Annotated in this window: 51 protein-coding genes and 2 pseudogenes (2 of these 53 cut by a window edge); 19 read left to right on the top strand and 34 right to left on the bottom strand. The window is 58.4% G+C overall.

Features of this window, described 5'->3' with window-relative positions:
* Positions 1–3,720: the 3' portion of an NACHT domain-containing protein gene (locus D1223_RS02655; protein WP_119374845.1), read on the top strand. 597 nt of this gene lie to the left of the window's left edge; only the last 3,720 of its 4,317 coding nucleotides appear in the window; its start codon lies beyond the left edge, outside the window; the stop codon is at positions 3,718–3,720.
* 132 nt (positions 3,721–3,852) lie between these two features.
* On the opposite strand, the gene D1223_RS02650 is transcribed toward D1223_RS02655, so the two are convergent.
* From D1223_RS02650 to D1223_RS02580, 15 genes are all read right to left on the bottom strand, one after another.
* Positions 3,853–5,274: a hypothetical protein gene (locus tag D1223_RS02650; protein ID WP_119374844.1), complete on the bottom strand. Its 1,422-nt coding sequence runs from the start codon at positions 5,272–5,274 to the stop codon at positions 3,853–3,855.
* A gap of 82 nt (positions 5,275–5,356) precedes the next feature.
* Positions 5,357–8,365, bottom strand: a complete 3,009-nt coding sequence (locus tag D1223_RS02645; RefSeq protein WP_119374843.1) for a TrlF family AAA-like ATPase — start codon at positions 8,363–8,365, stop codon at positions 5,357–5,359.
* Positions 8,366–8,507: 142 nt separating this feature from the next.
* Positions 8,508–8,909, bottom strand: coding sequence for a ribbon-helix-helix protein, CopG family (locus tag D1223_RS02640; RefSeq protein ID WP_119374842.1), 402 nt, complete (start codon positions 8,907–8,909; stop codon positions 8,508–8,510).
* A gap of 3 nt (positions 8,910–8,912) precedes the next feature.
* The gene (locus D1223_RS02635; RefSeq protein ID WP_119375258.1) at positions 8,913–10,880 is read right to left on the bottom strand and encodes a conjugal transfer protein TraG; all 1,968 of its coding nucleotides are present in this window, start codon (positions 10,878–10,880) and stop codon (positions 8,913–8,915) included.
* Between the two features lie 113 nt (positions 10,881–10,993).
* Positions 10,994–12,706, bottom strand: coding sequence for a DUF3363 domain-containing protein (locus D1223_RS02630; RefSeq protein ID WP_158588380.1), 1,713 nt, complete (start codon positions 12,704–12,706; stop codon positions 10,994–10,996).
* A gap of 395 nt (positions 12,707–13,101) precedes the next feature.
* Positions 13,102–13,647 carry a S26 family signal peptidase gene (locus D1223_RS02625; protein WP_158588379.1) on the bottom strand — a complete coding sequence of 182 codons (546 nt, stop codon included), beginning with the start codon at positions 13,645–13,647 and terminating at the stop codon, positions 13,102–13,104.
* A 2-nt stretch (positions 13,648–13,649) separates the two neighbouring features.
* On the bottom strand, positions 13,650–13,892 hold the full coding sequence (locus D1223_RS02620; protein WP_112062485.1) for a helix-turn-helix domain-containing protein: 243 nt from the start codon (positions 13,890–13,892) through the stop codon (positions 13,650–13,652).
* Between the two features lie 180 nt (positions 13,893–14,072).
* Entirely contained in the window at positions 14,073–14,396 is a 324-nt protein-coding gene (locus D1223_RS02615; RefSeq protein ID WP_045656687.1) for a DUF736 domain-containing protein, read from the bottom strand.
* A 460-nt stretch (positions 14,397–14,856) separates the two neighbouring features.
* Positions 14,857–16,884: a ParB/RepB/Spo0J family partition protein gene (locus D1223_RS02610; protein ID WP_119374839.1), complete on the bottom strand. Its 2,028-nt coding sequence runs from the start codon at positions 16,882–16,884 to the stop codon at positions 14,857–14,859.
* On the bottom strand, positions 16,881–17,354 hold the full coding sequence (locus D1223_RS02605; protein WP_119374838.1) for a hypothetical protein: 474 nt from the start codon (positions 17,352–17,354) through the stop codon (positions 16,881–16,883). The genes D1223_RS02610 and D1223_RS02605 overlap by 4 nt, the downstream gene beginning before the upstream one ends.
* Positions 17,351–17,545, bottom strand: coding sequence for a hypothetical protein (locus D1223_RS02600; protein WP_119375257.1), 195 nt, complete (start codon positions 17,543–17,545; stop codon positions 17,351–17,353). The genes D1223_RS02605 and D1223_RS02600 overlap by 4 nt, the downstream gene beginning before the upstream one ends.
* 5 nt (positions 17,546–17,550) lie before the next feature.
* On the bottom strand, positions 17,551–18,117 hold the full coding sequence (locus D1223_RS02595) for an antirestriction protein ArdA (RefSeq protein ID WP_119374837.1): 567 nt from the start codon (positions 18,115–18,117) through the stop codon (positions 17,551–17,553).
* A gap of 305 nt (positions 18,118–18,422) precedes the next feature.
* Positions 18,423–19,343: a nucleotidyl transferase AbiEii/AbiGii toxin family protein gene (locus D1223_RS02590; RefSeq protein WP_119374836.1), complete on the bottom strand. Its 921-nt coding sequence runs from the start codon at positions 19,341–19,343 to the stop codon at positions 18,423–18,425.
* The gene (locus D1223_RS02585) at positions 19,340–20,182 is read right to left on the bottom strand and encodes a type IV toxin-antitoxin system AbiEi family antitoxin domain-containing protein (protein WP_119374835.1); all 843 of its coding nucleotides are present in this window, start codon (positions 20,180–20,182) and stop codon (positions 19,340–19,342) included. Before D1223_RS02585 ends, D1223_RS02590 begins: the two co-directional genes overlap by 4 nt.
* A 132-nt stretch (positions 20,183–20,314) precedes the next feature.
* Positions 20,315–21,163 carry a DNA -binding domain-containing protein gene (locus D1223_RS02580; protein ID WP_158588378.1) on the bottom strand — a complete coding sequence of 283 codons (849 nt, stop codon included), beginning with the start codon at positions 21,161–21,163 and terminating at the stop codon, positions 20,315–20,317.
* A 295-nt stretch (positions 21,164–21,458) separates the two neighbouring features.
* On the opposite strand from D1223_RS02580, the gene trbB reads away from it, so the two are divergent.
* The 11 genes from trbB to D1223_RS02525 are packed head-to-tail and all read left to right on the top strand — an operon-like array spanning position 21,459 to position 31,069.
* Positions 21,459–22,454: a P-type conjugative transfer ATPase TrbB gene (trbB, locus tag D1223_RS02575; RefSeq protein WP_119374833.1), complete on the top strand. Its 996-nt coding sequence runs from the start codon at positions 21,459–21,461 to the stop codon at positions 22,452–22,454.
* Positions 22,451–22,786, top strand: a complete 336-nt coding sequence (locus tag D1223_RS02570; protein ID WP_119374832.1) for a TrbC/VirB2 family protein — start codon at positions 22,451–22,453, stop codon at positions 22,784–22,786. The genes trbB and D1223_RS02570 overlap by 4 nt, the downstream gene beginning before the upstream one ends.
* Positions 22,786–23,040 (top strand): VirB3 family type IV secretion system protein, encoded by a 255-nt coding sequence (locus tag D1223_RS02565; RefSeq protein WP_119374831.1) that lies wholly within the window; start codon positions 22,786–22,788, stop codon positions 23,038–23,040. Before D1223_RS02570 ends, D1223_RS02565 begins: the two co-directional genes overlap by 1 nt.
* Positions 23,034–25,499 carry a conjugal transfer protein TrbE gene (gene trbE / locus D1223_RS02560; RefSeq protein ID WP_119374830.1) on the top strand — a complete coding sequence of 822 codons (2,466 nt, stop codon included), beginning with the start codon at positions 23,034–23,036 and terminating at the stop codon, positions 25,497–25,499. Before D1223_RS02565 ends, trbE begins: the two co-directional genes overlap by 7 nt.
* 10 nt (positions 25,500–25,509) lie before the next feature.
* Complete coding sequence (gene trbJ, locus D1223_RS02555; RefSeq protein WP_119374829.1) at positions 25,510–26,226, top strand: P-type conjugative transfer protein TrbJ; 717 nt, start codon at positions 25,510–25,512, stop codon at positions 26,224–26,226.
* A gap of 8 nt (positions 26,227–26,234) precedes the next feature.
* The gene (gene trbL / locus D1223_RS02550) at positions 26,235–27,533 is read left to right on the top strand and encodes a P-type conjugative transfer protein TrbL (RefSeq protein WP_119374828.1); all 1,299 of its coding nucleotides are present in this window, start codon (positions 26,235–26,237) and stop codon (positions 27,531–27,533) included.
* A gap of 3 nt (positions 27,534–27,536) precedes the next feature.
* Positions 27,537–28,235: a conjugal transfer protein TrbF gene (gene trbF / locus D1223_RS02545; protein WP_119374827.1), complete on the top strand. Its 699-nt coding sequence runs from the start codon at positions 27,537–27,539 to the stop codon at positions 28,233–28,235.
* Positions 28,232–29,227 carry a P-type conjugative transfer protein TrbG gene (trbG, locus tag D1223_RS02540; protein WP_119374826.1) on the top strand — a complete coding sequence of 332 codons (996 nt, stop codon included), beginning with the start codon at positions 28,232–28,234 and terminating at the stop codon, positions 29,225–29,227. Before trbF ends, trbG begins: the two co-directional genes overlap by 4 nt.
* Positions 29,228–29,230: 3 nt before the next feature.
* Entirely contained in the window at positions 29,231–30,466 is a 1,236-nt protein-coding gene (locus D1223_RS02535) for a TrbI/VirB10 family protein (RefSeq protein ID WP_119374825.1), read from the top strand.
* Between the two features lie 20 nt (positions 30,467–30,486).
* A complete protein-coding gene (locus D1223_RS02530; protein WP_119375256.1) occupies positions 30,487–30,723 on the top strand; it encodes a DUF2274 domain-containing protein in 237 nt (78 codons plus the stop codon).
* A gap of 4 nt (positions 30,724–30,727) precedes the next feature.
* Complete coding sequence (locus tag D1223_RS02525) at positions 30,728–31,069, top strand: DUF736 domain-containing protein (protein WP_119374824.1); 342 nt, start codon at positions 30,728–30,730, stop codon at positions 31,067–31,069.
* Between the two features lie 207 nt (positions 31,070–31,276).
* Here D1223_RS02525 and D1223_RS02520 read toward each other — a convergent pair whose 3' ends face one another.
* The 6 genes from D1223_RS02520 to D1223_RS02495 form a co-directional block, all read right to left on the bottom strand.
* The gene (locus D1223_RS02520; protein WP_267896298.1) at positions 31,277–31,816 is read right to left on the bottom strand and encodes an aldo/keto reductase; all 540 of its coding nucleotides are present in this window, start codon (positions 31,814–31,816) and stop codon (positions 31,277–31,279) included.
* Between the two features lie 282 nt (positions 31,817–32,098).
* On the bottom strand, positions 32,099–32,854 hold the full coding sequence (locus D1223_RS02515) for a class II aldolase/adducin family protein (protein ID WP_119374822.1): 756 nt from the start codon (positions 32,852–32,854) through the stop codon (positions 32,099–32,101).
* A 277-nt stretch (positions 32,855–33,131) separates the two neighbouring features.
* Positions 33,132–33,644: a 3-isopropylmalate dehydratase small subunit gene (locus tag D1223_RS02510; RefSeq protein ID WP_119374821.1), complete on the bottom strand. Its 513-nt coding sequence runs from the start codon at positions 33,642–33,644 to the stop codon at positions 33,132–33,134.
* Positions 33,645–33,653: 9 nt separating this feature from the next.
* Positions 33,654–34,910 carry a 3-isopropylmalate dehydratase large subunit gene (locus D1223_RS02505; RefSeq protein ID WP_119374820.1) on the bottom strand — a complete coding sequence of 419 codons (1,257 nt, stop codon included), beginning with the start codon at positions 34,908–34,910 and terminating at the stop codon, positions 33,654–33,656.
* A gap of 310 nt (positions 34,911–35,220) precedes the next feature.
* The gene (locus tag D1223_RS02500; RefSeq protein WP_119374819.1) at positions 35,221–36,396 is read right to left on the bottom strand and encodes an iron-containing alcohol dehydrogenase; all 1,176 of its coding nucleotides are present in this window, start codon (positions 36,394–36,396) and stop codon (positions 35,221–35,223) included.
* 128 nt (positions 36,397–36,524) lie between these two features.
* The gene (locus tag D1223_RS02495) at positions 36,525–37,820 is read right to left on the bottom strand and encodes an MFS transporter (RefSeq protein WP_119374818.1); all 1,296 of its coding nucleotides are present in this window, start codon (positions 37,818–37,820) and stop codon (positions 36,525–36,527) included.
* Between the two features lie 219 nt (positions 37,821–38,039).
* Here D1223_RS02495 and D1223_RS02490 point away from each other — a divergent pair, with 219 nt between their 5' ends.
* Both D1223_RS02490 and D1223_RS02485 read left to right on the top strand, forming a co-directional pair.
* Entirely contained in the window at positions 38,040–39,044 is a 1,005-nt protein-coding gene (locus tag D1223_RS02490) for an NADPH:quinone oxidoreductase family protein (protein WP_233353009.1), read from the top strand.
* 73 nt (positions 39,045–39,117) lie between these two features.
* Positions 39,118–39,762: a polysaccharide deacetylase family protein gene (locus D1223_RS02485; protein ID WP_119374817.1), complete on the top strand. Its 645-nt coding sequence runs from the start codon at positions 39,118–39,120 to the stop codon at positions 39,760–39,762.
* A 103-nt stretch (positions 39,763–39,865) separates the two neighbouring features.
* Here D1223_RS02485 and D1223_RS02480 read toward each other — a convergent pair whose 3' ends face one another.
* From D1223_RS02480 to D1223_RS02430, 11 genes are all read right to left on the bottom strand, one after another.
* The gene (locus tag D1223_RS02480) at positions 39,866–40,759 is read right to left on the bottom strand and encodes an SDR family NAD(P)-dependent oxidoreductase (protein WP_158588376.1); all 894 of its coding nucleotides are present in this window, start codon (positions 40,757–40,759) and stop codon (positions 39,866–39,868) included.
* Between the two features lie 114 nt (positions 40,760–40,873).
* A complete protein-coding gene (locus D1223_RS02475) occupies positions 40,874–43,246 on the bottom strand; it encodes a TonB-dependent receptor (RefSeq protein ID WP_119374815.1) in 2,373 nt (790 codons plus the stop codon).
* A 588-nt stretch (positions 43,247–43,834) separates the two neighbouring features.
* A complete protein-coding gene (locus D1223_RS02470; protein WP_119374814.1) occupies positions 43,835–44,605 on the bottom strand; it encodes an SDR family NAD(P)-dependent oxidoreductase in 771 nt (256 codons plus the stop codon).
* Positions 44,606–44,658: 53 nt separating this feature from the next.
* Positions 44,659–46,173, bottom strand: coding sequence for a class I adenylate-forming enzyme family protein (locus D1223_RS02465; RefSeq protein WP_119374813.1), 1,515 nt, complete (start codon positions 46,171–46,173; stop codon positions 44,659–44,661).
* Between the two features lies 1 nt (position 46,174).
* Entirely contained in the window at positions 46,175–47,335 is a 1,161-nt protein-coding gene (locus D1223_RS02460; protein ID WP_119374812.1) for an acyl-CoA dehydrogenase family protein, read from the bottom strand.
* A 26-nt stretch (positions 47,336–47,361) separates the two neighbouring features.
* A complete protein-coding gene (locus D1223_RS02455; RefSeq protein ID WP_119374811.1) occupies positions 47,362–48,513 on the bottom strand; it encodes a thiolase family protein in 1,152 nt (383 codons plus the stop codon).
* Positions 48,510–48,965 (bottom strand): Zn-ribbon domain-containing OB-fold protein, encoded by a 456-nt coding sequence (locus D1223_RS02450; RefSeq protein WP_158588375.1) that lies wholly within the window; start codon positions 48,963–48,965, stop codon positions 48,510–48,512. The genes D1223_RS02455 and D1223_RS02450 overlap by 4 nt, the downstream gene beginning before the upstream one ends.
* A 256-nt stretch (positions 48,966–49,221) precedes the next feature.
* Positions 49,222–49,992, bottom strand: a complete 771-nt coding sequence (locus D1223_RS02445; protein WP_119374809.1) for a class II aldolase/adducin family protein — start codon at positions 49,990–49,992, stop codon at positions 49,222–49,224.
* A 30-nt stretch (positions 49,993–50,022) separates the two neighbouring features.
* Positions 50,023–50,868, bottom strand: a complete 846-nt coding sequence (locus D1223_RS02440) for an NAD(P)-dependent oxidoreductase (protein ID WP_158588374.1) — start codon at positions 50,866–50,868, stop codon at positions 50,023–50,025.
* A gap of 213 nt (positions 50,869–51,081) precedes the next feature.
* Positions 51,082–51,783 carry an SDR family oxidoreductase gene (locus D1223_RS02435; protein WP_119374807.1) on the bottom strand — a complete coding sequence of 234 codons (702 nt, stop codon included), beginning with the start codon at positions 51,781–51,783 and terminating at the stop codon, positions 51,082–51,084.
* 75 nt (positions 51,784–51,858) lie between these two features.
* Positions 51,859–52,677, bottom strand: coding sequence for an enoyl-CoA hydratase/isomerase family protein (locus tag D1223_RS02430; protein WP_233353008.1), 819 nt, complete (start codon positions 52,675–52,677; stop codon positions 51,859–51,861).
* Positions 52,678–52,787: 110 nt separating this feature from the next.
* Here D1223_RS02430 and D1223_RS02425 point away from each other — a divergent pair, with 110 nt between their 5' ends.
* Positions 52,788–54,164 (top strand): MmgE/PrpD family protein, encoded by a 1,377-nt coding sequence (locus tag D1223_RS02425; protein ID WP_119374806.1) that lies wholly within the window; start codon positions 52,788–52,790, stop codon positions 54,162–54,164.
* 222 nt (positions 54,165–54,386) lie between these two features.
* On the top strand, positions 54,387–55,127 hold the full coding sequence (locus D1223_RS02420; RefSeq protein WP_119374805.1) for a TetR/AcrR family transcriptional regulator: 741 nt from the start codon (positions 54,387–54,389) through the stop codon (positions 55,125–55,127).
* Between the two features lie 290 nt (positions 55,128–55,417).
* Here the strand turns inward: D1223_RS02420 and D1223_RS19250 are convergent.
* Positions 55,418–55,534 (bottom strand): annotated as a pseudogene (locus D1223_RS19250) (integrase core domain-containing protein); the annotation flags it as partial.
* 67 nt (positions 55,535–55,601) lie between these two features.
* Here D1223_RS19250 and D1223_RS02410 point away from each other — a divergent pair.
* Positions 55,602–56,069 (top strand): hypothetical protein, encoded by a 468-nt coding sequence (locus tag D1223_RS02410; RefSeq protein ID WP_119374804.1) that lies wholly within the window; start codon positions 55,602–55,604, stop codon positions 56,067–56,069.
* On the opposite strand, the gene D1223_RS02405 is transcribed toward D1223_RS02410, so the two are convergent.
* Positions 56,026–56,988, bottom strand: coding sequence for an IS1595 family transposase (locus tag D1223_RS02405; RefSeq protein ID WP_119374803.1), 963 nt, complete (start codon positions 56,986–56,988; stop codon positions 56,026–56,028). The genes D1223_RS02410 and D1223_RS02405 overlap by 44 nt on opposite strands.
* A 134-nt stretch (positions 56,989–57,122) precedes the next feature.
* Here D1223_RS02405 and D1223_RS19245 point away from each other — a divergent pair.
* Positions 57,123–57,266 (top strand): annotated as a pseudogene (locus D1223_RS19245) (integrase core domain-containing protein); the annotation flags it as partial.
* Between the two features lie 95 nt (positions 57,267–57,361).
* On the top strand, positions 57,362–57,671 hold the 5' portion of the coding sequence (locus D1223_RS19240; RefSeq protein WP_407646931.1) for an enoyl-CoA hydratase/isomerase family protein. Its footprint extends 233 nt past the window's final position; 310 of the gene's 543 nt are visible here — the first part of the coding sequence; it begins with the start codon at positions 57,362–57,364; its stop codon lies beyond the right edge, outside the window.

The following is a 57,671-nucleotide window of genomic DNA, read 5'->3' as shown; positions in this document are numbered from 1 at the left end:
TACGCGTTGCTGCCACTGCAACGAGACCAGGTGTCCAAACTCGCCGATGCCAATAATATCGATGGTCGTACGTTCGTATCTTCAATCATTGAGGCTAAGATCGAGTCTCTCGCACAGACCCCCTTCGAAGTCGGTTTGTTGCTCGACATATGGGACAGCAATGTTGCTTCAGGAATGGACGGAGCCGCGGGGTTCAGGAACCGATCATCCGTCTTCGAACAAGCCGTGGATCACAAACTACGACCCACAGATACTGGGGAGAGACGATCCGAGCTGAGTGTTACGTCTGTACACAAGGGTGTACGGGCGCTTGCAGCAGCGTCGACACTCACTGGATTGAGAGATTTTTCGCTATTTGAGGTGGGTGACACAGTTATAGACCCCCGCCCCGTACTTGCCGCAATCGATACGGACTGGAACGAAGCAAGCATCCGGCAATTGCTCAGCTATTCATTCTTTGATCCGGACTCCGGGGGGCGTGTCAGGTTCAGCCACAAAGAACTTCAGGATTATCTGGCTGCGCAATTCTTCGACAGGGCCATCAGGAGGCTTGGCGGGAGTTTAAAGCCAATCGATCCCCTTATCGGCAAATTCGCTGATCAACTTGTTCTGGATTCTGCACTTCTCAATTTCTTCGGCTGGCTTGCGACGATGAATCCAATCGCTCGGCGCAAAATCACAACCATCCAACCCTCTCTGCTAATGGAGACGGGTGATCCTTCTGTGTACAGCTTGACCGAACGGCAGGACATACTCAATGCGCATGGGGCTCAGTATAGGAACCGCAATCGCAGAGGCGAATGGTTTTACGACACCGATCTCAGCGTTTTTGCGCAGGCCAACCTTGCGCCGACAGTCGCCACTCTCATTGAGAGCAGTCCATCTGACGAATTTCGGGCAAACCTGATTGATCTCGCCCGCACGGGCATGATGACTTCGCTTGCCGACACTATCTGCAGCATCGCTTGCAACCCATACCTCGCCTTGTCTCTACGGAAGACCGCGAACGAAGCGCTACTGGAGCTTGGCAAGAGCGCACACCGGGAAGCAGTAAGGGATCAGGCGCTTGTTCATATCCGTGGCGCGACCACGATTGAGCCTGACAAGGCCGGGGACTGGAACGGGTACGTACTATCCAGTGCGTTGGCTTTAGCAGACAGTGCACAGTCCCTGGAAGATTTCCGGCCTTTTTTGTCTGCGCTATCGCGCGAACGCAGAAACCAAAGCTCCGGCAACAGCAGGATTGCCCGGGTACTTGTAGAACGATTTCAGCAGCCTGCAGAAGACTGGCTCGCGTTCATTCTGGAATTCGTTCGCGGTACGCGCGACGGCCAACATGATCGCTTGCTTCGCTGCGTTCCGGAAACGTCGGTGTTACTACCTGCTTTGGCAACTTGCTTTCTCAAATGCATCGAGGAAGACAACTTGAGCCAATCCGTCCCGTTGCTGGACGCGATAGAGATATGTTGTAGTGTTTCCTATCGGGACGGCGACTTCGGATATTCGAAATCGATCAAATCCATCGCCGAGGCACTACGCCCACACACTGAACTGAAAATGGCGTTGCTGGAGCGTCGGTGGAGTCTGATCCCGGACAGACGTCCTGTGTCTGGAGGATATGAAATTGTCCATCCGCTCGCGATGGGCGAAGGTCATGACACCCCGACATTCTGGATATCAAAGGACGTCGAAGCACTTGTCGCAAGGGCCAAATCAACAACGGGAGTGGAGTTACAGCAAAGATTGGTCAGCGCCGCTGATGCGATCTGGCATCACTTTCCAGACATTGAGGATCGAAAGTCGAGCTACAAGGCTGTCTCGGCCTTTGCTCGCCAAAGCAAAGACAGAGACATTCGCCGGCGTTTCTCACCGCCGCGTTTCCGGTCGTTCTTCAGATTGCAGCACTGGCTGGTGCACCAGCGCGGATATGCCAAGATCCGGCGCCGAGCCAGAACAGCATTGGAAGAGCCGTATCGGCGGGTCAAAAAGTCATATGATTTCTGGAAACACCGACACCGGATTCGGTCCGGCAAGGCGTTGAGGTTCCTGACTGACATCGCTCACGCTCAACCAAAGGGAACACAGAATGGAACCGTCACCACCCACTTCGACTGGGTGGAAAAAACGTACGGCATGAGAACCGCGAGAGATATTCGTCAGGGCTACGTGGCAATCTGGCGTGGCTATCGCACTCAGGAGATCGCAGGCGAAGATAAGAATTGGGCGATAGCTCAAGCTGCGGTTCGCGGGATTGAAATTGAACTCGAAGAAGGGACATTGAGCCGGACTGCCGATGATGCGCGAAGGGCGTTTGCAATTGCGTTTCATGTCTTGAACTCGCTTCCCGACTGGATCGTCGCCTTCCTTCCGGATCATGGAGATCTCCTCGCCTCCATGTTGGAAGAACCTGCCCGGAGCGCGCTCCGCAATGGGGGGCACCCTCAACGCATTCCTGCAGAACCGTTGAGCAGGTTGCGCTACGCTCCGCTTCCTATTCGCCGGGTAGCGGCGCCCGTCATCGCTGCGGCTTTGCGGGAGAATTCCCTGTGCCCGGTCGAGAACCTTGAAGCAGCACTGGCAATCATTCTCCATACTGAGGAAACTGGCATTATTGATCGAGACTGGGCCACGTCATCCTTCCGCGCAGCCGCAGCAAGCGGAGAGCTGGAACGTGCCTGGGTTTGGATGGTATACTTATATCGCGCGGATGCCGCTTTCGCCTGGCGCATCACAGAGCCATGGATCAGGCATGTATGGCCCACAGGTGAAACAAGCCCCTTTATCGGCTTTATGGCACGCTACCGGGAAATGATGGACCGCGCAGCTGACAGTCAGAATCAGGACGACCTGCAACATCGCCCCGAAATCCTTCTCAACCTTGCCTTGATCGGCCTACGCACTGCGCGGCCCGAAAGCGATCCATGGCATGAAGGTGTCTATTCGCCGGGCATACGGGATACGGCGGCTGAACAAAGGCGATATTGGTTTGAGCAGCTCTCCCAAACGGGCAACGAGGATACATACTGGGCACTCCGTGCTGCGGCCATTTCTCCGGAACACCTCAGCGACCGGGACACCTTCAGCTATCAGGCCGATCGCCTTGCCAAGTCAGCTGCAAAGCCTACGTTCATTCGGAAGGGCGATATCAACGCGTTTATGTCGTCATTCGGCGCAGCACCCAAGACGCGTGAGCAGTTTTCTTCCTACGTAAAGAAGTTGGTGGACACGCTGCTCTATCGACTCGCTAATTCTGATCACGATGAAGCACGTCCATATCGAAGAGGCAGGACGCGCGACCTAGAACGTGATGAAGAAGATCTGCGCAATTGGCTGAGCGCCAGACTTTCAGAAACTGCCGACAACATCTTCACAATCACACGCGAGGCTGAGGCGGCGCGCAGAAACAGGACAGACATCCTGATTACCGCTCGCCTCAATGGCCTAGGGTGCGTTGTGATCGAAGTGAAACTGGCAGACCGCGACCACTGGTCGGGTGCCGAACTTGTGACAACACTTGAAACCCAAGTACGCGACAAATACCTGCTCGAAGACGAAAAGCACACCGGACTGCTGGTACTTATCAACACTGCGGGAGGAGAGTTCCAAAAATCGCTGGATCGGACTCCTATATCGTTTGAAGAGCTCGTCGGTGCCTGCGAACGTGCCGCGCAGGCGCTAAATGGCAACAAGTCCTACGCGGTATCAGCGATCAGCCTTTAGGAACGTCGAGGCGCTAGGAACCAGGCGTTTTCCTGAAGCAATCAAGTCAGAGCCCCAAGTTACGCCCGTTCTTGGGGTCATGGTCCCTCCCCTTCCGGCTGAGAGCACTGACCAAAATTCTCCCCGCCCGCCTCAAGACCAGGTATCAGAATCCCGTGCCCGGATCGTTGCAGCAAGGCGCTTCAAGTCCTCAGAACGGCCAACAGCCTGACCGATGGACAGTACAACGAAATACAGTCCTTCCATGATATCCGCCCGGAGCTTGTGGTGCAGATCGGAGAGCAAAGTCTCTTCGGCAATTGACGCCTTGGCACGCCGTCTGGGTCCTTGGCCCAACCCTCTGACATGAACGCCGCCAACTGATGACGCGAAGTATCGGATAATGTCCTGCCGCCGGATCGGCGTGCCAAGCCGTACAGCGCCCGGTGCATTCAGAAACTGGTCTAGAAACATCTCGGTCTGGCAAACGGCCGTGAGTTCACCGCCATTATCTTCCACCCGCGCATCACGCGAGACGTGAAAGGTCTCCAGGGCGAAGCCCTCATCGGCATCGGCCGGGATGCCGGTCGAGGGATTATCGCAGCGCGCGGCGCCGATCACCGAATACTCCACGCCATCCAGTGTAGCATTGCCCACGACGAGCGACACGATATGCTGCAAGTTCACTCCGCGATGTTCCAGCAATGCTTCAAGGTCGGGAGCAACAAGTTTTGGTTGTTTCTCGAATCCGCATTCCCTCCAAGCCGCCCCAAGCGCATCATCATTGAGAAGCCGGCGCAGCGCAGCCACGCCTTGCCGGATCTCCGTATTGCTTGGCGGTTCGAACAGCGTACACCAACGATCGGCGAACCATTCAATGTCCTCCGCCACAGTCCCGAGCGGATCAGCGGGCCTCTGGAACGCCTTGCCGCGCCCTCGCGCTCCATGACGAAGTTGTTCCAGCATTTTCCGATCCAACAAAAAGGAAAACTGGTGACCGCCTGCCAGACGCGCAACGAGAAGAGGACGGCCGCTTTCCGGCTCCTCGCCAAGCAGAACGAACTCAGCCTCACGCGGCTGGATGTTCAGGGGCCTGATCTTTCCGTCTGCCTTCTCGAAGGTCTCATCCTGCCATGCCCCCGCCTTTGTGGCGGCAACATCCAGCAGGCTCGCCATCATGCCGCTCTGATCATAGGGGATTTCGACATGATGCTCGAGCCCGCTCTTCCCGGCGAAAACCAGCACCATGTCGCCTGTCTCGGTGTTGACGCCGCCATTGAGCGCGACACCGACTTTCGTCTTCTTTATGATCTTGGCGGCATCTGGCGCTGAGACGGTTTCCGCCAGCAGTGCATCGAGCTGGTCCCGAAGCGCGTGGGCATCGCTCCGGCTAAACCGCATCCAGAGCTCGGCTCGCTGCGCCCCCTGCCCCGAGACCGTATCGCTCCTGGCTCGAACAGCCAGCCTGTAAGGCGCCTTGTTCTCCCGCTCCAGCCGGAGCGGTGATGTCAGATCGAACCAGAGACGCGAAGGTCCCTCTTCACCGTCCTCTCGCGCAAGCACGTAAATCACCATCCGAGATGTCCGCCTTTCACGCGCGTATGATCGCATGAAAACGTACAGGATGACTTAAACTCACACGGTATTTCCCGGCGAGTCAGCCATTTGTCAGCGTGACGCGGAGACGTCTTGCTCGCTCCCGGAAAGCCCGTTCACCGCCTTCAAGAATGTCGCAAACCTGAGCGCGGATGTGAGAATCCTCCAGACCCCCACACTCATAGCTGAGGTCCGGAAGGCCGCCCGGATTGTGAGGGCCGCAGTGGGCCACGATCACCTGGTCGGCGTCAGCATTGACGATCAGATTGGCATTGTGCGTCACGATAATGATCTGACGGCGATGCTTGGCAGAGCGGAAACGTTCGACCAGTTCCTCGAAGATGGATTTTGGATCCAAGTTTTCTTCAGGTTGATCGATGATCAGCGGACGGTCATCGTCGCGGTCGATTGCAAGATACAGAAGGAGAAGGACAATCCCTCGTGTTCCCGGTGAGAGACGCTCAATTTCTACGCTATCATAAGTCAGGCTGTAGGAGACCGATACATGCTCGGTCCCATAGATCCAGGCTGAAATCTGTCGGGCCCACTGGCGATATTCGGCAAGCTGAGTCTTGCGATCATAGGGTGAACTCTTGATCAGTTCCTGGTCGTGAGCACTACGAAACGCCGCCATGGCCAGCGCGACGGTTTCGCCGTCCCCCGCCCCCCAGGCCGCCTCCAGATGTGTTTGCGCTGCCGCCAACAATGCCCCACGGCCACGAAAGCCGTCTCCCCGGCGCAAATCCAGTAGGTCCTCACCCGCTTTCGCCCATGCTTCGATATCGACATGCCGGCGGATAGATACAGACAGTCGTGCCACGGCCCCTTCAGCGGCCTTCAACTGGACTTCCAGCGGGGCATAGAGGGTTCGCAAGGCGGACTCCTCCGCCAGAATGCCGTTGAAAACTCCTGCATAGTCCTTCCCGCGCTTCTCCGACAAAGCGTCGATGCGCGCCTGCGCCGTCTCCGCATCGGCAATCTTCACCTTCAGCTTGTCCAGTTCGGTGTTCGTCTTGGCAATTTTCTCGGTAAGCGAAGCCAATTGCTTACGCCTCTGACGATCTACACCGATCAACGCCTCAAGCCGGCGCGCCTCGGCTTCAAGGACACGCAATGAGACGTCATTCAGCGCCGTATCCGCAGGCAACAGCGAAATGTCCGAAGGGGCCACTTCGCCGGATTCGTCAACTGCTTGGACAGGCGCTGCGCCGCTCAGTCGTTTGATCTCAGCTTCTACGGTTGCAAGTCTGGCTTTCAGAAGAGCGTCCACATCGCCGGCGAAGTCTGTCAGAAAGAGCTTCCATTCGTCCTGCTCAAGTCCAGCATCCGCCCGCTCCCGCGTGAGACGGCGGACATAGGCAGGTGCGGTCGTGTCCCGGTGTTCACGAACATCGGCCTGCAGCAAATGTAGAGCGCTCTTCTGACGATCCAGCTTGCCGATGGCCTGACGTTTCGACTCTAGAGCCTTTGTCACATCCTCAAACGCCTTGGCCGTGGCTGCATTCTCTTTTGTGATGAGACTGCGCTTGGCAGACTCGTCCGACTTGATCGTCTTGTCGTGCCCATCGGCGAGCGCCCTCCATTTTTGAAGCGCGTCGATCTTGTCCCGTTCGGCGGCAATTTCTTCCACCGTCGCGGCAATGCTGCGCTCATACGACTGGCGTGTCTGTCGCCCGAGTGCGGCACGAATATCCAGAAGCTCGTCGAAACTTGTCGCGCCCTGGCGTGTTTCCGCCGGATGCGCGGAATAAATGACTCGCTTGATTTCGGAGATCAACTCGTCGGTTGCACCGGCGGCAGAACACAGCCGCTCCACGAATTGCTGGGAGAGATACTGTACCCGCGCGTCATCAAGCATGCCTTCCAGATCGACATGTTTCAACTCATTCCCGGTCTTCCCACCATCCGCCCATTCAAGCTGCGCTTCCTCATCATAAATGTATTCCTGCGCCCGTTGGACAAAGGACCGCTCATTCACATGAGCCGACAGGGAATGCGCCCCGGCAGCAATCATGTCGGCAAGCGCAGTCTTGCCCGACCCACGTGGCCCGATAATGCCCACGAGTCCCGGATTGAGCGGCACGCGGCCAGCTATAAACCAGGATGCATTGTTCACTCCAACACTCTCGATCACATTGGCCGCTATCGGGCCGGTCGGTGGAGTCGAACCGATCACCACACGGCTTTCAGGTTCCATACAGATCTGCCGGAGGCTTTCGAAATTGAGATCGCCCTTGATCCAGGAATACCGGTCCTTGTCCGGCTTGCCGACCCTATCCACCTGATGCGCGTCACTGCCATGCAGGCAGGGTTTGAGGCTGCCATAGGCTTTGGTGATCTCGTCGGCCGATGCGTGTCTGGACTTGCCGAGCCAATAGTCCCGGTCTGAAGGCGAGCCGGAGAACATGATGTGAGCAGCCTGCTCGATCTTTCGTCTCAACGCTTCCAGAGAAGCATCCGTCTGTAGACCCGATGTGCCATCGGCCCGGTTGGTCGCTACGGCGATCAGCGCATTCTTGCGGATCCAGTCGCTGGCCTCCCATTCTTCGACAAACTGATCGAATTCGACCTTGAACTGGTTGACACCGGCACGTAGCGCCTGCGCATCCGACGTACAATCAGGGTCATGGGCCCGGCCCAGGATACGAAGATCTTCTTCGGTGCAACCATATTTCTCCCCGCGATAGCGGAACGTCAGGCGGCTCAGGAAGCGTTTGGTCTGGGCAACGTGATCCTCATCCTCCGGATTGATGAGAAGGTGAAAATTCACAGCGCGCGATCGGTCAGTGCCGGTCGCCAGTCGCAGCTCAAGATTGGGAAATATGAAACCGACGCTGCCTAGGCGCTTCGCACGCTTTACTTCCACGATGCGTTCATAGCTATCCAGGAGATAATAGTCGGTCACGCCGATTGCCTGAATCTGCGGATTAGAAGTCTCTAACGCCTCAATGTATTCATCCCACGCCTTCTCGCCGCCAAACTGATTATTAAGAACTGTTCCAGGGGCATGAATATGTGGATCCCAGCGCCGCCACAGAGATCCCTTTGACAGGGTATGTATTGTCGTCATTGATCAACCTGAAGTGTCCTAACGTGAGTCCTTTTGTATTTTTGTAGAACTCCGTTGTCTAACTCAGAACCACAATAGACTTGCCGCGCAATTCACATCCTGGTTGCGGGCGAATAGTAAGTGGCGAATCCAAACTTCTTCCCTAAGGACCGGATTTGAGTCTCTGAGCAACATTGCTTTCACTGCATACTCTATGTGCAACTTGACCAATAAAGAAATCAAACCTTCTCTGCCCAAGCGCGTGCGCCGCTTCCCGCTCCCCTTCCGGAAGAGGATCCGTCCTGGTCAGCCAATAGAGAACAAACTGACCGAGTGCCTCCAACGTGAAGCCGACGTCCCGTTCGATTTCACCCTGCCGAATATCAAAGGCATCCAAGCGTACCAGAATGCGTTCCTCCCACTCAGATTTGGCCTCAGGATCAAAGTATTCCCGAAGCGCCTGCTCGATGATGGCTGACTTCGTTGCACCAGGTCTCTGCGTTGCCTTATCAAGCTTAGCGTAGATATCGGTCGCAAGACGAAGATTGATCCGTGGCTTCGGCATGTCTCAGAAATCCGGCAAGGTGTCAGGGTCTGCCAGATCGAGCGCTGCTGCACGGCGAATGGTTTCGAGATGGCGCGCCTCGAATGGATCTGGTCCCTCGTCATCAGGCAGCTCAGTATCAGGTTCCTGACCAGGGCTTGCTTTCTCAGGCGGTTCAACAAAATCCGGTGCCAGCTCCAGCCCGCCTTCATTAGCATGGCTTGGCACAGCCCCGTAGTCCGACACACCCCGCCCTCCTTCTATCGATCTAGACCAGTCGTCCGCATCATTCTTGGAAGCAATCTGAACACCAGCGGTCGACAACACCCTTCGTGTGAAATTCCGATCCTCAAAATAGCGCAGCTTCTTCGCCTGCACAGGCGGTGCGCCAGAAACCATGACAATCGCATCGCTTGCCGGCAGCTGCATGACCTCTCCGGGTGTCAGCAACGGCCTCTGCGTTTCCTGGCGAGACACCATCATGTGGCTGAGCCAAGGGGCCAGTCTGTGGCCTGTATAGTTCTTCTGGGACCGGAGCTCTGTCTTCGTGCCGAGTGCGTCTGATATCCGCTTGGCCGTCCGCTCATCATTTGTCGCGAACGCGACCCTGACATGGCAATTGTCCATGATCGAATTGTTCGGACCGTAGGCTTTTTCGATCTGGTTGAGCGACTGAGCGATAAGATAAGCACGGATGCCATAGCCTGCCATGAAGGCAAGCGCAGACTCGAAGAAGTCGAGGCGGCCAAGCGCAGGAAACTCATCTAGCATCATGAGCAGTTTCCGTCGTTTCGGGCTCGGTAGTTCCTCCGTCAGCCTGCGACCTATCTGGTTGAGGATCAGGCGCATCAGGGGTTTCGTCCGCGACATGTCGGATGGCGGACAGGCGAGGTAAAGCGAAACTGGCTGTTCGGCGTCCACAAGATCCGTGAGGCGCCAATCACTGGCTGACGTCACCGCAGCGACGACCGGGTCACGGTAGAGCGCCAGGAAACTCATAGCGGTCGACAGCACACCGGAACGCTCGTTTTCGGACTTGTTCAGGAGGTCTCTCGCGGCTTCAGCCACGACAGGGTGAACTGACCGTCCTCCCGCCTCATCTGTCAGATGCTTCGTCCGCATCATTCTTGTGAGCGTTGCCGTGAAGGTCCGGTCCGGATTAGAGAGGAACTTCGCACACCCCGACAAAGTCTTGTCCGTCTCGGCGTAGAGGACATGCAGGATCACACCGACAAGCAGGGAATGCCCGGTCTTTTCCCAGTGATTGCGGCGTTCAAGCGAACCTTCCGGATCGACCAGAATGTCGGCGATGTTTTGTACATCCCTCACTTCACACTCGCCGCGCCGGACTTCAAGCAGCGGATTGTAACGCGGGGAACGGCGATCGGTCGGATCGAACCGGATGCAGGCCGAGAAAGTCGAGCGCCAGCCGGATGTCAGCTCCCAATTCTCTCCCTTGATATCGTGAATGACTGCGCTGCCTGTCCAGGACAACAAGGTCGGGACAACCAATCCCACCCCCTTCCCTGAACGGGTGGGTGCAAAAGCCATGACGTGTTCCGGTCCATTATGGCGGAGATAGGCATGCCGGACCTTGCCGAGAAACACGCCATCACCTGCCAGCAGACCATGACGCTTCAGTTCGTGCGGTTTGGCCCAGCGCGCTGACCCATATGTCGTGACATTGGCAGCGTCCCGGCTCCGGATCACCGAACCGACGACGGCTGCGAAGATGCCGAGCAGTCCTCCGCTTGAAGCAATGAGGCCCGCGCGCGCAAACACGTCCGGCGCATAGGCCTCATAGGCATACCACCACTGGAACAGGCGCCAGGGTTTGTAGACCGGCATCTCGCCCGCCAAAAACCAAGGGTGCCCGAGAGCCGGCTGGTATCCGAACATATAGGCCGTCCACTGTGTCGCCCCCCAGATCGTCAGAACGATCAGAATGAAGACAATGAGGACCTGACCGAGCAGGATTTTTCCGGGGCGCATGGCGAGGTCCTTTGCGTCGAACGAAGGGCCCCCATCTTCGATCACCAACCGGTACCTCCAACAGTCGGACACGATGGCAAGTCCGGCAGCCTGATGCAAAGGCAAGCAAATGCCTAGCGCGACAGGCCGCGTTGCCGGCTCATACCGATCGTCCATGACACGCCCTGGGCGGTCCGTTTGGCGACCAGCTCGCGCCCGCGATGACGCTCGATCTCAGCGCGCCATGGGACCAGTGCAAATTCCTTCGCATTGCCGATGACCGCAACGCGCCCGGAACCAAGATTGATTGCGCGCTCATATTGTCCCGTGATCGTGTCACCCGTCTGAAGCTCGATCTGTTGGCGCCCGGACTGATTGGCAATTCGCGCGACAGCCGCGGCATGTTCGCTTTGCCTGAGCCGGCCCCGGGCTTCTGCATCGAGCGTATTTGCATCCGGTGCCAACAGTCCCTGTTCCCGCAGCCACGCGATCCGGGCTTGCCGCGCAGACCGCAACCGGCTTCCGTCCTTGTCCCCGTGTCCTTCATCCAGCCAGGTCACACCCCGATGCGTGACCTGCTCTTCCAGTGTGAGCCAGGACAGGGTTTTCAGGCTGACACCCCCTGCCCGATCCGCTTCAAACGCGACCGCCTTCTCAAGATAGTTATTCGGAATAGCCCAGCTCCCATCCTGCATCCGTTCGACCACGCCTGCCCGCCGGAGTGCTTCCAGGCGTCTGACATGAGCTTGCCGGAACGCGGCTGTGGAGGATGGATCGGCCTCAGCATGAAGACGCTCGGAATAGCGCCCGCCTGTGTTTTCAGCGATATCTGCGATCACCCGGTCTGAACTCCGTTCCTTCGCCTTGCGCGACCCGACTTCGACGACTGCTCCTTCCGGAGGTGTGGAGCCAGGCTCCGCCTGCCCCAGATCGACAAGCCATTGCCGCCCATCAAGATCCTCCACAACAATCGATCGGCGATCACGCAGCTCATCGTCCGGAAATATCGCCAGAACAGTACCTGTGAGCTTGCCGCCTGCTGTTCGCTCTGGATCGAAGCTTGTGAGCCGTTCCACACCGTCCTTCTGGCCGAACCTATGTGCCAGGGTTGCGATCACATCATTCCGGCGGCCCATGTCTGCGAGCGTCCTGTCCCAGTCTGGCTTCATTTGCCAGCGGCCATCCTCCATCTGTGTAGCCAGGCCCAACGGTTCCAAATGGCTGAGCCGTTGAAGCCGGAGGCTGCGATCAAATCGCCCCGCTTCACTTGAGGCATTCCTGCTGATCACCAGTTCGCCCCCTTCAACATCTCGTAACATGGCCCGATCGATTGCAGTCAGCCTGTCCCGCTGAACGTCGGCGTGCCGCGCCCGCGCGATCTCAAGATCGCGGCGCGGCCCCAGCCGGTCCGTGACCAGTTCCGACGCACGCATGCGGAGACCCGACCTCAGATAGTCTGGCGCAATGACGATATCCTTGCCCCGCGCATCCTTTCCGCGAACAACAATATGCGTGTGAGGGTGGCCAGTATTGTGGTGGTCCACAGCAACCCAATCGAGGCGTGTGCCGAGATCGCGTTCCATCTGTGTCATCAGCGCGCGTGTGTGTTGGCGGAGATCGCCGAGTGCTTCCCCGTCTTCAGGTGAGACGATGATGCGGAACTGGTGCCGATCACCTTCGCTGCGTTCGAGGAAGTCTGAGGCGCCCGGTATATCACCCTCGCGTCCGTAGAGCTCACCGCCATTTCCGTCCCGCTCAACGCCATCACGCTGTATGTAGTGAAGATGCGCACGGAAGGCTCCGATTCCGGCGATACGTCCGGCGCGCGATATGTGGAACTTGACCATGACGCGCCGCATGCGGAACGCAGCTATTCTACTGCGCTGAAATTCCAGCTGCCTCGCCGTAGCCGATCCCCGGCCCAGACTGCGCCCAGAATAGCGGCTTGCCTTACCCTTCGGGCCAAGCCTCGCAGCCACACTTCGCAAGCGCTTGGAAAGCCGCTGACCATCTGCCTGTCCACGATCCCTGCTCCGGCCCAGACGTGGAGTGAAGTCATCATCCACTGGCAAGACCGCCTCCTACTACCTGGCGCCCCCACAATCTCCAATAACTACGGGGGACTACGTCCGTTCGCCGAGCGTCTCGAAACCGCGCAAAGGGCGCCTGAAAATCGATGTGCAGACAGGGTGTTAGGCAGGGCCTGGCGCCAAGCGTTTTATCTTGCCCTACCGGGTCCGCCTCAGAAATCCTGGCCACGCTCTGCATCGCCTTGCATCGACATGTCCGTAGTCCGTCCATCCGGGCTCCAGAGGAGCACAACAACCCCGCCAAGATCGTCGATTTTAGTCGGTCCGAAATAACGTCCATCAACCGATCGCGGATGTTGATTGAGCAGAAAAACTTCGTCTCCTCCCAATACTTGGCAGCCTTCCCAAACCGGCATCGCACGCCCCAGAGTGTCGGCACCCAAAGCCTCCGCGACATGGATTCCTTCCACCAATACAGCGCTACCGTCCCGGCAAATTTCATCGCCCGGAAGTCCGACAATCCGCTTGATGAGGGGCCAGTCCCTCCCGACGTAACCGCGCGCAGCAGCCCAATCCGCTTCACCGCTCCGGGCTGAGACGATGACCCAATCGCCTCTTGTGAATGGGTCATCGCTCAGCCCGTAGAGCCCTATCGGCGCGCTGCCTGTCCGGTTCCAGAAGAGACGGGCACCCGGATCAAATACCAGTCCTGCAACAGCCGCCAGAATTCCGGCGGCCGTTGCGGAAACCCAGTGCACCCTCACTTCTTTTTCTCGACGCGAGTAGACGTGGACGAGAACATCTGGCGCTCGGACCATGCCATCAGACTGGCACGCGTGTAGAAGACGCGCGCGCCATGCTTTCGATAGATCGGGCCCCTACCTTCACAGCGATAGTGGTCAAGCGTCGAACGTTTGAGGCGGAGAAAGTTCGCGGCCTCCACCACGTTGAAGAGGTCGTTGTCGTTCGCCGCCTGAGGCGCCGTTGTATCTGCATCGCTCATTGTTGTGCTCCTTTCACTGATATCTGTGCGATGCGATGAGACTGCGCGATCCTGCGCGGGATTTGAGAGGAAAAATGCGTGGCCCGGATTTTTCCCCTCCCCTGTTCACCATGCTTCTGACATGCGGAAAGCCGCCCCGGAGGCTTGCTCCGGGGCGGATCGAAGGGGGGCTTGGAACCGTCAGTCTTTCGGGTTCCAGAGGATCACGTGGCGGCCTTTCTTGCCCTTGACTGGTGCGAGGTTCGCGTAGATCCGGCGGGGACCGATCTGCGGGTCTGCGAGGGTGAGCGAGACATACTCCCGTCCCGAAGATTTCGCCTTGCGCATCCAGCCGCCGCCGATTTCGGTCGAGGTTTCGCCGGCGAAGATGCGGTAGTCCGGCTGGCCTTCTGCGGCTTTCTCGCCATTCTTCTCGATGCGGATGGCGGTGCTCAAGTTCATCATGGCGAGGGTGCCTTCAAAGCCGGCCTTGGTCTCGCTGACATATCCGAGTGCGTTTGCCATTGGGGTTCTCCTTTTCGTTCCTTTGGCTTTGTCTCCGGGGACCCCTTGTCCCCGTCGACGCCGGACCGTGAGGACGTGCTGTCCCGGGCCTGAACCGCTTGCGGGCGCAGCAAAGCGAAGCACCGGACGGGCGGGGAATTTTGCTGCGCGAGGAAGCCGCGAAGCGGCGGGGAAAATTCTTCGTCCGTCCGGTTTCAGGGCCGGGTCAGCGCGTCCAGGTCATACGGCAAGAGACGGGAACAAGGAGGTCCGAAGACTGCTGCCGATGGAAGGGAGGAACTTCTTTCGGTAATCGCTTCAATTTGTCTGCGAGGCTTTGAGACGGGCGTCTTTTTGGCAGACATTCTGAGGGATGAACCATATTGGCACTGCCGTCCGTATCCCCGAACCCGAATGCGAAAAGCCGCCCGATGCCAGGCACCGGGCGGCTCGCGCACTGCCGGAGGGGAGGAGACAAACCTCAGGCAGCGTCTGCTTCGCAAGGCTCCGTTTCGGGCTCGAACGTATCCTCGTCCTCACCCTCGAATAGGCTCGCAATCCGGGTCCAAGCCTCGACCGTCGCGCAACCCGCTCCTTCGACAAGGCGGGTTGGCGGCACCTGCATCCAGCCGGGACGCCAGCCGGGATTGGCGGTGCAGTCCACGCCCTCGATCCGGTTCTTGATCAGCGCCTTCTGGACCTTGCCACTCTCCTTGGTGACGCTCTCGGCCACACTCGGGGAAACAATGTCCGCGACCATCGCATTGATCGCCCGCTTGTCTCGGAGCAGGTCGAAGAAAGCATCGTCCGGCGTCCAGTAGCGGCCAAGGTCGGTGCCGCAAACATGCAACACGGACTCGACCACTGGACCGCCCGCCTCGAGCGTTTCGGCCATCGTGAGCGCTAGAACCTGCATGACTTCCTCGTCGGACATTGCCAGCAGGGCGGAGAAGGTTTCGCAGAGCGAATAGGCATCGCCATTGGCGCGCGGGCGCATCGCGCCGAGCGCACCGAACAAGGCCTCAACCCGTTCGGACGCGGCAACGATTTCGGCCCGTGCAATGGAGCCCGCTACGCTCTCATGCGTCTCGTTCTTCCGCGCGCCACAGACATGAGCTCGCACGTTCCAGAGAGAGGAGCCGGTGATGGCATGCGCCACCATCAGGCGAAGGGCGATGGCAGGTGCAGCCAGCAGGCTTGCGGCGGCAGCGCCGTGCCGGTGGTGGCCAATATAGTCCGCCATCGGGCCGGACATTTCAGGCTTCGTGTCTGCCGATGGGCACGCCTCTCCGTCCTCGGTCTGGCGCTTCGTCCGGCGCGCTTCCGAGGCCTTCACCCAGCCCTCATGGAAGGTCACCGTGCCGTCATGGCGCTGCTCGACATAGATCTTGCCGCCCTTTTTCTTGGTGGTCTGGACATATTCCCAGCGCTGGAAATACGTCCCCCGCTCAAGACAGACCACATCGGCCCAGCCACGGGCCAGGTATTGCTCGATCCGCGCTGACACTTCTTCTGTCTGAGCCTTCCAGAAAGCCTCAGCATCCGCAAAGACAGCGCGTTCCCCGAACAGGTCGGATGTGACCGCGCCTTCATAGCGTTCTAGCTCGAACAGGGCCTTGTCTGTGGTGATCGTGCTGCCGCCTGTCACCCATGCCTTGCAGGCGCGCCCGAACGGCGCGCGTTCGGTTTCGCTGTTCCACAGCTTCAGCCATTCGGCCTGCTGGGCAGGTGTTGCCAGCGTCAGCGCGCGGATCGTCTCGCGGTCGATTTCATCCTCGGCGTAGAGTTTGCGGATCGGTGCGGCGAGGCCCGCAAGGGCGAGGACGCGGCGCACAAGCAATTCCGTTACGCCGAAGAATGCGGCGATATCGGCAGGTTGCTTGCCTTCATCCGCGAGCTTCCTGAACGCCACATACTGTTCCATCTCGGATGCAGGCAGGCGGGCGACGTTCTCGATGATCGAGGCCTCGATTGCGGACGCGGCGTCTTCCTCGCTCATGATGGCGCAGGGTACGAGCGGATTGGTACCGGTTTCCTTGGCAAGTTCGAGGAGCGCGAAGTAGCGGCGGCGGCCTGCAATGACGCCATAGCCGTCGCCTTCACGGCGGACAAGAAGTGTCTGGCGGACGCCTTTCTCGCGGATCGACGGAAGGATGTCGGACACGTCCGGCTTCTTGCGTCCGTGCCGCATGTTGAGTTTCGACACGCTCAATTGGTCGAGCGGAATATGGGTAAGGTCGGGCTGTGCCATGGGGGGCTCCTTTTCTGGCGGATAAAGGGAGAGGCCAAGCGCCCATGCCGGGCCGCTCCAGTGAATGTCTGAATAGGGGAAGCCTTCGCGGTCGAAGGCAGGGGCCGGGTCTGTCCGGCCCCAGTCATAGTCGCGGACCGCAATGCGCGGGGCTCGCCCGGCAACCCAGATTTCGACAACGCGGTCGTCCTCGACGACCAGCGTCATCTGAGGTCGCGGACCCAGAATCCGTTCTGCTTCGGAGAGGGCGCGGCTCATACCCGCGCCTCGCCTGCCGGGGCTGCGCGGAGGCGCGCAAGCACGGCGCGGGCCGTGTCCAGCGCTTCCGGCAGGAGTTCGTTCGCAACCTCTGTCAAATAGGCATTATCCGATCCCGGATAATTGGCTTCGACACCCCAGAGGCTGGCGGCGTGCGCATCTAGCGTGACGCCTTCCAGCGCGACGGACAGAATGATCCCGCAATAGAACCAGTCGCCCTTGCGCCATGCGTCCATGACGGCTTCAGCCTCGGCTTGCGCCTTGGCGAACCGCTCGCGGAACCCGTTACCGGGGCCGATAAATCCGGGCGCATCCTTGTAGAGTGACGGCCAGAACCCATCCTGTCGCTGGTCTGGTGCGTCCGGACAATCGTCCTGGACAATAACTGCCATGATTGTGAACCCGTCTGCCTCACAGGTGATCGCGTCACCGGGACAGACGAAATTGGCAAAGCGTTCGAAAAAGCTCATGACACCCTCCGAATCTCGAAGCCATGCAGTTCGCAGAGGCCGCGCAGCGCCAGTGCCTCGCCGTCATCAAGCTCGTCGCCTGCCTGACGATAGATGCTGCCCTGCGCGAACCCTGCCGGAGTCTTCACAACGTGTGCCCAGCGATAAGGGCCACGGCCATCTTCGCGTGGTCTAGTCTGGTATCTGGCCATGACGATCACCGCGACCAGAAGATGTGGACCTGATCGAATCCGGTCTCGACAGTGAAGATGTCGCCGTTCAGCTCCATGTCCCGGCCCATCGCGTCCCAATCGATATAGTGTTGGAGAGAGGCCGGGATTTCGGTGCCGCACTCGCGGGTCAGTTCTTCGGCAAATTCTGCAACCGAGCTGTATTCGCCCGCATAGTCATCGAAGGCGGCGCGCGCCCGTTCTAGGTCGCCGCCGTAGTGGCGGTGGACTTTGGCACCAAGGCGTCCGTGTTCGGATATGAAGTCGGCAAGCGCGCACACGGTCTCGAAGGAGGCATATTCGGAGAGGCTCGCGCCTTCGAAACCTTCATAATCGTGGATCGCCCATTCCTCGGCGCCGGGCAGCGGCGAGTCCGCCAGCATGGCGCGAACCTCATCCATGATTTCATCCGGCGTCGTCGCATCGATCCAGTGCCCGTGCAGGTAGCCATTATTGTAAGCCGCAAGGCAGGCAACGTAGATGCGGGGTCGGTCTTCAGATGGGGGTGCGGTAGCTGTTCCAAGGGGTGCAGGGGTTGCGGGTTCGCAGGTCATGTCGGGTCTCCTTCTCTGCCGCGTCCTGCCCGCGACAGGCGGGGGTGGGCGGCGGAAAAGGCCGGCAGGCCGGGCGGACAAGCAGCACGCGCAAGGCGGGAAGGTAGGAAGCTTTCAGACGCGCCAAATTACACCCATCCCGTCGCCTTGCGCGTGCGGCGCGCCCGGCCAGACGTGCCGTCCGCCCACACCCGGCTGCCCGGAGGCACACACGCACAAGGAGACTAGCGTATGCGCAGGCTCAGGCACCCCTCCCCTCACTGGAAACGACTGCATGCCGGCGCTGGAGACCTATATTGGAAAGACTAGTGCAACAGCGCTTCCAACAATTGCCCGATTTCGCGGTGCCGATCAGGATTGTCGCGCTTCAGAGTTTCGATGTTCTGCAGTTTCCAGGCGATGGCCGGGAAATTCCCAGCAGCTGGTCTTCCAATGAGCGAGACATCAGGTGCTGCGTGGTGCAGTCCGCGAAGATAGGTCGCAGCGGTTCCCGTCAACCGGGATTGAAGATCGGCAATCAGCCAAGCCCTCGCCTCTTCAAGTGCTGCCAGCTCCACCGTCTCGGCTGTCATACCCGCAAATTCGCGCGCGAATGGCTCTTCCAGGTTCCTCAAGTTTGGAGACAGTAATTCGTGCATGGGTCGCGGCGAGCAGGACAGGTATATCAGGAAGGCCGAAAAGAGATCGTCGCTGATGCCGTCACCTTCCTTGAGAAGCAGGATGTCGAACAGATCTCGCGGGTGCTGTCGATCCAGCGCGGCGACGAGCTTGCCGGCATAGACTTCCTCAAATGCAGCAAGATTCGCTTCCGCAAATCCGAATCGATCCGCGACAGTTTCGCTGACCGGCTTCAGTCCCGGAGCGACGAGCAGCCCCCGCATGTTGGGATTGACTTCAATCTTGATACTGATGTTATCCAGCGTAACAATCATCCGGGTTTCGAGATGACCTCCCCCCTGGATGCGCTGACACTGAGCTCCTGCTATTCTTCGTTCAATGGCATCGGCAACTCGACCCAGAGCTTCATCGATTTCCTGATGGCTCTCAGCCCGCGGCTTGAACGGTACGTAGACAAGATCGATGTCGACCGAAAGGCGCGGCATGTCCCTGTAGAAGAGATTGATAGCCGTCCCGCCTTTCAGAGCGAAACAGGCTTCTTCAGCCACTAGCGGCAAGACACGGACCAACAGGCCCACCTGCCCTTCATAAGTGGCCCTGTCGGTCATTGAGTGCCCTGTTCCATCAGTTCAGATGGCACGGTGATATGATAGCGAGGGTCAAGAGTCCCGCCGGAAACGATGGATCGTTTGCCGTGCCCGAAGTCTACCTTGGTTTCATCAAGATACTTGAGCCAGCCATGCTGGTGCCGGCGCGCAAAGAAGAAGAAGAGACGCGCCGTCTTTTTGCTTTTGCAGAACTCCAGCAGTGATTGCATCCTGCGCGGACGCAGCGAACTCAAGCCTTCAAAGACCAGATCGACCTGATGGAAGCTGTCTCCATCCGGAAGGGTTTCGAGCAATTCAAGCACGGCGCGCTCAAGGGTCGAGATCAGGATTGCCTGGCCGGGGCGTCCCCATTCGAATGCTTCGACGTCGAGAGAGGCTCCACCCATTTTCTGAACCGCTCTATAGGCGAGGCAAACAGTTTCTACGTTTCCTGATCCAAAGAGCCTGTCGGGCCGGCGAGCTTCAAATCTGACATTCAGTCCCGGAAGCTTTGTCAGCCAAGTCGGCAAAGGCGTGTCGGCATGAAGTGTTATCGTCCTCTCGCCGCTGAATTCCAGATAGTGGCTATAACCCTTGAGTTCGAGCGCCGTGCGTCCGCCCACCAGGATGTCCTTCGACATCAGGGTTTGAAGGGAATAGACCACGGATTGCCAGGTAAGCTTGCTACCCGGACGCATGAAAACGCTTCGTACCGGCGAAGACAGCCAATTGGAGTGCAGATATTTTGTGCGGAGGTTGGACGCATACCCCCGCTCTTCCAGAGTCGCAGCATCCACAACTGCATCGTCTGGCAACCAATTCAGTAGCTGGTTTAATTTTTTAGCGTTTTGATCACTCATGGTGAGTGAAATCGCATTTTTTCAAACTTTTGTCAAGTTTGAAAAAATGCTAAAAGAGTCACCCAAGGTGAATATTAAATGTAATTTTCAAACCAACAAAAAGGCTAGCTCTCAATAGGTCAATCAACTGGACTAAGCAGCCGTCTGATAAGGACCCAATCTTCCACCAAGCAATTCCACAAGGTATCCGCCATCGCGAAGCCCTTCAGCCTTGCTCACCAGATATTTCAGGGCATCTCGCATCGACGCCCGATCATCGGACCATTCGGACTCGACCGTCTCCTTGCCATAAAGAACGCTCGCGATCTCACGCCGGCTCATGCCGAGTTCCAGGCAATCGAGCGCAATGAGCCCATCCCGAAGGATCTGGGTACGCTTGGTCCAGAGAGGCGTTTGCTGGTCATAGTCCTGCCCCCAGACTTCTAGCGCGTCCCTTTGGGCTTTGAGCTTCCGCTCATAGGCGTCCATGTCGGAGATGGTAAGTTTCATCCGTATCTTTTCCATTCCGAGAAGCGACAGCCCGCTGCAACGAACCTGCACAACACACCCATTGCCACGCAGCAGCAGGAATTCCCTGCCCTGCTGGTCGGTCATATGAGTGATCCTGCAGACCGGGATTGTGCGATCCCAGATGCCACAGGATTCCTCCTCGTTTCGCGGACTGCAATGGACCTCAACCTGATCGGGATGAGCGGCCCGGCTCCAGAAAACATCCGCCTCAAAACCATTCTGATCGGGATCCGGCATCATCATCAGGCCCCAGCGCTCAGCGAGGGTCTGGGGCACGCGCGACCGCAATAGCCGAATTGGGGCACACGGCGCCATGCGCTCGGACACATCATCTGCGCGCCGGCACTCGGCGTCACGCAGGAAGTCCGGATTGCGCCGGAGATATTCCCAGGCCCAGCGATCGGACGACAGGCGCCAGAGATAGTCATAGCGTTTGAGCGCGCCATCGGATTTAAGAGTATAGGTCTTCATCATCGTCTCCCGATATTCCGGGAAATTGCAATTGAAACGCCAGATGCCCACCTGCAGTTTCTGAATGTGCTAACAAATCAGCGCGGCACATTAATGTCCTCCGATCAAGGAGGATCGGACCATCAAATCGCCAACCTTTGATTCACCATAGTGCCGGGACAGCCGGGAAACAGTCGCGATTGGATCGGTATGCCGACGTTCGCTGCTGCCTGCCGCGATTGGCCTCGCCTCCAACTCCTGCACATCACCCTGATCTGAGACATTGAAGCCGACCAGACAGGAAGGCCCAACACTCATGGCACATGCGGGACATGCAGAAGAGACGGAAAGCCGCCGGAGCGCCATGTTGCGAACGGCCTTCTGTCCGGTCGTCCGTGACGCACTCGAAGCAGCTGACACGATCGAGATCATGGCCAATCCCGATGGCTCCGTCTGGATCGAACGACACGGCATCGGACTTGTCCGATCCATCCACTCGCTGAGCCCAGCCGACCGCGAGCGCGTTATCCGTCTGGTTGCCTCCGGGGCGGGAGAGGCTGCGAATCGCGCTTCCCCCATCGTCTCTGCCGAATTGCCTGGTAGCGGCGAGCGGTTTGAAGGTCTTCTCCCGCCCGTATCAACAGCTCCATGTTTCTCAATCCGCAAACCATCCCGGGTTCCTTCGAGTCTCGACACCTATGTCGGCCGCGACGCACTCTCACCTGCCCTGGCGCTCGCGCTACGCGCGGCCATAGATGCCCGGCAAAACATCCTGATCGCCGGCGGAACCTCGTCCGGCAAAACGACATTCGCCAATGCACTGCTCGCCGAACCGGCCCTCGCGGGCGAGCGGATCGTCATCCTCGAAGACACGCGCGAGCTCGATTGCGCCGCGCCGAATGCCGTCCGCCTCAGGACGCAGCAGGGCAAGGTGAGCCTGCAACAACTTGTCCGATCGACGCTGCGCCTCCGTCCCGACCGGATCATTGTCGGCGAAGTGCGCGGGCCCGAAGCGCTCGATCTTCTCAAGGCCTGGAACACAGGCCATCCGGGCGGGATCACAACCCTGCATGCAAATTCTGCGCGGGGCGCCTTGCGCCGACTTGAACAACTGACCCTTGAGGCCGCGCGCAAGATACCGTTCGACCTCATCGTCGAGTCCATCGACGTGGTCGTGTTCATGAGCCGGGCAAGTGGCGAACGCCGTGTCGAGGAGGCGGTTCGCCTCACCGGCTATGATGGCGAAGGCTATGTGACCGAGCCACTAGTTTCCCGCTCCCTTTCCCTTGTCAGACACGGAGACATGACATGAGTCCCTGCAACCAATTGAAAGCCCTTCGCCGGACAGGTGAGGCGGCCATCCTGCTTGTCACAGCCTCTTTGATGGCAGCACCTGGTCACGCGGCCGGTACCGGCATGCCCTGGGAAGGTCCGCTTGATCAGATCCTGCAATCGATCGAAGGCCCGGTTGCCCGTATCGTTGCAGTGATCATCATTACCATCACCGGTCTCACGCTCGCGTTCGGCGAAACAAGCGGCGGCTTCCGCAAGCTGATCCAGATCGTGTTCGGTCTCTCGATCGCTTTTGCCGCGACCAGCTTCTTCCTGACCTTCTTCTCCTTCGGCGGTGGCGCGCTGATCTGATGGCGGACGGCTATGAGATCCCGCTGCACCGCTCGCTTGCAGAACCCATCCTGATGGCAGGTGCACCCCGCTCGGCTGCCATCGCGATCGGGACACTGGCGGCTGCACTCGCTCTCGGTCTGCAGCTCTGGATTCCGGGACTCGTCCTCTGGGCAGTCGGACATTCGGCAGCGGTGTTCATGGCGAGAAGCGATCCGGATTTCATGAGTGTTGCGTCCCGTTCGACCCGGCACAGGGAACATCTTTCATGCTGAACCTCAAAGAATATTCCGAAGCCCCACGCCTTCTGGCTGACTACCTTCCCTGGGCTTGCCTTGTGGCGCCCGGCATCGTCCTCAACAAGGATGGCAGCTTCCAGACCACGTTCCGCTATCGCGGCCCGGATCTCGAAAGTTCGACCGAAGAAGAACTCGTCTCGGTCATGGCACGGGTCAACAATATACTGCGCCGCTTCGGATCGGGCTGGGCCTTGTTTTTCGAAGCCCAGCGGGACGAAATCCATGACTATCCGGAGTGCTGCTTCCCGGATGCAGCCTCCTGGCTCGTCGATCAGGAACGCGCCCTGCAGGCCGAAGAGACCGGCGCCCGCTATGAAAGCCACTACTATCTGACCCTGCTCTGGCTACCTCCAGCCGACACAACGGGCCGGGCCGAGAAGGTCCTGATCGAACGGGCGGAGACGGAAGATGCTGAGACATGGCGCCAGCGTCTCCAAACGTTCGAGACACAGGCAGCACGCACATTCGACTTGCTCGCAACCTGCCTCGCCGAGATTGCCCATCTCAGCGACGACGAAACCCTTACCTATCTCCATTCAACTATTTCGACCAAACGCCATCCTGTGGCGACACCGGAACTCCCGGTCTTCCTCGATGCTGTCCTGGCCGATGAGCCCTTCGCCGGCGGTCTCGAGCCTATGATCGGAGAGACACACCTCCGGACCCTGACGATCCTGGGCTTTCCGGCCTCCACCCTGCCCGGCATTCTCGACGAGCTGAACCGGCAGGGATTCTCATACCGCTGGTGCACCCGCTTCATCGCCATGGACAAGACCGAAGCCGAGAAGGTGCTGGGCAAGAAGCGCCGGCACTGGTTCGCCAAGCGCAAATCCATCGGCGCGGTCCTCCGCGAGACCATGTTCAATGAGCAGGCAGCGCTGCTGGATACGGATGCCGACAACAAGGCAAGCGATGCGGATGCGGCCCTGCAGGAACTCGGCGCCGACTTCGTCTCCTATGGCTATGTCACGACAACGATCACCGTCTGCGAACCTGACAGACGACTCGTCGAGGAACACCTCCGGATAGCCGAGCGCATCATCAATGGCCGCGGGTTCACGGCGATCCGGGAGACGCTCAATGCCGTCGAATCCTGGCTCGGAAGCCTGCCCGGCCATGCCTATGCCAATGTCCGTCAGCCCGTCCTGCATACGCTGAACCTTGCGCATATGGTCCCGCTCTCCGCCGTCTGGGCGGGTGAGGCGGAAAACCAACACCTCAGTGCCCCCGCGCTCATCCAGGCGCAAACCGGCGGCACCACACCATTCCGCTTCAATCTCCATATCGGCGATGTCGGCCATACACTAATCGTTGGCCCAACGGGTGCAGGCAAATCGGTTCTCTTGTCCCTCATTGCCCTACAATGGCGACGCTGCGATCGCGCGCAGGTCTTCATCTTCGATAAGGGCCGTTCAGCTCGCGCCGCAACCCTCTGCATGGGCGGGGCCCATATCGACCTTGGCAGTTCGGATGCGCCGAGCCTCCAGCCGCTGAGAGACATCGATACCGATGCGGGCGCAAGCTTCGCCGCAGACTGGCTGACTGGACTCTGTAGCCATGAAGGCGTCGACATGACACCGGACCTAAAGGCCCGTCTGTGGGAGGGGATTCAGGCACTCGCCACCGCACCGGAAGCCGAACGCACCCTGACCGGACTCTGCCTGATGCTGCAGGACGAGGCGCTCAAATCGGCCCTCCATCCCTTCACCCTGGAAGGCCCGCACGGCCGCCTGCTCGACGGCGATCATGAAACGCTGACCCTCGCGGACACGGTCTGCTTCGAAATGGAAGAGCTGATGCATCGGAAAGGTGCGGCCCTGCCTGTACTCACCTATCTCTTCCACCGGCTCGAAGCCCGGTTCGATGGATGTCCGACCCTCCTCATTCTCGATGAAGCCTGGCTCTTCCTCGACGATCCGGTTTTCGCCGCGCGCATCCGCGAATGGCTGAAGACACTCAGGAAGAAGAATGTCAGCGTCATCTTCGCCACACAATCTCTGGCCGACATTGCGAACAGTTCGATTGCGCCAGCCCTGATCGAATCCTGCCCGACACGGATCTTCCTGCCGAATGAGCGCGCACAGGAACCGCAATCCCGAGAGATGTACCACCGCTTCGGCCTCAATGCCCGCCAGGTCGAACTGATCAGCCAGGCTACCCCGAAACGCGACTACTACTACCAGTCACCGCTTGGCTGCCGCGTGTTCGAGCTCGGCCTCGGACCAATCGCGCTTGCCCTCTGCGGTGCAAGTTCCCCGCAGGAGCAGGGCACGCTCGACCGGGTATGGGCTGAGACCGAAGGCGACGGCTTCGCTGAAACCTGGCTTCACGAAAAAGGTCTTCCCTGGGCCGGCGACCTTCTGGGCCGCTGGCCGGGAGACAAGAGGCCAATGCTCCCGCCCGCCCTTCCCGCCCATGCAATCGCCGCCGAATAGGAACCGCCCGATGAAACGCGCCCTCTCCGGCCTTGCAGGCCTCCTCGTCCCGCTCGCAGCGGTGCCGCTGACGGTCTTGATGCCCCCACCTGCACATGCCCAGCTCACCGTCTATGACCCGGCAAACCATGTTCAGAACGTGCTGCAGGCGGTCCGCGCGCTCCAGCAGATCGACCAGCAGATCGAGCAGCTCACCCATGAGATCGAGATGCTGGAGAACATGGCCCGCAATCTCGAAACCCTGCCCGTCAATGTCGCCGAAGCCATCATTCTCGACCGCATCCACCGGATCGAGGAACTGATGCGCAAGGCTGAAGGCATCGGCTACGGGGTCGATGAGGTCGAACGCGAATACGAGACTGCCTACCCCGAATCCTATGGCGAGGAGCCGCCGCCGCAGGACGTGCTTGTTGAAGATGCGCGTGCCCGCTGGCGCCAGTCGCGGACAGCCTATCGCGACACGCTGACGACAGTCGCCGCCGCCCTCGAAGACAATCAGACAGACGCGACCGCAATCGCGGGCCTGATCGAACAGAGCCAGGGCGCAGCGGGTAATCTGCAGGTCCTGCAAGCCGGCAACCAGATTGAGGCGATGCAGACCGAACAGCTCATCCAGATGGAGAGCATGATGGCCTCGTACTACCGCGCCGAAGCGCTCGAACGGGCCCGTGAACTCGCCGAGGCCGAACGCGGCCGGGCCCGGACAAAAGCCTTTCTCGGAGACTGAGCCGCCCCATGGACGTGATCGACACATTCCTCGCGACCTTTATCGCCTACATCGACAGCGGGTTCGGCCTGCTGGCGGGTGATGTCGCCTATTTGTCGACCACGCTGATTGCCATCGACATCACGCTGGCTGGCCTCTTCTGGGCACTCGGCCAGAACACGGACGTGATATCCGGTCTCCTGAAGAAGGTTCTCTATGTCGGCTTCTTCGCCTTCATCATCGGCAATTTCGCGCTGCTCGCCGACATTGTCTTTGCGAGCTTTGCTGATCTCGGCCTGACCGCCAGCGGCTCCGGCATGACAGCTGAGGACCTCCTGCGACCGGGCTTCATCGCCGGCGTCGGCCTCGAGGCTGCAAAGCCGCTGCTCGAGGAGATTGGCGACATGGTCGGCCCGATCGCCTTCTTCCACAACTTCATCATGATCGGTGTCATGTTCATCGCCTGGGCGGTGATCATGATCGCTTTCTTCGTGCTGGCGGTGCAGCTGTTCATCACGATCCTGGAGTTCAAGCTGACCACGCTTGCCGGCTTTGTGCTCGTGCCCTTCGCGCTCTGGAACAGGACCTCCTTCCTCGCGGAACGCGTGCTCGGCAATGTCATCACGTCCGGTGTCAAGCTGATGGTCCTCGCCGTGATCATCGGCATCGGCTCGACCCTGTTCGGCTCGATCACGGATGCGTTCCGGACCGGTGACGATATTTCGCTTGCTCAGGTGATGGGCACCGTGCTCGCGGCGCTCGTCTTCTTCTGGATGGGCATCTTCGGCCCCGGCATTGCGAGCGGCCTCATTTCCGGCGCTCCGCAACTTGGCGCAGGCTCTGCCGCAGGGGCCGTCATGGGCGTGGCGGCAGGGACTTATGCCGCTGGCATGGGCGCCCGCGCAGCCGCCGGCGGCGTCTCGACGGCCGTCAAGGCCGGCGCATCCATGGCGGGCGCCGCCCGGACCTCCTACACGATGGGTGCGGTCGCGTCAGGTGCAACCGGTCCCGCTGGTGTTGCCGCCGGGCTTGCTGGTATCGCGCGCGCCGGCGGTGATGCAATTCGTCGGACTGTCGCCCGGCCCGCCAATACCTTCCGGGATGCGTACCGCCGCGGAAGCGAAAGTGCCTGGCGCGCAACTGGCGGCACCACGACCGGCAGCAGCCAATCCCCCGATACTTCCGCTTCGCAGAGCCCCGGCTGGGCCCGGCGCATGGAACGCGGCCAGCGCATGAGCCATGCCGGGCAGATCGCCGCCCATTCGCTGCGCGATGGCGACCGGGGCTCCGGCGGTGCCGCCCCAAGCCTTCAGGATAAGGACGACTAGAAAATGGCTTTCAAGCGATCAGCATCACACTATGGGGCAAGCCCGTTCCCGGAAACGCCTTACCAGAAGGCGGGACAGGTTTGGGACGAGCGGATCGGGTCAGCGCGTGTCCAGGCGAAAAACTGGCGGCTGATGGCCCTTGGCTGCCTTGGCCTCTGCTTCGCAACGTCCGGCGCGCTTGTCTGGCGGAGCCTGCAATCCAGCGTCACGCCCTACGTTGTTGAAGTCGACGAGACAGGTGCTGCCCGCGCGGTCGCACCAGCCACGGAACGCTACACGCCGACAGATGCTCAGATCGCGCATCACCTCGCAAATTTCATCTCTCATGTGCGGGGCCTCAGCGTGGACCCGGTGGTTGTGCGCGAAAACTGGCTCTCGGCCTATGACTTCGTCACCGCGGCGGCAGCAACGACCCTCAATGAATACGCCAAGACGAATGACCCGTTCGCCGATATAGGCCGCAAATCCCGCACGGTCGATGTGGTCAGCGTGGTGCGCGTCTCCGAGGACAGTTTCCAGGCCCGCTGGATCGAGAAGACCTATGAGAATGGCGCGCTGGTGAAGGCCGAGCGCTACACAGGCCTCTTCTCCCTCATCACCCAGCCCCCGAAAGATGCCGCGACACTCCGCGCCAACCCCCTCGGTTTGTATGTCCATAGCCTCAATTGGGGTCAGGACCTTGTCACAGGAGACACCCAATGATCCGCAATCTGCTCGCAAGTTCCGGGCTTGCCCTCATCGCCGCCTGCGCGACAACACCGACAGACCTTGAACCTTTGGACCCAGAGGCATTCCAGGTCGCCTCCCCCGTCGAGGAAGTCACCGATCACCCGGTCCGCATCGTAGAGACCGCGATCCCCCTTCCCCTGCCCGGCCAGATGAAGGCCGTCTCTTCAGCAACACCGGAACCGGACGTCTCCCCGGAAGAGGCCATCAAGGAGGGGCGCGAACACGCCCTGATCGAACCCTCGGTCGATGGCTATGTGAATGCGATCCAGGTCTATCCCTATACGGAAGGGGCGCTTTACCGCCTCTATGCCAGCCCCGGTCAGGTCAGCGATATCGGCCTGCAGCCGGGTGAGGCGCTCGTCTCGGTCTCCGCTGGCGACACGGTCCGCTGGGTTGTCGGCGATACGACATCTGGCTCCGACGCAAATGCCCGCGCCCATGTACTGGTCAAACCGATCAGCGCGGGTATCCGCACCAATCTGATGATTGCCACCGACCGGCGGACCTATCATCTCGAACTCGAAAGCACCGATGGCAGCTATATGGCGGCTCTTTCCTGGCGCTACCCGGCCGATGAGCTCGCCGGCCTCACGGCACGCAATGCGCAGGCGATCGCAAGGGAAAGCGGGTCCATCGAACAGGGCCTGACGCTCGAAGGCCTCAACTTCGACTACCGGATGACCGGCGATACGCCGGACTGGAAGCCGGTCCGGGTGTTCGATGACGGGCGTCAGGTTTTCATCCAGATGCCGGCCTCCATCGCCACCACCGACATGCCGCCCCTATTCGTGCTCGGCGAGACTGGAAATGCGGAACTCGTAAACTACCGCGTCCGCGGCAATTACTATGTCGTCGACCGCCTGTTCCGGGCTGCCGAACTGCGGCTCGGCCAGAAGGATCAGACCGTGGTGCGGATTTCCCGGGTCGAGCGCCGGGCGGGTCTTGCGGCAATATTCGGGGGCTGAGCCATGTCAGAGCCCATTCCCTTTGACGAACATGCCGAGCGGCTTAAAATCCGCTCTGCGCCCCGACCGGTCACGCGCATCAACCGCAAGGTGCTGATCGTGGGTGCGGGCCTTGGCGCGCTTGGCCTGTTCGCCGCCGCGAGCATCGCGCTCGCCCCTCCGAAGGCCATCGAACCCGGCGACCAGCGAGAGCTCTACAACACCACGAACACAAGGAAGCCTGAAGGATTTTCCACCCTGCCGGCGAGCTATGATGCCGTACCCAGACTCGGCCCGCCGCTCTCCGGCGATCTCGGCGCGACCATCCTGTCTGCTGAACGCGATCTTGGCATCGAGCCGGAATATGTTGATCGGTTCGAGGATGACTTCCGGCCGAACCCGGCAGATGAAGCGGCACGGGCCAGGCGCATGCGCGAAGCGGCTCTTGCCGAAGACGCTGCCCGTGCACCTGTCTTCTTCAAACTCCAGTCCGAATCCGCCGCCCTACCCACGGGAAAGCCGACTTCCCACGATCTCGCGGGCGATCTTCGCTCCGAACTCCTTGCCCTTGCCGCGACGCCGGCGGCGGCACCATCCGGCTTTACTCAACCAGCCGACACGAATCTGCAGGATCGCAAGCTGGCCTTTGCAAGTGATGGTGGCGGATCCGGCATCTACAATCCGCACCGGATCGGAGACCCGCTCTCCCCCTACCAGGTCATGGCGGGCACACTGATCCCGGCCTCGCTTGTAACAGGCATCAACAGCGACCTGCCCGGTACCATCGTCGCGCAGGTGACCCAACCCGTCTATGACACGGTCAAGGGTGAGTACCTACTCATCCCGCAAGGCGCCCGGCTGATCGGGCGCTACCAGTCTGAAGTCTCGTTCGGACAGGACCGGGCGCTCGTAGTCTGGGACCGGATCATCTTCCCCGACGGGTCCTCAATACAAATCTCGGAGCCCGGAGCGGACGGCGAAGGCTATGCAGGCCTTTCCGACCGGACAGATCATCACTGGAACCGCGTATTTGCGGCCGCAGGGCTCGCAACCATCCTCGGGATCGGTGCGGAGCTGGGCTCATCAAGTGAGGATGACGACATCGTCCGGGCGATCCGCCGCGGGACGACCGACACGGTGAACCAGGCTGGCCAGCGTGTCGTCGATCGCAGCCTCGGCATCCAGCCGACCATTCGCATCCGGCCCGGCTGGCCCGTCCGGGTGGTGGTCACGCGCGACCTGATCCTCAGACCTCAATGATGAAGAATACCACAACGATCATGTCCCTCAAACTTGAACGACTCCCCGACCGCACGCCCGTTCGCATGACCGTAGCGCTCGATCCGGATCTCGCCGCAGCCCTCACTGACTATGCCGCGATCTATCAACAAGCCTATGGCGAGGAGGAAAAGCCTGAAACGCTGATCCCCGCCATGCTCGAAATGTTCCTGGCGTCCGATGCCGGGTACAAGCGGGCCCGCAGGGCCCTCCGCGACAACGCCAGAAACGGAGACTAACCCCATGGCACAAATCGGCGCGTTCACCCTAAAGGATGGAAAATACACCGGGACCATCCGTACCATGACCATCAATGTCAAAGCCCAGCTGGTCCCGAACAAGACCAAGGCCAATGACGATGCCCCGGATTACCGGCTCTATGCCGGAGGGGCGGAGCTTGGCGCTGCCTGGCGTCAGGACTCCAAGGATGGCAAAACACCCTACCTCGCCGTGAAGCTGGACGATCCGAGTTTTGCCGAACCGGTGCGAGTGGCGTTCTTTGAGAACAAGCAGGAGGGCTCAGGTATCATGGTGTGGACGCGAGGAAAATCCATCCCCCCTCAAAACTGTCAGCCTCCAGACTGAAAACATCTACAAACCAAGTGTCTAATGGGAGATGATCTTTTAACTTTATTCTCCTCTGTTCATAATTTCTCATCAACTCAAGACGACTTGCGTGCTATCGAACTTAGCTACCGCACGATCTGTGATTTGTATGGCTTTAATCATTCAAGGACCACAATAAAGGCTGCCCCTATTTCCTTCATGGCTGCAAAAATTCAAAAATTCTCATTATTTGAGAATTTTCTCTGGATCACCAAAGGCGAAACGCTGGAGATAGGAGGACGATATCAGATCATGCGGATAGCCGAGTTTGATGTCGACGATGTCATCTATTTGCTCCACGATATCCTTGGATAAGTTCATTGCCGATGCTCCAAGAACTTGATGCATCTGCTCAGCCGTTCGTGCCCCAATGATTGGGACAGGGACGTTTGGCTTTTCGCGCAGCCATGCCAGCGCAAGCTGAACAGACGACATCCCGGCCCGCTCTGAAATGGCCGCCAGCTTTTCCGCCACCTGTTGAATTGCCGGGGGGATTTTCGCTTTTTCGCGGCGTTTTGGCTGTGCAGCGTTCGCGAGCGCACCGCCTGCGAGGGGGCCCCAGGCCAGCACGCCAAGGCTGAGTGCTTCCGCCATCGGAAGCAGCTCGCGTTCGACGTCCCTGGCCGCCGCGCTATATTTCACCTGGATCGCCGTCAAACGGTTCCACTTCGCTCTCTCACAACTACTGATGAGGGCAGTAATGCATAACGCGCCCCCCCATTCCAAGATCGCGGCGCCTATATCAACATGCTGATATGGAGTGTTTTTCAGTGCCCGGTTCCGGGTATCAGTTGACGCACTTTTTCAGGCGCATCCGCGGCGGATTTTCATGACTTTGGTCTGAAGCGGCCTTGGCCATGCCACCCATTTCGAAAAGCTATTGCCCTATTTTATCACGCATTATGTCTCGGGCTTCAGAAGAAACCTCCTCCACCGACGGCCATGACGTGTTCATGCCGGCGCGGGCAGAGCGGCGGTCTTTTCAGGCGCCCCAAACCGGAGACCAGATCAATGTGGGAAATCCGGCCACAGACGTTCAGCTTTGCGCAGCATAGCGGGCCATACTTGTTTCTCCGCCATCCCCGGAAAGAATGCGGCCGCCTGAAGGCCCACCTCTTCAATCACTGCGGCGTGCGCGTCGTGTAGTGGCTGGTTCATGGACAAGGTGCGCACCTGGGTCGTACAGGCCGTTTCAAGAAAATACATGTAGGTAAAGCATTCCGCGACCGTTGTACCGACGGCCAGTGTACCGTGGTTGCGCAGTAGCATCAGCCTCTTGTCGCCCAGATCCCTGGCCAAGCTCTCGCGCTCATCTAGATTGGTGGCAGCGCCCTCATACTCGTGAAAAGCAAGGTCAGCCGCGACGGCCATCGCCCCTTGGTTCAGCGGCAGCAAACCTGCCTCCGTCGCGGAAACAGCGACACCATCCTTGGTATGCAGATGTATAACGCAACCCGCCTCAGGCCGGGCCGCGTGAACAGCACTATGTATTACAAAGCCAGCGCGATTTACCTCATAGGGAGATGCAGAAAGCTTGTTGCCGTCTTCGCCAATCTCCACCAATGCCTCCGGCGTCATTTCCTCGAACAACATGCCAAATGGGTTGATGAGGAAACTATTCCGTCCCGGAAGACGCGCAGAAATGTGAGTTGCCACCAGATCGTCCCAACCGTGCAGGGCGACCAGCCGGTAGCAGAGCGCCAGATCCCGGCGCACAGCCCATTCCGTTTCTGCCTCTTGCGGATCTGCAGCGCACTGTTTCATGTCTTCTCCTATTTTCTACTTTACCGATGCCGGTCCGCCCGCATCGCCATCTTGGCGCCCCCCCCCCCCGCCCTCGGCAGAAGCCCTTGGCGATCACCGAGCCTTGCCGGGCAGCATCGGATCGATAACTTAACGGTCGACCAATAATTGATTTATGCGGCATCCCTCCCCTGAAGGTCAACCCTTATCTGAGGGCTGCTGTATCGGCGAAGACGCCCGCTTTTGACGCGCCTCGCATGCGCGGCCTTTTTTCAAAACACATAATGCCTTCATGGCCTTATCCGTTTTGCAGGCGCCTGCGAAACGCCTCTTTCCAGCCACCGATACGGATCGTCTCGAGCAGCACATCGGGCAGAGGATCAATGGAGGCGCTTGTGCTGCGGGTCTTGTTGTGAATGGTACCGCGTTCGAAGTCGACCACGAGCCTGTCGCCACTTTCGCAACCGGCGACAATTTGAGAGGCACAGGTCAAAAATGGCACGCCCGCCATGACAAGATTTCTAAAATGGCCGCGCGGGATGGAGGCAGCGATTACGCCAACTTTGGCGGCGGAAAGCGCATAGGCTGCCTGGGGATGAGCATGCCCCGTCCCGAACCTTTTTCCGGCAACAATCAGATCGCCGTCATTCACCTTTGACGAAAAGCCCGGATCGCAATGGGCGAACAGCGCCTCACGGAGAACACTGGGGCGGGTTTCACGCGCGAATGCGAGTTCCAGCGAGACGATGTCACCGTCGCAGCTTACGTCATCACCGAATTTCCAGCACCGGCCTTGATATAGAAGGGACATGGCAAATCTCTAAGTGTATTCGCGGGGATCGGTTATGCAGCCTCTTACGGCCGACGCAGCGACGGTGAGCGGGCTTGCGAGGTAGATGTCCGCATCTTTCGCGCCGAGCCTTCCAGGCTCGTTGACCGTGCCCGTATTGATCGATGTTTCGCCAGACGCGAGCGGCGCAATGAACCCAGCCGCGCAAACGCCGCAGCCGGGGGGCGACATGATAGCGCCTGCTTCTGTGAATACTTCGAGTAATCCTTCACGCGCGGCCATTGCTGCGACTTCCTGAGTTCCGGGGGTCACGATCAGTCGTACGTCCGGCGCCACCCGCCGGCCGCGAAGGATTGAGGCAGCGGCTCTCAAATCTGCGATCCCGCCATTCGCGCAGGACCCGATCGACGCATGTTGTATCGGCCGGCCGGACACAACAGAGACCCCCACCACCGATGTGACCCGTGGCGGCACGGCGACCTGGGGGTCGATTGTCGATATATCAAACTCCAAAATCGCCCTATATCCGGCATTGCGGTCGCCATAGACAGGCCGGAATGACCGGGTCGCGCGGCCTTTCGCCCATTCCAGGATGGCCTCGTCGGGAGCCACGAAAGCAGACTTTGCCGTCGATTCCAGCGGTGCGTTGCAGAGCGTTACCCGCGCGTCCAGATCAAAAGCGCTTAAGGCGGGCCCATCAAACTCGACCATGGCGTAGTCCATGAGGTCCGGGTCGATGTCAGCGATAAGCCGCTGGGCAACATCCCGAACCGTGGTGCCTTTTGACAGCGCACCAAAAAGGCGCACCAAAAGCGTTTCGGGCACTTTCAGCCAGACAGATCCGCATGCCATGACTTCGGTTATTTCCGGGCCAAGATAAAATCCGGCTGCACCGATTGCCCCGAAATTCGGCGTGTGCAGATCATATCCCAAGATCAGATCGCCGGGACTGACGAGACCGCGCTCCATCGGAAAAAGATGACCGTGTCCTCCGCGCCCCGGACCAAAGACATGACCGATCTCCAACTGCCGGCAAAGCTCCAGATTCTGCTTTTGCCGCTCCGCGGCCAGCTTTGACGTCGCAAGCGGCTCATGATCGGTACAGAAAAGGATTTTGTCAGGACGATAGAGACGGCTGACCTCCAGCTCCCTCAACGTTTTTGCTGCACTTACGAGATAATGATCATGCAGCGTCGCAAGATCAGGTTCAGGATATATGATGTCTCCGGCCTGAACCGGACGGGCAACCTTGTGCGATAGTATTTTTTCAATTGCCGTTTGCGCCATCAGGCCCGCCCTGCTGAAAATGAAACGTACATCTGCAGCCTGCGGCAAGCGCCGGAGCCAACGCGCCCTGGCAGTTTCAGCGCGTCATTCACGATTACAGGGACGGCCGCAACCACAGCAATCCAACCTTCCTGAGCAGGCTCACTTCTCTTGGCTTTGCAAAACAGATAGCCGTATAAAATTACTAAACGACCGCTTAGTGTCAAGATCTGGACAGACGTCCCCTTTTGCCCGGACTGAAGCAATCATAGGCCTGCGTTCACCGAGCACCATCGCAAGAACGGATCTCGTGTATATTCAACGGAATGAGTCAGGCAGCCCATTCAAGAATCTCAACAATATCAGCGCCAGACATTATGGGACGGCAGTTGGACGCCGCATACCGATCACAGATCGCGACGTCAGCCACGGCAGGAAACTGTGCGCGATCAACCCCGATTTCGGACAATCGCGACGGGAGCGACAGCCGGGCAACAAGTCCTTCTATGATTGAAGCCGCATCGCCCGCAGCATTTCCGCTCAGCGCCAATGAGATCAGCCTGTTGGCACGCGGGCAATATGCATGATTCCATCGCAGAACGGGGGCGAGTGTGACGCATGACGTCAAACCATGCGAAACTCCACACACCGCCCCGAGGGCATGACCAATTGCATGACTGGCCCCCACCAAAACACCATGCGCAGGCCCCGCAACAGACATCCAGCAGCCAAGTTGCGCTTCCGCCAGCAGCCTGCGCGGCGGCGGCTTCTTCAAGTCCATCGCGTCTGCAATAGCAGGCAGGGCGTTCCCGAGAAGCGCGAGCGCACGCTCAGCAAGAGGTTCAGTATAGGCATTCGGCTGGAGAGCACACAATGTCTCTGCAGCGTGATCAATGGCCTTTATTCCGGAACTCAGGAGTATTTCGCGAGGCGCATGCACCAAGGCGGCGGGGTCGTATATGATCGTTCGCGGAATAGCATATTCATGCCCGATTGTTTCCTTTGCAGACTTCCGCTCAGTCAGCATACCCCCAACAGGAGATAGTTCAGCCGCAGAGAGGGTGGTCGGAAGCGCAATAATGCGCGGATGCGGTTCAGCCTCGCCGGAATTCAGGCGCACAGAGCCCAGAAGAAGCCCGGAGAGGGCCTCTTCGGAAGCTATATTTTTCCAGAAAGCGATGCAGACCGATTTCGCTGTATCGATCACCGACCCTCCCCCGACCGCCAGAACTGCATCCGGCCGCCGTCCGTTCATGGCGTGAACAGCCTCGATTGTACAGCGGGCCGGAGAATGAGGGCGGCAAGCGCCATAAACCGTCAGATCCCTGCACGGAAGGCCAGCGATCAGGGCTTTCAGATAGGCAGATCGAGCCATTGAGGGACTGGTGACCAGCAGAACGTCGCGGATATTCTCTTCCCGTAGGATCACCGGCAATACCAGGCCCGCCTCCCCCCCGTGAATAATGCGTGCGATACGATTGAAGTTATGCTGGAAATGGCTCGTCATCCGCCCTCCGACAAAATGATGAAGCCCAAACAATCCGATTATCGCGCGATGGCGGAAAGCTTTGCATCTCGCTCCAATCAGATTTCACAAGCAGGCCTATAGGCCCGGCCGGAGTGTCCTTGTGATCCTCAATGGCCAGCATGGACTTTGCCTTCAGCATCACTCTTTTCTGCACGGTCAAAATTTTTCGGATAACGGCCAAGCGCGAGCAAAAGTGCCGCCGACCCCAGCAACAACACAGCACAGGTGTGCAGAACGGGTTCGTATGTTCCAAACCTGTCATAGGCATAGCCGATAAGGCCCGGACCGAACCCCGCCCCCACCGCGAACACCGCATAGACGATGCCGTATATTGCGCCATAGTGGCGAAGACCGAAATATCGCCCCACGAGAAAAGATAGCAGATCGTACTCGGCGCCAGCCGCGAACCCGATCAGAGCGATCGCAATGATCCCCATCCCAAAATTGATTGGGCTGAGTGCCAGAAGCACACAACCGACCGCCGCGGCGGTCAGACTTACAGCCCCCACAAGCGGGGCCCAAACCTTGTCCATCAGCCATCCACACGCCAGGCGCCCGAAAGCGAGGGTCAGGCCCATAATCGTCGTGAGCATAACCGTACGCTCTAAACTCAGGCCACCACGACCCAGTATATTCTCCAAGTGAGGTACCAAGGCTGCGATGGCTACCGCCATCGGAATGAGAAGCGCTATGATAATCCAGAAAGCGCGTGTGGTTGCCGCTTCACGCACACTGAAGCCTTCAAGGCCCGCATTGGCCTCATGGCCTTGCGCCGGCGCGGACGTCACCAAGCGCTCAGACCGGGAGAGCGCCCATCGACAGAGCGGCAATGCAATGAGGACCGGCAGGAGCCCGACGATGACAATCGCCGTGCGCCAGCCACTCATTTCGATGGCAAACCCTGCCAGCGGCTTTAGAAATGCGGCCACAAGGCCAGGACCCGCCAACATAATCCCAAGCGCAAGACCGCGATGCTTATCGAATGAGATATTGATCAGACGTGTGAAAGCTATCGGGGTTGCCCCCATACCGGCAACGCAGATAACCAGCCAGCTCATATAATACTGAACGACCGAGCCAGTGGAAAATGCCAGCGAAATATAGCCTATTGAGAGGCCTGTAAAAGAAATGCCAAGCAACCTGGACGGATCATAGCGATCCACAATGCGCCCGACGATAGGTCCGGCGGTGAGCAGCACAAGCGTGATTATGGCGATGCCGCCCATAATCACGGTAAAGCTCCAATTGAATGTTTCCCCCAGAAAGGGCGCATATATACCAATCGTGTTTATCATGAGTGACGGAACACCGAGCCCCGTTCCCACAAGCCCGGCCAGCACGAGCGGCCAGCCCTCACGAAATTCAGATTTTTCAGAACCTGCGCCGCTGATGGGGTGCTTCATGAATTATCCCCATTCCTCCCGTAGTCTCTTATGCTTACCCGATTCATATCCAGCAATTTTTTACTTGTCGACAGTTTAGTTATCGCATGCTATCTCGTCCTTATGCAGAACTGTCAATTCTGCAAAGATTATGATGTCAAAGTCACAGACCGCAGCGGCAAGCCGCCGCTATGTAAGAAAAGGAAGCCGGTGAATTTCTTTATGTGAGGTCACCCAGTTATGATGAAGGCCCTACTCTCCCTTCAAGCGGGTCCTCCCGAGACGCTGCAACTGCTTGAGGCCGACACCCCCTCACCGGGCACGAATGAGGTCCGCCTTCGGGTCCATGCCTGCGCCCTCAATTATACGGATCTGCTTCTCATCGAAGACAAGTATCAGTATCGCCCGGCTCGCCCTTTTTCGCCGGGCAGCGAGGTTGCCGGCATCATCGACGCTGTTGGTGAGGGTGTAGACAAATGGAAGCCCGGAGACCGGGTAATTGCCTATATGTATCATGGCGGACTTGCTGAAACAGCCATCGTCTCAGAAGCGAGTATTGCGACACTCCCCGCAGATCGCAGCTTCATTGACGGCGCGTCATTTCTCATACCCTACGGAACCGCTTATCACGCCCTGACGGACCGCGGATGCCTGCGCCCAGACGAAACACTGTTGGTCCTCGGCGCGACAAGCAATGTCGGCCTGGCGGCTGTGCAACTCGGAAAAGCAATTGGCGCAAAAGTGCTTGCCGCCACCTCCTCCCAACAAAGCGTTGACATACTGGAAGACGCAGGCGCGGACGATGTTCTGGTCTACGACCGCCCTCCCCTGAACCCGGAAGCCTGCAAGGCCCTTTCTGCCAATTTCAAGGCGCTGACCGGCCGCCTCGGAGCAGATGTTATACTGGATACCGTTGGCGGCCCCTATACGGATGCCGCCATACGCGCGATCGGCTGGGATGGACGATTTCTGGTGGTTGGCTTCACCGCGGGCATCCCGTCATTACCGCTCAATCTGCTTTTGATGAAACGCTGTCAGGCCATTGGCGTTTTCTGGGGCCCATACATGGAGCGGTCACCGGAACGCTATTCAGAACTGGTGCAGAACCTCTTTGAGCTGTGGGACTCAGGACAGATTCATCCGCGCCGATCCCGGATCTTCCCTTTGGATCAAAGCCGCGAGGCTCTTGAGACACTTCGCGCTGGCGGAAACACCGGCCGATTGGTCATCAATGTAAGCAAGTAAAGACAATGCGCCCCGCTTCTCATGCTCCAGAAGTCACATAGCGTACGCACAACTCGAATGGGGAGACCCGGCAATGGATGTCACTCTTACAATCGATAATGGTCCCTATCCCGACGTAACGCCCGGCGTACTGGACACTCTGTCTGCGAACGACGTGAAGGCGACCTTCTTCACCATAGGCGCGCGGCTGGACGACCAACGATGTTTCGATGTCGCGCAAAGAGCCCATGACGAAGGCCATATCGTCGCGAACCATACATTTCGGCATGACACATTGCAGGGCGATCACGTGTCTGATGAAGCGGCAATTGAGGACATCGCGCTTGCCCAGGAACGGCTTGACCGAATGGGCGCCACGCACCGGCTCTTCCGGCCATATGCCGCCATGGGGCAGATCAGTGACCGGTTGCTACGTCCAGCGACGGCAAAATATCTGTGCGAGAACGGGTATAGTTGTGCGCTTTGGAACAGCGTTCCCAGGGACTGGGAGCACCCTGAAGACTGGGATCAGATTGCCCTGGCCGATGTTCAGACCCGCGAAAGCTCCGTCATTGTCGTGCATGACTTCCCAACCGGCGCGATGGCCCGGCTGGGCGCCTTCATTGAGGGTGTCAGAGAACTGGGCGGCCGTTTTACCACAAGCTTCCCGGAGATATGCATGCCTATCCGCAAAGGCGTGGCCGATGCCCGTATCGCCTCCCTGATGCGTGTCACTTAACGATAAGGCATTTCATGCGGCAGCGTTCTGGCTGAGCACACACTTATCCGGGAGCGTCCATGCCCCCGGATATCACGCGTCCAGCCCGTCGTTCACTCCGCCGCTAGCACAATCCAGCGCGAGTGCCCGCGAGGAATGACGACAATTGATCGGCACTCGTCTCGTCGGGGTTCTCCCCCTCCGTTGCCTGACGAAATCTGTTCACGACCGTGTCACGCATGGACTCCGCATGCGAGAGAACCCAGAAGCGGCGCGCCTCAATGGCCTTGAACACCTTTTCCGCGATCATGGCCGGGGTCTGGACGTCAATCTCGACGTCGTCGAACGGGATGTGAATTTTCGCCATGTCAATTTTCTGCGGCCGCTGCTCAGCCCCAGGTTCGTTTCGCGTCGCGGTCATCATGTTTGTGGCCACAAGTTTGGGACAAAGGACACTGACGCCAATATCTGCCTCTGACATCTGAAATTCACGGTAGAGACATTCTGAAAGACCCACCACCGCATGCTTTGTGGCGACATATGCCGCGGCACCTGGCGTCGCGTAAAGCCCCGCCGCAGAAGACGTGTTGACGACATGCCCTGAATTACGGCTCACAAGCCCCGGAACAAAGGCGCGCATACCATGGATGACGCCCCAGAGATTTACCCCGACAATCCACTTCCATTCCGCCTCAGTGAACTCCCAGGCTGGCTTGAATTTGTTGACACCCGCGTTGTTGCAGACCAACCAGGGCGCACCCAACTCTGCTTCCGTTTCCGCGGCGAATCCCATAACGGCGTTGGCGTCGCTAACATCGACGCGGCATGCGAAAGCTTGCGCGCCAGTCTTCCGTACTTGCTCAAGCGCTAGCTGCAGGGGCTCTTCTTCGATATCCGCAAGCGCGACTTTCATACCCTTCTGCGCGGCGTATAAGGCAAGCCCAAGACCAATACCACTCGCGGCACCGGTAATGACAGCCACCTTACCTTCAAGATCCAATTGTTCGTTTACAGCCATGACCATTCCCTGCACTGTAGTTTATCCATTTCCCTATCGCCGGAATTTCGGCAATTCAGCGCACGCACAGAAGAAGCCCCCGTGCGTGCGCTGCTGTGGCCATCTCCGGACCTGCTAGAAGCGATACCGCAAGGTGGCTCCATAGGTGACCGGCATGCCGGTGAAACGGAAAACGTAATCCGACACCCGTGTGACATTGTTGGCGTAAAACTCATCGGTGACGTTCCGCCCCCAAATTTCGAACCGAATGTCCCCGCTCTGGGTCTCCACGCCGGCCCGCAAGTCGAGAAGAGTGTACCCATCGATCTGCATGGAGCTTTCGCGGTCCACAGCCGTGACATCACCGCTGAGCAGCGTCGTATTCGTTTCACTCCTGGAGGTCAGCGCTCCGCCAAAGAACATGTTGAGCTCTGGCGTGATCGGAAACTCATACCGAGCATCAATGACCCCCTGCCATTCAGGCGTGAAGGGGAAATCCTGGCCAACAAATGTCCCCGGCGTACCGAAGGGCCCGGTGGGGTTCGTTGGATCGCTCTGAACTTCCGTATCGATGTAGGCTCCATTGATGTTAACCCGGAGCCCTTCGACAGGGAAAAGAGCGAGATTGACTTCGGCGCCCTGAATACGCGAATCTGGAATGCTGACCAGGCTTGGCAAGGTCCCGAATGGAGGCACCGCCAGATAGCCAAGCAACTGCTTGTCCTTGTAGTCATAGTAGAATACCGCGCCGTCTAGGCTCACCCTGCGATCGGCGAAGCTGGATTTTACACCGGCCTCGTAACCAAGCACCGATTCCTGCTCAATCCCTTGCAACTGAAGCACATTCAGCGAAGGAAGCGTCGGGAAGCTCCCCGCCTTATAGCCCTTGGTCACGTTGGCATACAGCAAGGTGTCGTTGGACGGCTTCCAATTCAGGCTGACCCGCCACGAAAGGTTGTCCTCATCAAGAGAACTCGTCGCAAGATCAAGCGGGCGATTGTTGGCATCGAGCGTTCCACAAGCACCAGGAGGAATTGTGATCATCTCACCTGCGAGCGCAGACGCCAATGCGGAGTATCCCGCCACAAGTTCACCATCCCCGAAGTCGCGCGTACAGCCTTCAAAGTCACGTTCTTGACCCGTGTAACGAACGGCACCCTGCAACGTAACGGAGTCAGACAGGTCAAAATCCAGACTTCCGAAGACCGCCTTGGTGACCACATCCTGAACATTGTCGATGTAGTACCGGTCAAACGTGAAGTCCGTCGGACCAACACGCAAATGCGTGCCCGTCGTCAAAGAGGGATCGAAAATGAAGCGCTCGTCGACGCTATCGTCCTGATAATTCCCGCCAATCATCCAGCGAACTCGTTCACCATATGACCCACTCAGGCGCAGTTCCTGGGAAAAGGATTTGATCGTACCCGTATCTGTCGTCACCGTCGCCGGATAGGTTGTTCCGTCCAGGTCTTGCGGCAGATCGGTCTCATAATGCGAATAGGACGACAAGGATGCGAGGGTAAGACCGCTGCCCATATCAAACTCACCCGTCAGAGCGAATTGCTGGAATCTGTCGTCACGCGCAAAATCGCCGTCCAAGTCCCAGGCTGCCGCCCGCGCATCCAACGGAGCCTCGGGGAATACATCCGTCGGGAAGGTCAGAGGCCGCCCTCTCGGCGCTGGCTGACCGGCATCAAAGAACATCCTCTGAGGCTGTTGCGTGTCCGATGTGTCGCGCCATGCAGAGGCCATGAATGACAGATCCACCCCGTCACTCGGCGCCCAATCCAGGATCAAACGGCCATTGATGAAGCTTTCTTCGCCTATGGTGTCGCCGTTTGTATAGCCTTCTTGCCAATCCCCCTGATTTTCGGTTCGTACGGCAACGCGCGCAGACAGAGTATCCGTGAGCGGCCCACTGATGAAGCCCTCAACATCAACCTGACTGAAACGCCCAACCGTGACATCGAAACCGCTTTCAAAGCTCGAGGTCGGCTTGGCCGCAATATAGTTTATAGCCCCGCCGGTAGAGTTCTGGCCGAAAAGCGTGCCCTGCGGCCCCTTGAGGACCTCCATTCGCTCGAGGTCCAAAATAGCCCCCCGCGTCATGGGCGCGTAAGGCAACGGAATCTGATCGGTATAGATGGTTACAGCAGGACTTACGCCAAGAGTCGTCTCATTGAAGCCGACACCCCGGATGTAATAAATTGGCAGACCGTAATTGCTCTTCTGGAAACTAAACCCGGGAACGAGTTTTACCAGATCATCCGTTGTCGTAATGCCGCGCGCCTTCAGTTCTTCGTCCGTTGCGGCTGTAATGGACATCGGCACATCCTGAAGTCGCTCTGAGCGCTTCTGAGCCGTCACGATAACTTCTGACATCCTTGCAACATCAGAATTTCTGCTTTCAGTTTCCGATGCTGCAGCCTCGTTTTCTGCGACCGCGCCGTCGAGATTTGCTTCCTCAGAAGCCGACTGAGCGAGCGCCTGCCCCCCCAGCACCGCCATCAGGACACAAGACGATCCAGATACCAGCCAATGACACTTTCTAGCTCTCACTTCTTCCTCCCATTATTCGCACCTTTTGTGCTGAACTAATTTTAGACTACCCCCTGCTGAACCGGAGCTTTGGCTCACGATTCCGCGCCTGCCGCGCTTTTATGTTCGGGGCGAAATAGAAAATCGGCGACCCATGCCTCACCAAGTGAGCTTTCCGGCCCGCTCTCTCAGCTGGGGCAGCGTACTGACAGCAAAGCCACCACTGCCTCGGCCGATCGAAGAGCTTCCTCCGTCAAAACCTGCTCATCTTGCTGACAAATTTTCTATTCAGCTGAGTTGCTGATTTTCACCTCCCAACATCCACACGTTCTAATATTCGCAACTATACTGACATTAACTTATGCGACGATAATTTTACTTGTCAACCGTTAAGTTAATGGGTTTTGGGTTCGTCCGCACTGGGCCACCCGGCCTTCAAATCACACACTCAATCCTCGGCAATCGCAGTCAAAGGGCATGCTGGGGAACTTCGAAAGCACCCTCATGATATTGCGTGATGGGCCGATGCCCTCTGAACGTCGGCCCATCACTGATCTGTCAGGAAACAGGGAGCATAAGGCCCGCATCAAACCGGTAAGTCCGGCCATTATGCATCGGATTTCGCACGATCTCTTCAGCAAACGAAGCAAACTCCGAAGCCTTGCCCATCCGTTTTGGAAAAAGGGAAGCGGCCACGATACCTTCCTTGACCTCCGGCGGAGCCTGCTCATACATCGGGGTGTCAAATGCGCCCGGCGCAACAGTGACGACACGAATGCCGTGTCCGGCCAGCTCACGCATCAGCGGCAATGTCATTCCGACAATGGCGGCTTTGGAGGCACTGTACGCAATCTGACCAACCTGCCCCTCATAAGCGGCACCAGAAGCCAAATTGATGATAACACCGCGTTCGCCGTCCGCATTGGGTTCATTCCGGCTCATGGCCATGGCCGCAGAACGAGCGAGATTCACCGTACCATACAGGTTGACCTTAACGACCTGATCAAACCGATCCATCGGGATCGGCCCCTTGCGGCTCAGAAGTTTCGCCGGACCCGCTATCGCGGCCGCCGCGATGGCGACGTCAATCCGCCCGAACCGCTCCAGTCCGGCATCGATCGCAGCCTGGACGCCATCCGTATCCGCAACATTACATGCGACAGCGAGATACTTGTCGCCCAACTCCTCCTCGATGGCCGATCCACGTGCGCCATCCAGATCGATTGCAACAATGCCAGCAGCCCCCGCTTGAAGGAAATACCGCGCCGCAGCCTCCCCCAAGCCTGATGCTCCGCCGCTGATTGCGATAACTTTACCATTAATTTCCACGATATTTCTCCAATAAGATGAACGCGGCGCCCTGAATGGACACGCAGTCTGCTTCAAGCGCCGTTGCTGGCACCTCCGGTTTTGAGTTGTTCACGCAAAATGTTCTTGCGAACCTTCCCGCTCGCATTTTTGGGCAGCTCGTCGACCAGATGCCACTGACGTGGAACCTTGTATCGAGCCAGCCGGTCTTCGCACCAGGCTTGCAGGCTACTGGCGGTATGTTTGCTCTCCGCCGCGATCACGACAAAGCCAACAGGCACCTCTCCCCATTTTGGATGGGGCCCGCCCACGACAGCTACTTCCACTACACCCTGGCAGGCATAAAGGACCTCTTCGATTTCTTTGGGGTAGACGTTCTCCCCGCCACTTACGAACATGTCCTTCTTACGATCCACGAGCGTCAGGAAACGCTCCTCGTCAAAGAAGCCCAGATCGCCGGAATAGATCCAGCCATCACGAATGGTTTCAGCGGTCTGATCCGGGTTATTGAAGTAGCCCGTCATGCCCGCTTCCCGGGCCACGATGACCTCACCAACAACACCCACAGGACAGTCCACACCATGCTCATCGACAACGCGAATATCTGTATGCGGAAGCTCTTGCCCAGCCGAACCAAGCTTGCGGTCATGATCCTCAACGGACAGAACTGTGTTCAAGGTGGTTTCGGTCTGACCATAGCACTGAAGAAAGCGCACCTCCGGCCACAGGATTTGGGATCGCCTAACAATCTCGACCGGCATCGGCGCCCCGCCATACCAGGCCGTTTTGAAGCTGGCGGGCAATCCGGCAGAGCTCGTACTGTCGAGCAATACCGCATACTGGGTGGGAACGCCAAAGAAAGTGGTCGCCTCATGCGTTTCGATCAGGCCGAGCAAACCGACCGGATCAAACTTCGAAGTCAAGACGATCGAAGCCCCAACATATAAGTGGGGATGAGACACCACATACATGCCGCCCCCGTGAAACAATGGCACGGTAACAACGACACGGTCGCTGCTGCGTATACCTGCCGCCAGAGCGGTAGAGGCGGCACCCTCAATCAAGGAGCGGTGCGGCAGCATGGCGCCTTTTGGCAAGCCGGTCGTGCCACTTGTATACATGATGGCGGCGGTTGCCTGCTCGTCAAAATTGTCAGGCAGCCGCGCGAGCGGCCTGGCATCGACATCCAGAAGGTCACGGCTCATCCGCACCAGCTTGAAGCTGTCCGGACATCTGGCCTTCAGCTGCTCTGCCTGGGAAGCAAACGCGTCGGTATGAAACAACGCACTCGGCGAACAATCCCGGATCATATGCTCCAGTTCGGCGACCGCGCACCGAAAATTGAGCGGCACCATGACCGCACCAATTTTCACGATCCCGAAGTACAGCGGAAAGAACTCCAGGCAATTTTCCGCCAGCAACGCAACCCGGTCCCCTGCCCGTATCCCGAGATCCAGAAGTTGGCGACCAATACCGTCCGCACAGGCATTGAGCTCAGCAAAACTAAGCCTGTCATCCTCGAAAACGAGAGCCGTTTTGTCGCCGAAGCGCTTGGCATTCAGGCGAGCAATTTCACCCAGAAAGCGCATTTTACAGCTGGCCCCCGAAATCAGGGAAGCGGTATCCGTCCAGGAAGGTCCGGGCAATGACCGTTTTCTGAATTGAGGGCGTTCCCTCCTCGATCATATTAATCCGGCAGTCACGGTAGTGACGCTCGATATCTCTCTGCGTCGTATATCCCAATCCGCCGTGAACGAGCAGCGCGCGATCCGTCACCCTGAAAACAGCCTCTGCGCCAAACTGCTTGCACATCGCCGCTTCCGCCGGGATCCGCTCCCCCCGGTCGATCTTGGCGATCGCATCGGCCAGCATCGTCCGCAGGGCGTATATATCCATCGCCATTTCTGCCAGATACGAACGGACGGTTTCACGCGTGGCGATCGGTTTGCCAAATGTCACGCGCTGCTGAGCATATTCCAGCGATAGTTCAAGAACCCGCTCGGCTGTACCCAAAGACGTGGACGCAATGAACAGTCTGCTTTCTTCAAGCGCCTCAAGCGCATGGTGCAGACCTTTCCCTTCGACACCGCCAAGGAGGTTCTCCGCCGGAACCTGCGCGTCGTTCAGATTGAGCCGGCCGTGCTCTGCACCTTTGCAACCCATCAAACCGCCAACTGGGTCCCAGGTGAACCCAGGCGCGCCCTTGGGCAGCATCAGCACACTGATCCCTTCGGGACCTTTGCTCCGGTCCGTGTAGCAGACAAGCATCAGATAGTCAGCAATATCGCAATTGCTGATAAGATGCTTGCGGCCGTTTACGTAATAAGTATCATCCCTACGCTGCGCCGTGGTGGAGATATCGACACCGGTCCCATTGTCCGGCTCGGTAAGGGCGAAGCCGAGCTGGATCTCGCCACTCGCCACGCCAGGATATAGCTTTTGCTTTTGCTCCTCGGTAGCGAACTCCAGCAGCTTGCTCGCCGACACGTGCGCATGGAGATAACCGCGCAAACCCGCATACATCTTTGAAAGCTCAACAAGGACCGGAATGTACTGCTTGACGGTCAAACCGAGGCCGCCATAGCTCTCCGGCACGAGACAGCCATACAGCCCCAGCGACGCCAGTTTTGGTATGACTTCATCGTGCGGAATGTGGCCCTCGCGCTCGACGCGCTCAATATACGGGGTCAGATCATTCCAGATCAGATCCCGGACTTTTGAAAACCATTCCGTGTAACGGCCCTCATCCATGTTAGTCTCCCTTCTTTACTTATAACCTAGTCCGCAACCAGGATGTGTATATTGCATGCCCGAGCATCGGCCTCCTTGCTCCCCCCCATCATCTGGGCGAGCGCAACACGGGCCCCTTCCACCTGACGTCCTGTGGCTTGACCACGTAATTGCCAGGCAATCTCGGCGATCTGCCCAACACCGGACGCTCCGATAGGATGCCCTTTGGCGAGCAGTCCGCCACTGGGATTAACAGGAACACGCCCCCCCAACGCCGTAACGCCGTCGTCAATCAGCTTGCCTCCTTCTCCCGGAGCGCAAAGCCCCAACCCTTCATAGTGGACAATTTCGCAAATCGAAAAAGCGTCATGCACTTCGACGATGGACATGTCTTCCGGGCCCAGAGACGCTTGCGCATAAGCCTCTGCGGCGGCTTTTTCCTCGATTTCCCATGACGTAAAGTCACGTTTGTTGTCGTAGATACCAGTTGTCAGAACCGACGCTGCGAGACGGATTGGCTTTGTGCCCAGCTTGCGCATGACGGCTTCAGAACACAGAACAGCCGCCGCGGCGCCATCGCTGTTTGGACAACACGAGAACAGCGTGATTGGATCCGCAATTTTGGGCGACCCCAGAACCTGCTCAACAGTCAGCGGCTTCTTGAACTCTGCATACGGATTCAGGCATCCATTATCGTGATTCTTCACTGAAACCTTCGCCTGCTGCTCAAGCGTCGTTCCATAAGCTTCCATATGCTTCTGAGCGACCATCGCGAAGTAACCGGGGAAAATATCTCCCAGCTGCACTTCCATATCGGCAGCCCCGACTTTGAGAGGCGTCCCCTTCGGCATTACGGCCTTGTCGACACCAAAAACGATAACCGCATCATAAAGTCCGCTGGCCACGCCCTGCCAGCCGAGATGCAGGGCTGTTGACCCTGACGCACACGCGTTTTCGACATTCACGATCGGCAGCCCGCTCAGCCCGGCTTCCCACAACACGTGTTGCCCTACGCCGGTCTCCTCCTGAAGCATGGCGCCAAGCGCATTGCCGCAGTAGCCTGCCTGAACGTCCTTGCGATCAATCCCGGCATCCGCCAGCGCCTTGCTGACAGCCTCTGCGCCGAGATTGCGCAGGCTTCTGTCAAGATGTTTTCCGAAGGTCGTCGACCCGACTCCGGCCACGTAAACCGATCTCATGCCGCATCTCCCGAACGTGTGAATTTGTAGGTGAACAACTCGCCGCGTTTCGGATCCTGGCACAACGCTTCAGTGACCAGACGCACGGGCGTTCCAGGCACAAGGCCTCCCGCATCCGCGCGCGCAAACAAACCAAAGACGCGCAGAGGAATCTGATCCAGATCTACATATCCATAGGCATATGGCGACTTGATCCCTACAGGCGAGGGAACATGCACAACAGTACTTGCGTAGACATGCCCATCCCCTTCCACCGCCGCTGAAGCGATCTCGGCGTCCGGCCCGCAATGCTGACACACATCGCGCCGGGGAAAAGAGTACGCTCCGCATGATGAGCAATGGCCAACGAGTAGCCGGACCCTGCCACCCGCTTCAGACTCAAACACGCCTTCCATGAAAGCACTCGCCTCCACCGCGCCGGCCGGAGCATCCGCCTGCAATTGGTTCGTCAAAATTCCCTCCATATCTGCCTATCAAATTTGGGCGTACGCCCTGATAGATACACAACCTCATCGCCCGGTATCGTCGCGCCCGACAAACATGCGGCAAGCGGACGAATTTCCATCACAGCAATACTTTGGGCCGCCATCGCAGCTCAACGCGCCTGTTCAGCCGGGCTGAGCCAATTCACACATCAAACCTTTACTTACCTGTCGACCGTTTAGTGTCAAGTGCGTTTAAACGCTCGCTGCTCTCATTCTGTCCTGATTACTGCCGGTAAGACGGGTCCAGCCGGTCCAGTTTGCGCATCAGGGCGTCGAATTCCAGGCGACCTAAGTCGGGGCCAGAGAGGCGCGAATAGGTCTTGATGACGCTATCCACGATAGCCTGCTCAGGCTGAACAGGCTGAGCGCCCTGAGCCAGCGTTGCGACCTGGATCTTGCAAGCTTTATCAAGATTGAAGGCACGGTTGAAAGTCGCTGGAACTGACCTTCCCACTACAGCAACGCCATGATTGCGCAGCAGCATGATATTGTTCTGGCCCAGATCCTCGATGAGGCTTTCTCTCTCGGTGTCATCGACAAGTATGCCCCCGAAATCGTGATACGAGATGGTGTCAAAGTTCAGCATGGCTTCTTGGCAGAGCGGCAGAAGGCCTTGCGGATGATTGGCGACAGCCGCCACCTCAACCGAGTGGAAATGCATGACACAGTTTATGTCCGGCCTGGCATCATGCAGGACACTATGCAGAAAGAAGCCCGCCTCATTAACCCCATACCCCTTCTCGCCAACGGCGGTGCCGTCGGAGTATACTTTTGTCAAATCAGACGCCCGCATCTCATCGAACATTATCCCGAAAGGGTTGACGAGAAAGGCCTCCGGCTCTCCGGGCACCCGCACGGAGATGTGATTATAAATCAGCTGGTCCCAGCCAAACATTGCCGTCAGACGGTACAAGGCCGCAAGCTCAACTCGCGCGTGCCACTCATCCTCTTTCATGTCGGACTGACTAGCCGCGTGTTTCATGGTCGTCGTCATTTAAACATCTCCTTGTTCTCCCTATTGAAATCAGACCACTCCGGACGGGTGCAGAACACTCGTGACGTCATTGAGAAGGGCCTTGCCCGCGACCTGACGATGCAAATTTTCCAGGAAAAGATCATCACTCCGCGCGACCACACCGGACCCCAATGCGGCCGCATGCGCGGTGACACCCACTTTCGGGTGAGCCCAGAGCCAGCTGTCCTCTTGCAAGGGCTCGGCAGCAAAGACGTCCAGACAAGCAAAGTCTGGCTGCGCCCTCTGGAGACCCTCGCGCAGCGCCTCCTCATCAACAATCTGTCCACGGGCAACATTGATCAGCACAGCTTTTCCAGCCGACAGATGATCCAGAAATTCGCGATCGACCAAATCTCGCGTTTGTTCCGTTAACGCGGTTGTTATTACGATAACGTCCGCTTCGGGCAACAGATGCATGAAATTGTCATAGGTCACGACCCGATCGACGGCGCTATCTGCTTTCCGGTCACGCCGGACTGCTGTCAGATGAGCGCCGAACGCCCGCGCCCTGATCGCGACTTCACGCCCGATCGCTCCCAGGCCGATAATGAACCATTTTGAATCTTTCACTTCACGAAAAAATAGACGGCACCATTCGCGCCGCATAGCAGCGTCGCGGCGCTCGCCCCCCCGCTGCAGATAATCCAGAGCCGACGCCATGACATATTCCGCAATCGCTGGAGCGGTCGCATGGTTATTGGTAATTTTCACACCCTGTCTGGCCAGCGATGCATAAACCGGATCTTCCACGCCCGCCGCGCAGGTCTGCAGCCATTGCAAGGAGGGCACGCGGACCAGAGCATCCAGGAAAGGCCGGATGCCTTTTAGCGCCAGATCAGGGCCGGCATAAGCCATCGTCACCGTCCCGGACGCGCCCGGAAATTCACACTCATCCAAACATGACGGGCAGCAATAGTCTGCTATCGGCGCTTTTGCGATAAGCCGGTCCCAAGTCGCGCGCGAACACAGGAGACTGATCAATATACTCTCCATTACCTACCGGTGCCGACGGACCCGAAAGTTCTTCGCCCCAAAATTACTACTAAACGACCGTTTAGTCGACCCGTTTCAGAATATCTCCAGCGCCAGATCACGCGCACCAGCACCCTTGGTAAGGAAAAACACAATCAACTGCGCCACCTGCTCCGGCTGTGTCACGCCACCGGGGTCTTCATCTGGCGCTGCCGCTTTACGCAAATCCGTCGCGACCGCCCCGGGACAAAGCGACATCACGCGCACACCGGTCTTGCGTAGTTCGCGTGCAACCGCCTCGGTGAAGCCAACCGCCGCGAATTTGGAAGCCGTATAAGCTGAGAAGCCAGGCGCTGGCCGCTTGCCCGCGAGAGAGGACAGATTGACGATATCTCCACCGCCCCTTGGAGACATTCGCCGGGCGACTTCTCTGGTCATCAGAAAGACGCCCCGAGCATTGACTTCCATCTGGCGATCCCAGTCATCCCCGGAAATCTCCAGCAGTTTCGCCGGCGCGCCAATACCCGCATTGTTGATCAGAATCTCGACCGGCCCCCGCGCCTCGGCAAGGGTCAGGCATCTTTCGACGTCCGCCTCATCGCTCACGTCCATCGAGACAGGGATAAACGCTCCCCGCCCATCTGACGTGATCAAATCCCTTGTCTCTTCCAGTGAAGCAAGTGTTCGCGCGGCCCCGAACACGATAGCACCATTTTTGGCAAGTTCAGCGCTGATCGCCCGGCCGATCCCCCGTCCCGCACCCGTAACGATTGCAACTTTACCTTCAACAGACCGCATGACACACCCTTTCCTGGCATCCAAACCGCGCCCCCCCGATCCGTGCAAGCGAACATCACGGGAAGCCTGCCACAATTAACGACCGAGAAAGACTGGCTTTCGCTTTTCAGCGAACGCGGACAAGCCCTCCCGCATATCGTGCGAGCGCGAATGCACGACATTGGCGGCCAGTTCCTCTGCCAATAGCGTGTCCAGATCCCCGCCTGCCGTCTGCGCAACGAGCTGTTTCAGATGTTGCAGAACCAAGGGACTATGACGCGCAAGACGCGCAGCCAGATCCAAGGTCCTTTCCGGTAGCTCATCGTCATCAAAGACTTGCTGCACAAGCCCCCAGCGCTCAAGGTCTGAAGCCGACATTGTCAGTCCGCTATACAGCAGAAACCGAGCCCTTCCCGGCCCGATCGCCCGCGCGAGCCGGACCGAACCGCCAGCCCCCGGAAGCAAGCCGAAATTGATATGTCCATCCCCGATCTGCGCCGACACCGAAGCAACGACAATATCTGCGCACAATGCCAGTTCGAGCCCTCCGGCCAAGGTCGTGCCATTCAGGGAGGCGATAACGGGCTTTTGAAGTTTCTCAATGTCCCGCATTGTCGCTGACGCTTCGGCAATGAACTGCCGGATGCTGTCATCCCCCTTGGGAATTGTCGAAAGGTCCGCGCCGGCGCAAAAAGCCCGCCCTTGTCCCGTGAACACCACGCACCGCACGCTGTCATCCTCGGCGGCAGCCGCAACAGCGCCGCGCATGGCTGTCAGCATTGCCGGGCTCAATGCGTTCATCGCATCCGGCCGGCAAAGGGTGATCCGCATCACTCCCTCTATGTGTTCAATTTTCACATCCTGACAGTGCTGCGGCATCAGAAACCTCATTTTCTTATACAAATTCTTCCCCACTATGGCCGCAGCCGCGGAGCAACGCAAGAATTTACCTGTCGACTGTTAAGTTTTGAAGTATTATCAATATTCTCTGTTGTGAAAGACGAATATTGGAAAGGCGCTCAATCATGGCACTAACCCCAGAGCTGGCCATAGCACAGCACGTCGCTTCATGCTCATTCGAGCAAATTCCGGCTGCCGCCGTGGCTGTGGCCAAACGCAGCCTCATCGATGGCATGGCCGCGCTCGTCGCCGGACGGCGGGCGGACGGAATCGATTCAATGCTCTCTCTTGCGGATCAATGGGGTGGCGCCCCCGAAGCGCGTATTTTCGCATCTGGAAGACGAGCCCCCGCCCCACTCGCCGCCTGGATCAACGGAGCGCAGATGCGTGCGCTCGAACTGGACGACTGCACTGACACACTGCCGCTGCACCCCACCGCAGCCTTGCTACCCGCCCTTCTTGCCGCGCTCGACATTACCGATATAAGCGGCAAAGATCTGGTCCGCGGTCTGGCGATTGCGCAAGACCTAAAAATCCGGTTCGGCCTGGCGATCACACCGAACGCCATGCGATCAGGACGAAACAGCGTTTACCGGGTTTTTGCCGCCACAGCCGGTGTTGCCTCTGTTCTGGGCCTGGATGAAAAGCAAACTCTGAATGCCCTCGGTCTTTCCGCGTCATACGGCGCAGGAGATGCGCAATGTGCGCTTGAGGGCGTGACAGCGCTTCGCATACAATTTGGCAATTCCGCCCATGGCGCGCTTCACAGCTGTCTTCTCGCCAAACTTGGCGCAACCGGCCCCAAGGAGTTCCTCACTGGCCGCTACGGTTACTTGACGGCGTTTGAGCCGCAGCATGATTTGGACGTACTGCTTGGAGACTTGGGCAAACGCTTCGAGGGGACAAGAATATCCGTGAAGCCCTATGCGGCCTGCCGTTGCACGCATGCGGCCATCGATCTTGCGAAAGAAACTCTCGCTGAATTGGCTGGCATCAACGTGAACGACATAACCAATATCGAAATTGTTGTTTCGCCGGAGGTTTACAATCTTGTTGGCGGCCCACGCGAAACCAAGCTTAACCCCGAGACCAGTGCCGCAGCGCAATTTTCACTCAATTTCATGGTCGCGTCTGTTCTGCTCGGAGGTGAAGCCGGGCTTGCCGATACAGAGACAGATAAGCTCACAGATAGCGATGTTCTGTCCTTGGCGCAGCGCATTCACGTCAAGCCGGATGAAAGCAATAGAACAGCGGAAGTCGTGGGCCTGACCGAGATGATTGTCACAACAAATACGGGTCAGAAAATCTCGCTTCAGAACGCGCATCCGTTAGGCGGGCCGACAAATATTATCCCTGCCGACATGCTACGCCAAAAACTGGAAGACTGCATTTCCTACTCGGGCCGGCAGATCTCAGCCGATGCGATCAATCAATTCCTGAACCAGGTTGAACACATAGAAAAAGAACCCAATGCGAGCGGGATTTTCGATCCCTTCGATTAAGGGCGATCGCTTCTCGTATCGCTATCGCCCGCCCACAACGGACGGCCGCCTTGGCGGCTTGGCCCCTCTCAAGTGGGTTGCGCGACGGTGGCTCAGCACATGGCTGGCCCGAAGGCCAGCCATTATCATCACATGATCCAAGCTGATTCTCAGTCGGTTACCGGCGCGTTTGCCTGAAACAGGGCACACCCAGCGCCCCTATTGGCTGGTATAGGTGGAAATATGCGCAATCTTAACAAGCACTCACTTAAACGCTTGTCGCAGAAAGACGAGGTCCCTATAACTTTTCAAATGCCTAGGCCTTCAAAGAAAAATACTCGGCAATCGACCGCGTCTTCGCGCGATGGCAGCGCGCGCCGTGAAGAAATTTTAGAGACGGCTACGGATTTGTTCTACGAGCGAGGCTACGAGAACGGTTCTTTGCGGGATATAGCAAGAGTGATGGGCTTCACCCAGGCCGCAATCTACTATCATTTCCCAAGCAAAGATGAGATTTTTTTCTGCATCCTGGACCGGTTCACGGAAGTCGTTTTTCAGGCGATCAAGGATCAGTTGGACACTCCTGGAGATCCCACCGAAGTGCTGCGAAAAGCCTTGAGGCAGCATGTCTCTTTAAGCCGAGACTATATGAAGGAGGTCAAGCTCCTGATCGAAGATCGAAGGCTGCTGTCTGACGCCCGCTTACAGATTGTCCGGGCTAAAGAACGCAAGATTTTTGACCTCTATCGGCGGCACTTCGAAAAGCTTCGCGCCGCAAATCTGATTTTGCCGATTTCCCCGACTATCATCAGCTTCTCGCTGATCTCCACCGCAAACTCAGTATACCAATGGTATGACAGGAGTGGATCATTGTCGATCGAGGAGATTTCCGATCAGCTGGCGCAGCTCTATCTTTGCACTGGCGATAGCGCCGGACAGCCCTCGAAGAGCCAAACAGCACAGCGTCGGGCAAAGGCAGACTAAAGAATTTGCGCGCTTTTCCCCTGCTGGGGGGCCGCCCTGGTGCCATCCGGTGTGTTTCAGCCTCATGACACAAGCAATGAGAAGCGCGGCTGCGCCAAGCAAACCGAAGCTTACTTGACGCATGTCTACGATGAACCGACGAAGCGGGTCTTCTCGCCAGACAACCCGTGCTGTGACCCCCGACGTTCATACAGTTTGATCCAGAACCGGCGCGTTGATGTTGCTCATACGAGCGGTAGATGCAACGGGCTTTGAAGCCCGGTGCGGTTGGCACATCGCGGCGAATGCGGCGGGCGTTGATAGCCGAGGGCCGAGTGAGGCCGCCGGGTGTTGTAGTCGGTGACCCACGCGCCGATCAGATGCCGGGCATGAGCAAGATCCCGGAACAGGTTTTCGTTCAGGCATTCGGCCTTAGGCAGCAGATGCACCAAGTTTGTGATTGTCGGCCAACGGCAGGTGCGGGATTGTGTTGGCATGACCGAGCCACTCATCATTCAGTCGTTGAAGGACAAGCGTGCGGAGATCCACGGCCGGATTACTGCCTACCAGGCGCAGATTGCGCAGGCCAAGCACGACCTCGCGCATATCAATGCGTCGATTAGGCTATTCACCGACCCCGAGCATCAGCGCGCCCGTTACATGGTCAGCCACGGCTTCTTCAAGAAGGGTGAGATTGCCGACATCTGCGTGCGGCATCTGGAAGTGGATGGCGAACTGACGACCCGCGAACTTGCCGAGCGGGTGATGGTGGAGCGCAAGCTCGATGCAACCGATGCAACCCTTCGCAACTCGGTTGTCTTCAAGACAGTCCAGGCGCTGCGCCATGCCGCCCGGCGCAAGCTCGTCCGCATGGTGGAGAAGCGTAAGGGCATGTGCATCTGGGCACCAGGCGATGCCGTCACGTTGCGGGTCGTTGCCAGTAGCCGGACCAGAGGCGGCTGACGGGCGCGCCGAGCGCGGCACCGATCAACCGGTCTGCAAGGTCGCCGTTGCTCTCAAGGCTGTGATCTTCCAGCCAGGCGGCATGCCCTGCATAGGCTCCGAGATACTTGCCACTGACAGCGTGATGCTGACCGCGGATCATCCGGCGCAGGCGGGAGAAGAAGCTTTCGGCCATATTGGTGTGGACGCCGTTCTCGCTATAGGCTTCGGAGTGGTTTACCCGCTGCAGATCGAACCGGGCCGAAAGCCGGTCCCAATGAGCGACTTCATCCGCCGACAACCTCGCGCCGGCCTCGATGCGCTCCTCGGCAAAGGCGACGCCCTCAGCCTCTTTCATGAACACGCGTGTAAGTGTCCGACCGCCTCGTTGGCGAAGCACGACAACAACACGGCGCTTGCCGCTGCGATTGGCCAGGAGCCTGCGGTCACGCCGGTCGCTTCGCCAGTTCGCCGGACGAACATGACCGCCGAAATGGGCGCCATCGACTTCTACTTCGCCCTCGAGCCGCGCCTCAGCCGTCTCGCGTGCCATCACCTCGCGCAGCTTGTGCATGAGCACGAAGGCCGTCTTGTACTGGACATTGAGGTTGCGTGAGAGCTGGACGGCAGAAAGTCCTTTGGAGGCATTCACGAACAGACAGATCGCCCCCAGCAGATCCACGAAGGCCAGCTTGCGCGACGCGAAGATCGTTCCTGATGTCGCGCTGAACTGATGATGGCAAGCTGCGCACTTGAAGCGCTGCCTGGACTTCAGATCGTAGAACTCAACGCAGCCGCACTCCGGACAGATCGGCGAGCCATTCGTCTCCGGCCAGCGAAGTTCACAGAACCGCCTGTAGGCCGCACGCTCACCGCCGCGATAGATGGCCTTGAGCGAGAGCGTACGCGCGGCGGCCGAAAGGAGAAAATGCTGGGACATGGACGCGACCGAAAAGCAGTGTTCACTTTATGTTCTATTTCGCTTCTGAGATCAAGTCCGGAAAGCACAACGCCGAAAATCAACAGATAATCATCTGCTTACGGTATGTTTTGGTGCATCTGCTGCCTAAGGCCGAATGTCTCAACGAGCACCTGTTCGACCGGCTCAGCGAAGCCCGAAATATCATCGAGACGTGGCGGATCGACTACAACACCGTCCGCCCACATACATCCCTTGGCGGCCTTGCTCCGGCAATGTTCGCCGACAATGTCAGGAGAGCCCGGCCCGCTTCGCCTGAGCTACGCAAAAGCTCCGCTCAGCGGGCCTTGACCACCAACCCCCAACCAGAAAGAAAGGTGAACGGAGTCTCCAAATAGACGGCCCGGATCAGGGGGCTGGGTCAAGTGCGATCTCCCGGCTTTTGCGTATGGAGAAGCCACTAATTTGCGCTGTTAATGGGCCTGCTGCCGGGGCTGGCCTGGGCCTTGCGCTAATGGGTGACCTGGTCATCATGGCGGACACAGCGACGTTGACGACGGCCTATGCCAAAATCGGGCTAAGTCCAGACGGCGGTGTTAGCTGGCTGTTGCCACGATTGGTCGGTCTGCGAGTTGCTCAGGAGCTGCTGGTGTCAAGTCGCATAGTTTCGGCTGAAGAGGCTAGGGAAATCGGTATGATTACTG

The organism is Henriciella mobilis (assembly GCF_003576285.1).
GTDB classification, from domain to species: domain Bacteria; phylum Pseudomonadota; class Alphaproteobacteria; order Caulobacterales; family Hyphomonadaceae; genus Henriciella; species Henriciella mobilis.
Note: the sequence above shows the minus strand (reverse complement) of the source record. Positions and strands in the feature narration are given on the sequence as shown.

Excerpts from the sequence above, each read along its gene's own strand:
- D1223_RS02650 (WP_119374844.1), bottom strand. The coding sequence starts at position 5,274 with ATGGTGATTTACGTGCTTGCGCGAGAGGACGGTGAAGAGGGACCTTCG.
- D1223_RS02645 (WP_119374843.1), bottom strand. The coding sequence starts at position 8,365 with ATGACGACAATACATACCCTGTCAAAGGGATCTCTGTGGCGGCGCTGG.
- D1223_RS02640 (WP_119374842.1), bottom strand. The coding sequence starts at position 8,909 with ATGCCGAAGCCACGGATCAATCTTCGTCTTGCGACCGATATCTACGCT.
- D1223_RS02635 (WP_119375258.1), bottom strand. The coding sequence starts at position 10,880 with ATGCGCCCCGGAAAAATCCTGCTCGGTCAGGTCCTCATTGTCTTCATT.
- D1223_RS02630 (WP_158588380.1), bottom strand. The coding sequence starts at position 12,706 with ATGGTCAAGTTCCACATATCGCGCGCCGGACGTATCGCCGGAATCGGA.
- D1223_RS02620 (WP_112062485.1), bottom strand. The coding sequence starts at position 13,892 with ATGAGCGATGCAGATACAACGGCGCCTCAGGCGGCGAACGACAACGAC.
- D1223_RS02615 (WP_045656687.1), bottom strand. The coding sequence starts at position 14,396 with ATGGCAAACGCACTCGGATATGTCAGCGAGACCAAGGCCGGCTTTGAA.
- D1223_RS02610 (WP_119374839.1), bottom strand. The coding sequence starts at position 16,884 with ATGAGCCGCGCCCTCTCCGAAGCAGAACGGATTCTGGGTCCGCGACCT.
- D1223_RS02605 (WP_119374838.1), bottom strand. The coding sequence starts at position 17,354 with ATGAGCTTTTTCGAACGCTTTGCCAATTTCGTCTGTCCCGGTGACGCG.
- D1223_RS02600 (WP_119375257.1), bottom strand. The coding sequence starts at position 17,545 with ATGGCCAGATACCAGACTAGACCACGCGAAGATGGCCGTGGCCCTTAT.
- D1223_RS02595 (WP_119374837.1), bottom strand. The coding sequence starts at position 18,117 with ATGACCTGCGAACCCGCAACCCCTGCACCCCTTGGAACAGCTACCGCA.
- D1223_RS02590 (WP_119374836.1), bottom strand. The coding sequence starts at position 19,343 with ATGACCGACAGGGCCACTTATGAAGGGCAGGTGGGCCTGTTGGTCCGT.
- D1223_RS02585 (WP_119374835.1), bottom strand. The coding sequence starts at position 20,182 with ATGAGTGATCAAAACGCTAAAAAATTAAACCAGCTACTGAATTGGTTG.
- D1223_RS02580 (WP_158588378.1), bottom strand. The coding sequence starts at position 21,163 with ATGAAGACCTATACTCTTAAATCCGATGGCGCGCTCAAACGCTATGAC.
- trbB (WP_119374833.1), top strand. The coding sequence starts at position 21,459 with ATGGCACATGCGGGACATGCAGAAGAGACGGAAAGCCGCCGGAGCGCC.
- D1223_RS02570 (WP_119374832.1), top strand. The coding sequence starts at position 22,451 with ATGAGTCCCTGCAACCAATTGAAAGCCCTTCGCCGGACAGGTGAGGCG.
- D1223_RS02565 (WP_119374831.1), top strand. The coding sequence starts at position 22,786 with ATGGCGGACGGCTATGAGATCCCGCTGCACCGCTCGCTTGCAGAACCC.
- trbE (WP_119374830.1), top strand. The coding sequence starts at position 23,034 with ATGCTGAACCTCAAAGAATATTCCGAAGCCCCACGCCTTCTGGCTGAC.
- trbJ (WP_119374829.1), top strand. The coding sequence starts at position 25,510 with ATGAAACGCGCCCTCTCCGGCCTTGCAGGCCTCCTCGTCCCGCTCGCA.
- trbL (WP_119374828.1), top strand. The coding sequence starts at position 26,235 with ATGGACGTGATCGACACATTCCTCGCGACCTTTATCGCCTACATCGAC.
- trbF (WP_119374827.1), top strand. The coding sequence starts at position 27,537 with ATGGCTTTCAAGCGATCAGCATCACACTATGGGGCAAGCCCGTTCCCG.
- trbG (WP_119374826.1), top strand. The coding sequence starts at position 28,232 with ATGATCCGCAATCTGCTCGCAAGTTCCGGGCTTGCCCTCATCGCCGCC.
- D1223_RS02535 (WP_119374825.1), top strand. The coding sequence starts at position 29,231 with ATGTCAGAGCCCATTCCCTTTGACGAACATGCCGAGCGGCTTAAAATC.
- D1223_RS02530 (WP_119375256.1), top strand. The coding sequence starts at position 30,487 with ATGTCCCTCAAACTTGAACGACTCCCCGACCGCACGCCCGTTCGCATG.
- D1223_RS02525 (WP_119374824.1), top strand. The coding sequence starts at position 30,728 with ATGGCACAAATCGGCGCGTTCACCCTAAAGGATGGAAAATACACCGGG.
- D1223_RS02515 (WP_119374822.1), bottom strand. The coding sequence starts at position 32,854 with ATGAAACAGTGCGCTGCAGATCCGCAAGAGGCAGAAACGGAATGGGCT.
- D1223_RS02510 (WP_119374821.1), bottom strand. The coding sequence starts at position 33,644 with ATGTCCCTTCTATATCAAGGCCGGTGCTGGAAATTCGGTGATGACGTA.
- D1223_RS02505 (WP_119374820.1), bottom strand. The coding sequence starts at position 34,910 with ATGGCGCAAACGGCAATTGAAAAAATACTATCGCACAAGGTTGCCCGT.
- D1223_RS02500 (WP_119374819.1), bottom strand. The coding sequence starts at position 36,396 with ATGACGAGCCATTTCCAGCATAACTTCAATCGTATCGCACGCATTATT.
- D1223_RS02495 (WP_119374818.1), bottom strand. The coding sequence starts at position 37,820 with ATGAAGCACCCCATCAGCGGCGCAGGTTCTGAAAAATCTGAATTTCGT.
- D1223_RS02490 (WP_233353009.1), top strand. The coding sequence starts at position 38,040 with ATGATGAAGGCCCTACTCTCCCTTCAAGCGGGTCCTCCCGAGACGCTG.
- D1223_RS02485 (WP_119374817.1), top strand. The coding sequence starts at position 39,118 with ATGGATGTCACTCTTACAATCGATAATGGTCCCTATCCCGACGTAACG.
- D1223_RS02480 (WP_158588376.1), bottom strand. The coding sequence starts at position 40,759 with ATGGCTGTAAACGAACAATTGGATCTTGAAGGTAAGGTGGCTGTCATT.
- D1223_RS02475 (WP_119374815.1), bottom strand. The coding sequence starts at position 43,246 with ATGGCGGTGCTGGGGGGGCAGGCGCTCGCTCAGTCGGCTTCTGAGGAA.
- D1223_RS02465 (WP_119374813.1), bottom strand. The coding sequence starts at position 46,173 with ATGCGCTTTCTGGGTGAAATTGCTCGCCTGAATGCCAAGCGCTTCGGC.
- D1223_RS02460 (WP_119374812.1), bottom strand. The coding sequence starts at position 47,335 with ATGGATGAGGGCCGTTACACGGAATGGTTTTCAAAAGTCCGGGATCTG.
- D1223_RS02455 (WP_119374811.1), bottom strand. The coding sequence starts at position 48,513 with ATGAGATCGGTTTACGTGGCCGGAGTCGGGTCGACGACCTTCGGAAAA.
- D1223_RS02445 (WP_119374809.1), bottom strand. The coding sequence starts at position 49,992 with ATGACGACGACCATGAAACACGCGGCTAGTCAGTCCGACATGAAAGAG.
- D1223_RS02440 (WP_158588374.1), bottom strand. The coding sequence starts at position 50,868 with ATGGCTTATGCCGGCCCTGATCTGGCGCTAAAAGGCATCCGGCCTTTC.
- D1223_RS02435 (WP_119374807.1), bottom strand. The coding sequence starts at position 51,783 with ATGCGGTCTGTTGAAGGTAAAGTTGCAATCGTTACGGGTGCGGGACGG.
- D1223_RS02425 (WP_119374806.1), top strand. The coding sequence starts at position 52,788 with ATGGCACTAACCCCAGAGCTGGCCATAGCACAGCACGTCGCTTCATGC.
- D1223_RS02420 (WP_119374805.1), top strand. The coding sequence starts at position 54,387 with ATGCGCAATCTTAACAAGCACTCACTTAAACGCTTGTCGCAGAAAGAC.
- D1223_RS02410 (WP_119374804.1), top strand. The coding sequence starts at position 55,602 with ATGACCGAGCCACTCATCATTCAGTCGTTGAAGGACAAGCGTGCGGAG.
- D1223_RS02405 (WP_119374803.1), bottom strand. The coding sequence starts at position 56,988 with ATGTCCCAGCATTTTCTCCTTTCGGCCGCCGCGCGTACGCTCTCGCTC.